32 protein-coding genes and 1 pseudogene (1 of these 33 cut by a window edge) are annotated in these 57,671 nt (G+C 54.9%); 23 read left to right on the plus strand and 10 right to left on the minus strand.

From position 1 onward, the window contains the following. A protein-coding gene (locus tag ACW8F6_RS03735; RefSeq protein ID WP_491574500.1) for a Na+/H+ antiporter NhaC family protein crosses the window boundary here: on the minus strand, positions 1-1,199 show its 5' portion. Its footprint begins 778 nt before the window's first position; only the first 1,199 of its 1,977 coding nucleotides appear in the window; the start codon lies at positions 1,197-1,199; the stop codon falls past the left edge of the window. Positions 1,200-1,428: 229 nt separating this feature from the next. Here ACW8F6_RS03735 and ACW8F6_RS03740 point away from each other — a divergent pair, with 229 nt between their 5' ends. From ACW8F6_RS03740 to ACW8F6_RS03780, 9 genes are all read left to right on the plus strand, one after another. Continuing rightward, positions 1,429-3,012, plus strand: coding sequence for a tetratricopeptide repeat-containing sulfotransferase family protein (locus ACW8F6_RS03740; RefSeq protein ID WP_491574501.1), 1,584 nt, complete (start codon positions 1,429-1,431; stop codon positions 3,010-3,012). A gap of 49 nt (positions 3,013-3,061) precedes the next feature. After that, positions 3,062-5,410: a TonB-dependent receptor gene (locus ACW8F6_RS03745; protein ID WP_491574502.1), complete on the plus strand. Its 2,349-nt coding sequence runs from the start codon at positions 3,062-3,064 to the stop codon at positions 5,408-5,410. Positions 5,411-5,620: 210 nt separating this feature from the next. Continuing rightward, positions 5,621-8,125 (plus strand): choice-of-anchor D domain-containing protein, encoded by a 2,505-nt coding sequence (locus ACW8F6_RS03750; RefSeq protein ID WP_491574503.1) that lies wholly within the window; start codon positions 5,621-5,623, stop codon positions 8,123-8,125. Positions 8,126-8,267: 142 nt separating this feature from the next. Then, on the plus strand, positions 8,268-10,112 hold the full coding sequence (gene pdxR, locus ACW8F6_RS03755; RefSeq protein WP_491574504.1) for a MocR-like pyridoxine biosynthesis transcription factor PdxR: 1,845 nt from the start codon (positions 8,268-8,270) through the stop codon (positions 10,110-10,112). Positions 10,113-10,220: 108 nt separating this feature from the next. After that, complete coding sequence (locus ACW8F6_RS03760; protein ID WP_491574505.1) at positions 10,221-11,072, plus strand: carbon-nitrogen hydrolase family protein; 852 nt, start codon at positions 10,221-10,223, stop codon at positions 11,070-11,072. A 108-nt stretch (positions 11,073-11,180) separates the two neighbouring features. Further along, complete coding sequence (locus ACW8F6_RS03765) at positions 11,181-13,541, plus strand: TonB-dependent receptor (protein ID WP_491574506.1); 2,361 nt, start codon at positions 11,181-11,183, stop codon at positions 13,539-13,541. Between the two features lie 154 nt (positions 13,542-13,695). After that, a complete protein-coding gene (locus ACW8F6_RS03770; protein WP_491574507.1) occupies positions 13,696-15,120 on the plus strand; it encodes a sulfotransferase family protein in 1,425 nt (474 codons plus the stop codon). A gap of 162 nt (positions 15,121-15,282) precedes the next feature. Next, a complete protein-coding gene (locus tag ACW8F6_RS03775) occupies positions 15,283-17,811 on the plus strand; it encodes a choice-of-anchor D domain-containing protein (protein ID WP_491574508.1) in 2,529 nt (842 codons plus the stop codon). A gap of 195 nt (positions 17,812-18,006) precedes the next feature. Then, positions 18,007-19,221 (plus strand): MFS transporter, encoded by a 1,215-nt coding sequence (locus ACW8F6_RS03780; protein WP_491574509.1) that lies wholly within the window; start codon positions 18,007-18,009, stop codon positions 19,219-19,221. Here ACW8F6_RS03780 and ACW8F6_RS03785 read toward each other — a convergent pair. Further along, positions 19,171-20,226 carry a DUF3549 family protein gene (locus ACW8F6_RS03785; RefSeq protein ID WP_491574510.1) on the minus strand — a complete coding sequence of 352 codons (1,056 nt, stop codon included), beginning with the start codon at positions 20,224-20,226 and terminating at the stop codon, positions 19,171-19,173. The two genes, ACW8F6_RS03780 and ACW8F6_RS03785, sit on opposite strands and share 51 nt — an antisense overlap. Before the next feature lie 111 nt (positions 20,227-20,337). Between ACW8F6_RS03785 and ACW8F6_RS03790 the strand changes: the two genes are divergently transcribed. Beyond that, entirely contained in the window at positions 20,338-21,546 is a 1,209-nt protein-coding gene (locus ACW8F6_RS03790; RefSeq protein ID WP_491574511.1) for an aminotransferase class V-fold PLP-dependent enzyme, read from the plus strand. Here ACW8F6_RS03790 and ACW8F6_RS03795 read toward each other — a convergent pair. Then, positions 21,543-21,941 (minus strand): YchJ family metal-binding protein, encoded by a 399-nt coding sequence (locus ACW8F6_RS03795; protein WP_491574512.1) that lies wholly within the window; start codon positions 21,939-21,941, stop codon positions 21,543-21,545. The two genes, ACW8F6_RS03790 and ACW8F6_RS03795, sit on opposite strands and share 4 nt — an antisense overlap. A 252-nt stretch (positions 21,942-22,193) precedes the next feature. On the opposite strand from ACW8F6_RS03795, the gene ACW8F6_RS03800 reads away from it, so the two are divergent. Then, positions 22,194-23,348: a 1-acyl-sn-glycerol-3-phosphate acyltransferase gene (locus ACW8F6_RS03800; protein ID WP_491574513.1), complete on the plus strand. Its 1,155-nt coding sequence runs from the start codon at positions 22,194-22,196 to the stop codon at positions 23,346-23,348. A 7-nt stretch (positions 23,349-23,355) separates the two neighbouring features. Here ACW8F6_RS03800 and ACW8F6_RS03805 read toward each other — a convergent pair whose 3' ends face one another. Beyond that, entirely contained in the window at positions 23,356-23,796 is a 441-nt protein-coding gene (locus ACW8F6_RS03805; RefSeq protein ID WP_491574514.1) for a hypothetical protein, read from the minus strand. Positions 23,797-23,982: 186 nt separating this feature from the next. Between ACW8F6_RS03805 and ACW8F6_RS03810 the strand changes: the two genes are divergently transcribed. From ACW8F6_RS03810 to ACW8F6_RS03840, 7 genes are all read left to right on the plus strand, one after another. Then, positions 23,983-24,777 (plus strand): SDR family oxidoreductase, encoded by a 795-nt coding sequence (locus tag ACW8F6_RS03810; RefSeq protein ID WP_491574515.1) that lies wholly within the window; start codon positions 23,983-23,985, stop codon positions 24,775-24,777. Further along, on the plus strand, positions 24,777-26,903 hold the full coding sequence (gene dinG / locus ACW8F6_RS03815; protein WP_491574516.1) for an ATP-dependent DNA helicase DinG: 2,127 nt from the start codon (positions 24,777-24,779) through the stop codon (positions 26,901-26,903). The genes ACW8F6_RS03810 and dinG overlap by 1 nt, the downstream gene beginning before the upstream one ends. Before the next feature lie 15 nt (positions 26,904-26,918). Continuing rightward, positions 26,919-27,239 (plus strand): YqcC family protein, encoded by a 321-nt coding sequence (locus ACW8F6_RS03820; RefSeq protein WP_491574517.1) that lies wholly within the window; start codon positions 26,919-26,921, stop codon positions 27,237-27,239. Between the two features lie 351 nt (positions 27,240-27,590). Beyond that, positions 27,591-29,210, plus strand: coding sequence for a hypothetical protein (locus ACW8F6_RS03825; RefSeq protein WP_491574518.1), 1,620 nt, complete (start codon positions 27,591-27,593; stop codon positions 29,208-29,210). A gap of 247 nt (positions 29,211-29,457) precedes the next feature. Next, the gene (locus ACW8F6_RS03830; protein ID WP_491574519.1) at positions 29,458-30,684 is read left to right on the plus strand and encodes an efflux RND transporter periplasmic adaptor subunit; all 1,227 of its coding nucleotides are present in this window, start codon (positions 29,458-29,460) and stop codon (positions 30,682-30,684) included. 30 nt (positions 30,685-30,714) lie between these two features. Beyond that, the gene (locus ACW8F6_RS03835; protein ID WP_491574520.1) at positions 30,715-33,897 is read left to right on the plus strand and encodes an efflux RND transporter permease subunit; all 3,183 of its coding nucleotides are present in this window, start codon (positions 30,715-30,717) and stop codon (positions 33,895-33,897) included. A gap of 172 nt (positions 33,898-34,069) precedes the next feature. Continuing rightward, a complete protein-coding gene (locus ACW8F6_RS03840) occupies positions 34,070-36,283 on the plus strand; it encodes a diguanylate cyclase (RefSeq protein ID WP_491574521.1) in 2,214 nt (737 codons plus the stop codon). Positions 36,284-36,313: 30 nt separating this feature from the next. On the opposite strand, the gene ACW8F6_RS03845 is transcribed toward ACW8F6_RS03840, so the two are convergent. Further along, positions 36,314-37,546 carry a DUF819 family protein gene (locus tag ACW8F6_RS03845; RefSeq protein WP_491574522.1) on the minus strand — a complete coding sequence of 411 codons (1,233 nt, stop codon included), beginning with the start codon at positions 37,544-37,546 and terminating at the stop codon, positions 36,314-36,316. 204 nt (positions 37,547-37,750) lie between these two features. Continuing rightward, complete coding sequence (locus ACW8F6_RS03850; RefSeq protein WP_491574523.1) at positions 37,751-39,250, minus strand: M48 family metalloprotease; 1,500 nt, start codon at positions 39,248-39,250, stop codon at positions 37,751-37,753. A gap of 169 nt (positions 39,251-39,419) precedes the next feature. Here ACW8F6_RS03850 and ACW8F6_RS03855 point away from each other — a divergent pair, with 169 nt between their 5' ends. From ACW8F6_RS03855 to aceF, 5 genes and pseudogenes are all read left to right on the plus strand, one after another. Further along, the gene (locus ACW8F6_RS03855; protein ID WP_491574524.1) at positions 39,420-39,668 is read left to right on the plus strand and encodes a sulfurtransferase TusA family protein; all 249 of its coding nucleotides are present in this window, start codon (positions 39,420-39,422) and stop codon (positions 39,666-39,668) included. Between the two features lie 45 nt (positions 39,669-39,713). Then, the gene (locus ACW8F6_RS03860; protein WP_491574525.1) at positions 39,714-40,790 is read left to right on the plus strand and encodes an AI-2E family transporter; all 1,077 of its coding nucleotides are present in this window, start codon (positions 39,714-39,716) and stop codon (positions 40,788-40,790) included. A 77-nt stretch (positions 40,791-40,867) separates the two neighbouring features. Continuing rightward, a complete protein-coding gene (locus ACW8F6_RS03865) occupies positions 40,868-43,687 on the plus strand; it encodes an insulinase family protein (protein ID WP_491574526.1) in 2,820 nt (939 codons plus the stop codon). A gap of 341 nt (positions 43,688-44,028) precedes the next feature. Beyond that, positions 44,029-46,689, plus strand: a pseudogene (aceE, locus tag ACW8F6_RS03870) (pyruvate dehydrogenase (acetyl-transferring), homodimeric type). Positions 46,690-46,735: 46 nt separating this feature from the next. Further along, entirely contained in the window at positions 46,736-48,685 is a 1,950-nt protein-coding gene (gene aceF / locus ACW8F6_RS03875; protein WP_491574527.1) for a dihydrolipoyllysine-residue acetyltransferase, read from the plus strand. A gap of 246 nt (positions 48,686-48,931) precedes the next feature. On the opposite strand, the gene ACW8F6_RS03880 is transcribed toward aceF, so the two are convergent. The 4 genes from ACW8F6_RS03880 to ACW8F6_RS03895 all read right to left on the minus strand — a co-directional run bounded on the left by ACW8F6_RS03880 (position 48,932) and on the right by ACW8F6_RS03895 (position 56,877). Then, positions 48,932-51,589 (minus strand): PKD domain-containing protein, encoded by a 2,658-nt coding sequence (locus ACW8F6_RS03880; RefSeq protein ID WP_491574528.1) that lies wholly within the window; start codon positions 51,587-51,589, stop codon positions 48,932-48,934. 1,460 nt (positions 51,590-53,049) lie between these two features. Further along, positions 53,050-54,975: a DUF3604 domain-containing protein gene (locus tag ACW8F6_RS03885; RefSeq protein ID WP_491574529.1), complete on the minus strand. Its 1,926-nt coding sequence runs from the start codon at positions 54,973-54,975 to the stop codon at positions 53,050-53,052. Between the two features lie 18 nt (positions 54,976-54,993). After that, the gene (locus ACW8F6_RS03890; RefSeq protein ID WP_491574530.1) at positions 54,994-56,028 is read right to left on the minus strand and encodes a HupE/UreJ family protein; all 1,035 of its coding nucleotides are present in this window, start codon (positions 56,026-56,028) and stop codon (positions 54,994-54,996) included. Between the two features lie 27 nt (positions 56,029-56,055). Continuing rightward, complete coding sequence (locus ACW8F6_RS03895) at positions 56,056-56,877, minus strand: peptidyl-prolyl cis-trans isomerase (protein WP_491574531.1); 822 nt, start codon at positions 56,875-56,877, stop codon at positions 56,056-56,058. Positions 56,878-57,671: the final 794 nt, after the last annotated feature.

The following is a 57,671-nucleotide window of genomic DNA, read 5'->3' on the forward strand; positions in this document are numbered from 1 at the left end:
AGGCCCGTCAGGTAGATGGACACCATGGTGACACCTATCAGTACGCACATGGGAATGACTGCGTTGAAGGCGCGGTAGGGCACGCCCGGCTTCGGCTCCAGGTCTTTTTCCTCGGGCGCCGGGCCACTGTCGTGGGCCATGCCGGGGCTTAGCACCCGGCCGGTGTGAAAGGCGCGCTGTTCGGCGCGCAGCATGGGGCCAAAGTCTTTGCCAGTGCCGGCGATAAAAAGCACAAACACTATGGCCAGCACCGGATAAAAACTGTACATGAGAGAATTAAGGAAGACCGAGTAGGCGGATTCCTCGAAGCCGCTAATGGTGCCTAAGCCATCGTTGATGACGCCCACCTGAAAGCCAATCCAAGTGGTAACAAACAAAATCGCCGACACAGGTGCAGCGGTACAATCCACTAAGTAGGCGAGCTTCTCGCGCGAGATGCGCATGGTGTCGGAAATTTTCTTCATGGTGTTGCCCACAATTAGGCTGTTGGCATAGTCGTCGAAGAAAATAGCGAGCCCTAAAAAGCTGGTAGACAATTGGGTTTGTGAGCGGTTCCTAACCACGCGAGTAATGCGTTCCGCGATGCCCATGGTGCCACCATTGCGGGAAATGATGCCCACCATGCCGCCTATCAAGAAGCAGAACACAATCACCTCCATGTGCTCGCGCTCGGTGAGTGCGTTGATCACATACACTTGGCAGGCGTCTAGAATTGCGTGGCCCAGGCCGCTGGCGGTCATGCCGTACACCATCCAAATGCCGGTGATCAGGCTGACAAACAGCGCCACCATGACATTGCGCAGGAGCAGCGCCATGGTTACCGCCATGAGTGCGGGGATCAAGGAAAACCAGCCGGGCAGTGCGGTCACCTCGGCGGTGGCCAAGGTGTGGCCATTGCTGCTCAACGCCAGTTGTACCGGATTTTGCTCGCTGACCAGGTCTGTGAATGTCAGGGTCCCCTCTGCCAAGCTACCGGTGTGCGCTTTGCCGTTCACCGTAACAAACAAGGTGCGCGCTTGCAGTTCGTCGGCGTTGTCGATACTAATGCTAAAGGGGACACCGGTCAGGACGACCTTTGGCAGGGTCCAGCCCGCGTCGGTGTCGGCTTCGGCAGCCTGCAGTGGCAGGCAAAATATGAGTGCGCAAATACAGGTAATTAACGCCGTAAACAGGCGGGGTTTGCTATTGTTATGGGGCATAAGGCATCCGGTCTGAGTCAGGGTCTGGCGAAACGCAAAAGACGGAATGTAACCAAGGCAGCGGCGTAACGCCAGCACAGAATCACTTGACCCCAATAGGGTATTGAACAATTATTCGGATTGGCGCAATTTGAATAAAATCTGTTCAGCAATGCTCGGCGCTGCGCCAATCGGCGCCGGCCAGCGCCATAATCATAACGACACACAAACAGACAAAACGCAGGCTCAGATGGATCAAGCAACGGCAACCCGTTCAGTCGATCAACAACTCAAGCAGGGCTTTGCCTTGCTCAACGCAGGTCAGGCGCCAGCGGCAGCCAAGTTGTGTCAACAGCTACTGGCACAGCATCCGCGCCTGCATCAGGCCCATTTTTTGGTGGGCCTGGTGGCGCTGGAAATGCGCGACCGATCGGTGGCCTTGCAGGCCTTTGGGTCTGTGACGGTATTGCAACCCAAGCATGCGGCTGCCTGGGCCCACCTGGCAAAACTTTATATGGAAGAGGGCCAGGTAAACCGAGCCGATGCGGCGCTGAAACAGGCAGAGGCCGCACAAAGCTCAGATCCGCTGGTGCTGGACTTGATGGGGATGGTCTATACCCGCATGGGGGATCACGGTTTGGCGCGCGCGTGTTTTGAACGCGCTGTGCAGGGCGCCCCGGATGCAATCCCCTACCAACTTAATCTCGCCAATAACCGCGTTTACCACGGCAAATTTTCCGAGGCACAGGCCTTGTATGAGTCGGTCTTGGCAAGGGTACCCCTGCAGGCACAGGCTCATTGGTCACTAGCGGGGGCGCGCAAGGCCACCGATACACAGCATATCGAGCAGATGCGCGAGCTACTTGAAAAGCCCAATATCACGGCCCGCGCACAGGCGTTTTTATGGTATGCCATTGGCAAAGAAAGTGAGGATCTCGCGCACTGGGACGAGGCAATTTGTGCGTTTGTTAATGGTGCAGCTGCTCGACACAGCACTGTGGCCTACGACGAGGCCGCCGAGGCCGATATGTTCGAAGCACTGCCCGAGCTGTGCGATGCGGCCTGGCTAAGTGATGGCGCACCGGGCGCGCAATCAGCGGCGCCGATTTTCGTCTTGGGGCAGCCGCGCACTGGCACTACGCTAATAGAGCGTATTATCACCAGCCACTCACAGGTGACCTCCGCCGGCGAATTGCAGCAGTTTGGTTTGGCGCTGCGCCGACTAACCCAGCACCAGGACCCGCGCCGTTTCTCCAAGGCGCTGTTTGAGTCCGCCCGGTCGCTCAACCCTGCGGCTGTGGGCGAACAGTATTTGGCGTCCACACAGCGCATGCGTGGTACCACACCGCGCTTTGTCGATAAATTGCCCGTCAATTACCTGCTCATTCCGTTTATTTTGAAGGCACTACCAAACGCTAAGATCGTGCATTTGGTGCGCGATCCCATGGATGCCTGCTTTGCCAGTTTTAAGCAATTGTTTGCCGACGCCTATCTACACTCTTACGATCAGGCCGAAATGGCCCGCCACCACGCCCGCTATCTGCGATTAATGGCCCGCTACCGCAAACAATTTCCCGGTCGCTTTTTTGATATCAGCTATGAGGCAACTGCGCGGGAACTGGAGCCCAACGCCCGCGCGTTAATCGACTATCTGGAGCTGCCCTGGGAGGATACTTGCCTATCCTTCCACCAGAGTAGCGCCACCGTGGCCACCGCCAGTGCCGCCCAGGTGCGCGAGCCGGCGCACACCCGTTCGATCGGGCGCTGGAAAAAATACCAACAACAATTGCAGCCCATGCTGCAAACTTTACGCAATGAAAACGTCGAGGTTTAACACGCAATATCGTTAAGTTCAGGGGATCACAATGACAAGAGAGGAACCCATGCATAGTCCATCGAATCACGCGCTTAGGCGCAAGCGTTTAGCTGCCAGTATTACGGCGGCGTTATTGGCTTCGGGCATGTCGGCCGCCGCGCAGGCGCAAGACTGGCTGGAAGAGGTGACAGTTACGGCCACTAAACGCGCGGAAAACGTGCAGGATGTACCACTGGCTATCTCCGCATTTACGGGTGACTTTACCAAAGACAATAATCTGGATGACGTAAAAGATCTGATCAATATCACACCCGGTATTACCGGCAACTCGAAGGACTCATTTCTCGACGCCGTAAGCGTGCGGGGTATTCGCACCCAAGATTTCGGTGTGGGCGGCGATCCCTCTGCGGCTTTTTTCAAGAATGACTTCTACGAAGGGCGCAATGGCGCGGCGGTAACCAGTCTTTACGACATGGAGCGCTCAGAAGTGTTGCGCGGGCCTCAAGGCTTCCTGTTTGGCCGCTCATCCATTGGCGGCGCTATCAGCGTGCATACCGCCAAGGCCGATATAAACGGCGGCAATTCGGGTTATATTGATGTGGATTTGGGCCAGCGTGGGCACGCGGTGGTCGAAGGTGCTGTCAATCTTCCGATTAACGATCAATGGGCCATGCGCCTGGCGGGCTATCGCTCGCAGGAAGACGGCTACGTGGACAATATCGCCGGCGGCGACGATCTCATCGGCCATGAAAAGTCGGCCATTCGGTGGTCGACGGCATACCAGGGTGACAAGCTGGGCATGGATTTTGTTGCCGAATATGAAACGCGCAAGCAATCGGGTTCGGTGTACCGCGCCGTCACTACCGGCGAAACCTGGGAGGCAATTAACGCCGCCAACGGTCCCATTCAAGTCGGCGGCGACAAACGCGATGCCGATGTGGATTTAGCCGATGGCGAGCAGGACGACGCGGATATCTTGGCGCTGCAATTAAAGTTGACTTACGATCTGGGTTTTGCCGAATTAACATCTAACACCGGCTATAAAGATCACGATTACTACTACTCCGAAGATTACGATGGTACGCCAGCCAATCTGAACAATTACCGCCAGGAGCAAACGGGCGATTATTTTCAGCAGGAGTTGCGCTTAACGTCGCTCGGCACCGAGGCGCTGAGCTGGTATGCCGGCGTGTCTTACTATCAGGAAAAAGTGGATGCCATGTTTCGTTTCCGATCCTCGGAAGATGAAATGTGCAAATACTATTATTACTACTACAACCCAGGTTCAACAATTAATAGCTGCGCCGATTACTACACGGATTTTTATGCCAGCGACAATGGTTATCTCGATGAAACCAACCGCGCGATTGGTGACTACGAGGGCTGGGCTACTTATGTGGATTTAAGTTACGCCATTAACGAAGCGTGGGACTTCAGCCTCGGTGCCCGCTACTCCAGCGATAAGAAAACTTTCACCCAAAATGTGCCGGAACCCGAAAGCTACTTGGGCGCCTATTGGGCCTACGGTTTTTATACCGAGGGCGATATTAAGCAATCGGAAACCTGGACTGATACCACTTGGCGGTTTATTACCCGCTGGCGGCCTACCGATACGGCGATGGTATTTGCCAGCTTTACACAAGGCTATAAACCGGGCGGATTTGGTACTTTTAGTATCGATACCGACGATGATTTCAGCCCCGGTGATGGCATAGCGCAGGGCGATTATCCCCTGAATATTTTCGACCCGGAAACCGTCGATTCCTGGGAGTTAGGCTACAAGGACACACTCTTTGACGGCAAGGCCAATATTACGCTCACGGGCTTCCTGTACAGCTACAAAGACCTGCAGGTTATTAACAGCGAAGTGCCAGCCAAGGTGCGCAATGCCGGTGAGGTGGATGGCAGCGGCGTCGAGGCCACAGTGACTGCGGCGATCAATGAGAACTGGAATATCTATGCCGGTATTGGCTACCTCAACACAGAGGCGTCTAAAATGGCGGGCGTGTGCCCGGCGTCGGACGATACCGATCCAGAGGCCAACCCGACAGACAGCTTCTGCGAGGGCTCCAATCTGTTTTGGTCGCCCGATTGGTCGGGTAGTGTCGTGCTGAATATGAATTACCCCATGGGCGCCGGCCAGCTGGTGGGCAATCTGGGTGTTAATTTTGAATCAGAGCGCGGGCGAGGGTGGGAGGATCTCGACGAGACGCAAATTGATGCCTACAACGAGTGGAATCTGCGCATGGGGTATCGCTCGGATGATAAGTGGTCGGTCATTGGCTATGTGGAAAATCTCACCAATCAAAACACCTATGACGGCATTAACAATAATGGCGGTATTGTCCCCGCGCATTTCTTTGGCCCGAGTCGACCGCGCACCATCGGCGTGAGCTTCGGCTACGAATGGGATTAAAAGCCTGCTCCCTAGCCGCTAAACGCTAGGGTAAATATACGTTTCAAGCCCGCCCGGTGCGGGCTTTTTTATGGCCAGCGATAGCGCCCAGGCAAAGTGGCACCATTGGCAACCTTTATCTGGCGCTAAAGTCCCGTCCCTCGCCCGCGTAAGGTAGTGCACTGTATCGCACGACCTCACGCTAACAAAATTGACAACAGAGGACTTCCCATGCGCTCGCCTGTTCTTACTATGTGCCGCACTTTATTGGCCGCCTGTTTCTCATCGGTTGTGCTAGCCGACACCTTATTCAACGAAGATTTTCAAGATGGCAACGCCAATGGTTGGGCTTTCAGTGGCTATGGCACGGCCTATGTGACGCTCTATGCCAATAATTATTCCCTGCGTCTCACGCGCCAGCGCACAGCGGATCAGTCGCTTAGTACCGTCGGCTTCGACAATGTGGCGGTGGCCATGCAGTTTGCAGCGTCAAGTTTGGAGTACGGTGAAACCTGCGTGGGAGAGGTTTCCACAGACGGTCAGAATTGGCAGCGAGTTATCACTGTTTACGATGGCCAAGACAATGGCGTGACGCTCTACAGCGGTAATTTGTCACCTGTGGGTGCAGATAACAACGCCAACCTACAACTGCGCCTGCGCGCCAGCGGCAACAGTACCGGCGACTACTGCTGGGCCGACAACATTGTGGTGTCGGGCAACGTGATGAGTGTGGCGCCCGACTTACAGGTATCGGGCGCACTCAATTTTGGCGACGTGAGTGTGGGCTCCAGCGCCCAACAAAGTCTCACCGTCAGTAATTTAGGGAATGCCAATTTGCACATAGGCGCGGTGGATGCGCCGGCCAATCCTTTTGCTGTATCGGCAGATACTTGTGCCTACGCCACCCTGGTGCCACAGGGGCAGTGCCAAATGACAGTGGCCTTTGCGCCCGCAGTCAACGGCAATGCGAGCGATGCGCTCACTATCAACTCCGATGATCCGCAACAACCCAGCGCCAGTGTGCAATTACTAGGCAACGGTACAGCTGCTCAGGGCGTCTACGATCCGCTTACCGGTAGCGGCAATGTGGGCCGCACGGCGCTGAGCTATAGCACGTTGAATGGCAGCAGTGTGAACCTGCAGGATTACAGTGCCTACGCCTTGCCCGCAAACGCCGCCAACCCGCAGCACACCTTTGAAGGTACATTAACGCTCAGTGGCGAGGCCACCAACGGTAGCTTTGTGGAGCGCGGCACAAGCCTCGCCTATGCCTACACGGACCCGGGGCATCTGCCGGAATTCAGTTTTGATTTTGTGCAGCACGGCACGCATTTAATACCCAAGCAGCGCGGCCTGATTGCCACCAGTCACCCGAGCTGGAGCTACATTTTGGAGCCCGGTCGCGTGTGGCAGGAAGATGGCGATAACGGCTACAGCCGTGCTTCGCTGCCTTTTGCGCTGCAGGAAAATGGCGCTAATTGTACCCACAACGGCGTGTTGAGTTTTGCCTTTAAAGGCGACGGCAGCGTGACCAAGGTGGCCTATCAGATTGCCGGTGAGACCTGTGCGTATTTTAAATACGATATGTGGGGTCTGCTGTCGGCCAGCTACACGCCCAAGGCGGTCGTCGGCGCCGCGCAACTGCAGGCGAATTACGAAACGGAAGTGCATCAACGTATGCCCGTTAAGCCAATCAGTGCGCTGGCCACGGACTATCCGTCGGCGGGTATCAGCGTGGCGACCATCGGCTCCGAACAGGCGGCAGACCATCGCACGGTATTCGGTGTGGCCGTTGCCGGCGTGCACTACGCTGGCGGCTGCGATACGCGTCAGGGCACTTATCCGCATTGCGATGTATTAGACCTGCCGTCTTATTCCACGGCCAAGTCCACGGTGGGGGCGTTGGGGCTAATGCGTTTAGAGCAAAAGTACGCGGGCTCGCAAAAAGATTTGCCACTGGCGGGTTGGGTGAGCGAATGTTCTGGTAGCCAGTGGCAGGGCGTTACCCTTGAGCACGCCTTGGATATGGCCACCGGCAATTACACCTCCGCAGGCTTTGAGGTGGACGAGGGTTCAACCACCACCGCCAATGACTTTTTCCTCACCTACACCCACGCCGATAAAGTGGCCCACAGCTGCGCCTATACGCGCAAAAGTACGCCGGGTAGCCTCTGGGTGTACCACACCTCAGACACTTATTTGTTGGGGCGCGCGATGAATGTGTACTACCAAGCGCAGGCGGGTGCGGGCGCCGATTTTTACACCGATATGCTGGTGCCGGAAATCTGGCAGCCACTGGGTCTCAGCCCGGTCACCTACACCAGTTTGCGCACTTTCGACAGCCAAGCACAGGCGCTCACCGGCTACGGGCTCACCTACCATCGCGACGACGTGATTAAGCTGGCTGAATTTTTGGCGCAGGCCGATGGCCAGATTAATGGTCAGCCCATGTTGGATGCAGGCTTGTTAGACGAGGCACTACAGCGCACCAGCAATCACGGCCTGAGTGCTGGCAGTGTCTACGATCGCTACCAAAACGGGTTCTGGGCCTGGAATGCCAAAGAGGCGATGAATTGCAGCGGCGATGTCTGGGTACCCTATATGTCGGGCTATGGCGGCCTTGCAGTGGTGATGCTGCCGAATAACATCACTTACTACATGTTCAGCGACAACAACGAGTACAGCTTTGTGGATACCGCCAAGGAGCTGAACAAAATTCAATCCCTATGCCCGTAATGGTGGCTGACTTGCGCCCGCACTTCAGTGCGGGTTTTTTTGCGTGCGTGTGGCGCCCAAGTAGCGGGGCACAGGTAATTCGCCCTTGTGCTGTGCTCGCAGGGCTGGTACAAAAGTACCACAGACCTTTTCGGGTAAGACCATGCTTGAGAATTTGATCAAGCTGAGCGAACACTCAGAGCTTAACCTGCAGGCCCAATTGCGTCAGCAGATAGTGACACTCGTATCGCAAGGCCTCATTCCGGCTGGCCAGCGACTGCCGTCCTCGCGCCGACTGGCCGATAGTCTGGGCATATCGCGCAACACCGCGGTGCTGGCCTATCAACAGCTAATCGACGAAGGTTATCTGGTCAGCCGCGAGCGCTCGGGCATCTACGTGAGCCAAGCGGTGTTGTGCGGTGGGCCGCGGGTGGCCGACGGCGACGCCAAACCCACTGTCAATCGCCTGTGGCGACAGCGACTCGGCGATTGCGGCCAGCGCGACAGCGGCTTTCCGGTACCGCCCCAGTGGCAGGACTATCCCTACCCCTTTCTCGAAGGCGAGTTTGATCAATCGCTGTTTCCCGTGGCCGAGTGGCGCGAGGCCAGCCGACTGAGCTTGGGTGTGCGCGAAATTAACGATTGGTCGCGCGCGCGCGGCGACGCCGACGATGCACAATTGATTGAGCAAATTCGTACAAAAATCTTGCCGCGCAGAGGTATCTCGGCGCGGCCCGACGAGATTTTAATTACCAACGGCGCCCAGCAGGCGCTGTATTTACTGGCCAATTTACTGTTTAACCACATGACCCGCGTGGCGGTAGAGGAACCCGGCTACCCGGACTTTCGCGAGCTGGTGCTGCGCGCCGGCAGCGAGGTTCAGTACTGGCCGGTGGATACCCACGGACTGGATGTCGATCACAACGAGGGCCAGTGCCAGTTTATTTACGTCACACCCAGTCATCAGGTGCCTACTACGGTAACGTTGAGTTCGGCGCGCAGACAGCAACTTCTGGCGCAGGCCAAACAATTTGATCAGATAATTATCGAAGACGATTTTGACAGCGAAACCAATTTTTTGGGCAATCCGCATCCCGCTCTTAAGAGCCAGGACGACGAGGGCAGGGTGATATACATCGGCAGTCTATCGAAGGTGATCTCGGCGGGCCTGCGCCTTGGCTTCATGATTGCGCCGGCGGAGTTGATAGAGGCGTTGCGCCACGAGCGGCGTTATATGTCGCGCTTTCCCGCAGCCAATAATCAGCGCACGGCGGCGTTTTTTTTATCATTGGGCCACTTCGATGCCACTATGCGCCGATTGCATCAAATTTTTAAAGACCGCTGGATTGCCCTGCGCAATGCGTTGAACCACTATTTGCCGCGCGCGGTGTACACCATGGAGTCAGAGGGCGGCACCTGTTGTTGGGTGCAGGGGCCGGCGGGATTGCAGGTGGAAGAATTGTGTCGGCAGGCGGAGAAACGCGGTTTGTTGATCGAACCGGTGGCGCATTTTTACGGCGCTACAAACAGCCACCCTGGTTGCTTTCGGTTGGGGGTGAGTTCCCTATCCGTGGAAAAGATCCGACCAGGTATTGCCAAGTTGGCGGCGTTGATCCGCGAGTTGTCTGGCGAGGTGCGCGATGCACTGGACGAGGCCAATCCGCTGTGGTTGAACAATGCGCAATTGACGCGAGCGCTCACCGGCGCACGTCTACTTACTAAAACCGTGTACGGCCAGCCTTTGACCATCGATCTGCTACCCGACGGTCGCATGGTGGGGCATGCGGGCTTTGCCAATGAGGAGCAAGACGAAGGCCGCTGGTGGGTGGCCGACGACCGTTTTTATCGCCAGTGGCACAGTTGGTCTTATGGCGAAGTGATGAGCTTCTATACAGTGGTGGAACAAGACCAGGTGCGCTGGTACGACCACGAGCATCGCTTTATCGACAGCGCCATTATGCGCCACCAACAAGCCGTTGATTTCCCGCGTGGGCAACTGGAACCATAGGCGACGAAAAACTGGCACTAGGGGCTGTGCCCGCAAGCCCTTACTCTGATCACAGCTAGGGGCAATAGGTGTTATTGCTCACGTGGGTTTTAATCAGGGAATTTGCCAATGAGCCGTTTTGCCGTTGCCGGTTTGCAGCTTGCGCTAAACAACCAAAATAATCTCGATGAGCTGGTGCAGGAAGTGACACTGGCTAAAAAACGTTTTCCATGGTTGCACATGGTTGTGGTGGGGGAATTGGCGCTGTTTGGGCCGTCCACCGACCAGGCTGTCAGTGCCGACCATAGCGTATTTGAACAGTTGGCCGAATGTGCTCGCAGCAACAACATATGGTTAGTGCCCGGCAGTTTGTTTGTGGCCGAGGGGCGCCAAGTCTACAACACCACTCCAGTATTCGATCCACAGGGCCAGCAGGTGGCCAGCTACCGCAAGATATTTCCCTTCGCGCCCTATGAAAAGGGCGTGACCCCTGGCGCCGAATGCTGTGTATTTGATGTGCCAGGTGTGGGGCGCTTTGGTGTCAGTATTTGCTACGACATGTGGTTTCCGGAAGTGTCGCGCACGCTGGCCTGGATGGGCGCCGAAGTTATCCTGCACCCCACTATGACCAATACCATAGACCGAGAGGTAGAAATTTCACTGGCGCGCGCCAATGCATTATCCAATCAAGTGTACTTTGTGGATATTAATGTGGCTGGCCGCCTGGGCAATGGGCGCTCCGTGGTGTGCGGGCCAGGCGGTGAAATCGTTCACCAAGCCGGCGAAGTCCGCGAAATCATTGCCGTTGAATTGGATCTGACGCATGTACGGCGCTGTCGCGAACGCGGCTGGCACGGCTTGGGTCAGGTATTAAAAAGCTGGCGCGACTGCGACGCGGTTTTTCCACCCTACAGCCAGGGCGCCAGCGCATCGCCCACCTTGCAACAATTGGGTGAGCTGGTGTTGCCCGAGCGCGATTAGCGCGCCGGGTAACTGGACTCAATGCGAACGAACAACTGGTACTATGGCCGCTAGATAGCTGCCGTCATAGTAACCTCAGTAAAAATATAACATCGAGGAGCGGGCTACATGACTACCCAAACACTGAACAAAAACGTCCTAGCGCTGGCAGTGGCTACCGCGGCATTGAGTGCCCCGGTGAGTTACGCACAAGATGCCGCTGTTGTGCTGGAAGAAATTATCGTTACCGCCGGTATGCGCGAGCAGACGGTGCAGGACATTCCCTACAATATTTCCTCCTTGTCGGGCGATAAACTGGCCGCGTCTCAAGTTATTGATGCCGCAGAAATGATCCGAAATTTTGCCGGCATTGGCTTGGTAGATCGCGGATTTCGCAATTCAGGTGTGACCAATGGCATTATGATTCGCGGCATCAACGTGGAGTCTGGCGCCACCGGCGATGTGGCCTTGTCGACTGTGCCCACTGTATCCACCTACGTGAATGACACGCCGCTATACGCCAACTTTTTGTTGAAAGATATTGAACGAGTTGAAGTGTTGCGCGGCCCGCAGGGCACCCTGTACGGCTCGGGGGCTCTGGGTGGCACCGTGCGCTACATCATGACCGAACCAGACACTCAGTCGATGACCGCAAAGGTCAGTGGTAGCTACTCGCAGACCGAAGGTTCCGATGGATTTAACTGGACTGTGGACGCCATGCTGAACTTGCCGCTCGGCGAAACCTTGGCCGCGCGCGTCTATGCCAGCAAAGTAGACGCTGCCGGTATTACCGACTACAAAAACATCTACCAGCTGGATGCCAACGGTGCGCCGGTGGCCGAGGGCGGCGATATTCTCGCGGGAGATCCCGTTTATACGCAGAAAAAAGATGCCGATACCGTCGACATAAATTTTGTGCGCGCAGCACTGAAGTTTGAACCCAGCGAAAATTTTGATGCACTCTTGTCTTTCCAAACGCAATCCGACGAAATTGGTGGCCGACGTCAGGAAACGCCGGGCACTGACGGTTATGGCACTGCCTATCGGGACTACGAAAATGGCTCGGTACAGTTAGAGCCCTCTGAGCGCGATGTCAGTCTCGCCAGTTTGGAAATGGAGCTCGATGTGGGCTTTGCCTCAGTGGTTTCCTCTACGTCACTGTACGATCACTCGGGCGAAAGCGTCAGCGAAAATACCGGTTTCTATGCGCAGTTGGGTTGGATTTCAGGCTACTACTACGACATGCCACGCCCGATGGCCTCAGCGCAGCGCAGCTACGAAGATAAAGCGTTGGTACAGGAACTACGACTGGTATCCCAGGGTGACGGCGCTATCGACTATGTGGCGGGACTCTACTACATGGATCAGGAGATGCAGTCGGTTCAGAACTCTTTCCTGCCAGATTATACCGACTACACCATTGCCTTGTGGGGCGATCAGTACACCACTGGAACCGATCAAGATTGGGCCTACGATCGGCGCGAAACCTATAAAGACACCGCGGCATTTGGCGAGCTGACCTGGCACCTGAGCGATACACTGCATATGACGCTGGGAGCGCGCTATTTTAACAACCGCTTCGATAACGACACCTTCATTGCGTTGCCCATGTACGACATCGATAACGGCCGCGAATCGAGCTTTAGTTTTGATGATTCCGGTACTTTGTTTAAGGCAAATCTTGCGTGGGATGTGAGTGAAACCACCATGGCATACGCCACTGTCAGCGAAGGCTACCGTCGCGGTGGCTCCAATGCCGTGCCGGTCGACGGCAACTTTGGTGAGCCCAACGGCGAAGTATTTGAAAATTACGCTCCCGATAGCGTGATCAACTATGAAGTGGGTATCAAGGGCAGTACCGATGCCTGGCAGTACACGGCCTCGTTGTTCCGCGTGGACTGGAAAGACATTCAGGTCAATGGTTCAACCGCTTACTACGGCTATTTTGTGGTTTACAACGGCGAAGAAGCACGTAGCCAGGGTGTGGAGTTGGAATTTACGGGCCAGCTGACCGACAGTCTGCGCATTAACGGTGGCTACGCTTATGTAAATGCCGAGCTTACAGAAGATTTGGTATCGCCGCAGTTTGGCACTACCGTCGCCGAATCCGGCCGTCGTTTGCCCGGTTCGCCAGAGCATTCACTATCGGCGTCATTGGAGCATAGTATTCAGTTGGAGAGCGGTCTGCAGTTGATCAACCGCTTAAACGCCTACTACCAAAGCGATACCCTGAATACCATTTCTGAAGGTTCATCGCTGGATGTAGAGTTTGATGGGTTCAGCCTTTGGAACTATGTGGGCACACTGGCGGGCGATAATTGGGATGTTAGCGCCTATGTAAAGAATATCGGTAATGAAAAAGGTGTTACTGGCGCGCTGACTGAGGGCTATATGGGCAGTGCTCCCAGTGAAAATTACTATGGTAACGGTGCAAAAAACTACATTACCTTACCGCGTACATTAGGTGCCGCGTTTAATTATCATTTTTAATTGGTCGATTGACGTCAAGGCTTTCCCGTAAGGCGCAACACCCCTGCAGAGCGCTCGCTAGCAGGGGTGTTGCGCCTTTTTTTTGTGGTCGCAAGCGGTGCTTTAACTTGCCGTGAGATATCGGTAGTCTGGCGGTATTGGATTGAGGGCAATTATGCAAAAACCTACGCGAACCCCCACAGCGGTCAACGCTAATTCGGCGCCGCAAACGCCTCCCGACGGACGCGACCTGGGGCAGTTGGAAGACCTGCTGAAACAGCAAGCCATGTCGGCGGCCTGCGATATGGCGCAGGCGCTTTATCAGCGCGCCTGTACCACGGGTATGACGGCCGAGGCGTGGGATAAGTTAGCCTTTTATCTGGGGCGTATGCATAGACATGTGCAGGCATTGCATTGTTACGATAGTGCCTTGAGTCTTGCGCCCGACGAAGCGGCGTTACATTTTAATCGCGCCATGGTGCTGCGCTTTTTGGGGCGCATGGATGAAGCGGAGCAAGCGGTAAATCGTTGTTTAGCGCTAACGCCCGCCGACTCAGAAGCGCTGGCGCTGCGCGCGGATTTGCGCACCCAAACAGCTGAGCGCAATCACGTGGCTCAATTGCAAGCGCAAATCCAGCGCACAAGCGACCCGGTCGCGCTTACCCGCTTACATTTCGCCCTGGCGAAAGAGCTAGAGGATTTGTCGCGTTATCAAGAAGCGTTTGCAGTGCTGGCCGTTGGCGCGCGCCTGCGCCGCGCCCGTATGCAGTATTCAGTCAAGCAGGACTTGCTGGTTATGGCGGCGTTGCAAAGGCAGCACGATGCTGCGTTTCTTGCCGACAGTTCCGCTGGCCACCCTTCGCCCGAACCGGTATTTATTCTGGGCATGCCAAGGGTGGGATCAACTTTATTAGAGCGGATGCTGGCCAGCCACAGCGCCATCGATTCCGCCGGTGAGCTGGACAATTTTGCACTGCAAATGGTTCAGCAGGTTAAGGCGCATGGCACCACAGCAGGGCGCGCAGATTTAGTGGCGCAAAGCAAGCTATTGGACTTTGACGCGCTGGGCAAGGCCTACCTCAATTCTACCCGGCCTCTGACTGGGCGCTCGCCCCATTTCATAGATAAGCTGCCGCTCAATTTTTTATACGTGGGATTGATTGCCAAAAGTTTGCCAAGGGCCACCATTATTCATATTTATCGCAATCCCATGGACAGCTGCTACGCCATGTTCAAGCGTTTATTTCACAACGCCTACCCATTTTCCTATCAGTTCGATGAATTGGCGCAATACTACGCTGGCTACCAGCGATTGATGGCCCATTGGCGACAGTGTTTGCCTGGGCGAATTATCGACGTGGCCTATGAAGACTTGGTGGCTGATGCCGAAACCACGTTAACCCGTGTGTTAACCGCCATGGGGTTGACGTTTGAACCAGAGTGCCTGCAGTACCATCGCCAGCAATCGGCCAGTACCACCGCCAGCGCCGCACAGGTTCGCCAGCAAGTGTATCGCTCCTCTGTGGCCAAGTGGCGCCACTACGAACATGAACTGGCACCACTGGCAGATGCGTTGCGGGCGGCGGGCGTATCTGTATAGCTGGGCAAGGGCAGCGTCTTTAGTTCGCGCCGTGTGATTTTCGCATCTGGACTCATGGTGCCCGTGCAACTGGCGCTATGGGCTGCGGCAGTCACTCGCTAGAGTCAGTGTTGGTGCATTTTGTTGTGTGCAACGTCAACTCACCAACACAGGGCGATAAGAATGTTAAAAGCCAATTTATTATCTGTTTGCCTGCTGGCCGCGCTAACCAGCACAGCGACGGCGGACACATTGTTTAGTGAAAATTTTGAAGACGGCGACAGTAACGGCTGGGCTACTAGCGGCAATGTTGCCGTGAGCGGAACCCAGGCCGTTGGCAATTACAGTGTGCGTTTAAAGCAGACGGCCAGTGCAACCCACAGCGTAAATGCCACCGGTTATTCGGATGTGCACATGAGTATGCAGCTCGCGGCCACGGGTCTTGAGGGTAGTGATCGCTGCTATGCGGAGTACTCCTTGGATGCTGGCGCCAGTTGGATACAAATGCTGGAATTGGCCGACGGTCAGGATACTGGCACTTTTTACACCGCCAGCGCCAACCCCGCCGGCGCCGATGATAACAGCGGTGTGCAGTTGCGATTTCGCGGTACGGGAGATTTATTGGGCGACTACTGTTGGGGCGATGAGGTGTTGGTTACGGCCACGCTCGGTGGCCTGACCCCCGCGCCAGAAATTGAATTGTCGGGCAGTGCAGCCTTTGGTTCGGTCAACCTGGGCGATAGCGCACAGCGCACGGTGAGTGTATCGAATATCGGAAATGCCCCTTTAAATCTGGGAGGTTTAAGCGCCGTCAGTGCACCATTCAATGTGGTGGCCGATAATTGTTCTGGCCAGTCTTTGTCGGGCGGTAGTAGTTGCGATATTACCCTCGCATTTACACCTGTCGTTACCGGTCACGCCAGCGCTACCTTAACGCTGTCCAATAACGATGCCGATGAAAACCCGCTGCAGATAGCTTTGAGCGGTACCGGAAGTGAGCCGGGCACAGTGGTGGATAACTACGATCCACTGTCGGGTTCTGGCGCGGTTGCGCGCACTGAGCTGAGCTTCAGCGAATTGACCGGCACGCCGGCAAATGGCGTGTTGGTGCCAATGGACGCCTTTGCATTACCCGCGCAGGCGGCGCAGCCAGCGCATCAGTTTGAAGGCCGACTGCAGTTGCACAACGAAAGCAGCAGTGGCGCCTTTGACGAACTTAAAGACACCTTTCGCTACACTGGCAATGGCGATAGCAGCCGCAAACATCTGCCCGAATTTGATTACGAATTTGTACAAACCGGCACGCATTTGGTACCGGCTGAGCGCGGCACATTGGCCAATAGCCACCCGGAGTGGGAGTATATTTTGCAGCCCGGTCGCGTGTGGAATGAAAATGGCGACAATGGCTTTTCGCGGGCGGCTATTCCCTTCGCGCTGCATCAAAAAAATGCCAATTGTATGCACAATGGCGTTATGAGTTTCCTGTTTAAAAATGATGGCAGCGTGTCCAATGTGGCCTATCAAATTAGCAGTGAAACTTGCCTGTATTTTAAGTTTGATATGTGGGGCCGGTTGGCGGCCAGCTATACGCCGCAGGCGGTGGCAAATGCCGCGTCGCTGAAAGCAGATTACCAATCTGAAGTGGCGGCGCGCTTGCCCACCAAGCCGATCAGTGCCCTGGCGCAGGATTACCCTGGCATTGATCCCAATCAATTTGGCAGCACAGCAGAAACCGACCCCGCACACATGACAGTGTTTGGCGTCACCTATCAAGGTATCAATTATGTGGGCGGTTGTGGTACCCGTGCAGGCGAATACCCCTACTGTGATGTGTTGACAGTGCCGTCTTATTCCACGGCAAAAACTGTGTTTGCAGGCACAGCCTTAATGCGGCTGGCGAAGCGCTATGCAGGCGCCAGCGGACAAATGATAGGCGATTGGATTGCCGATTGTGCGGCCTCGGGCAATTGGGGTGATGTCACCTTCGAGCATGCCAGCGACATGGCCACTGGTAACTATGGCTCGGCGGGTTACATGACCGATGAGGGTCGCACCCATACCAACGATTTATTTTTACCGGAAGATCACGCCAGTAAAATCAGTTACAGCTGCGGCTATTACGATCGCAAGGTGGCGCCGGGCACGCAGTGGGTCTATCACACGTCCGATACTTATGCCTTGGGCACCGCCATGAATGCGTATTTGAAAGCCCAAGCCGGCGCCAGCGCCGATATTTTTGCCGATGTGATTGTGGACGATTTGTGGAAGCCGCTGGGCATTAGTCCGACGGCCCAGGTAAGTCGCCGTACCTACGACAGCGTGGCGCAGCCCTTCGCCGGCTGGGGCTTGGTTTTCCAGCGCGACGATGTGGCGAAACTGGTGAATTTCCTCAATGTGGCCGACGGCAAAATCAACGGCGTGGCGATGCTGGATCAATCGTTGTTGGATGCTGCCATGCAGCGCAACAGCTCAGATCGCGGCACAGTGCCACTCACGGACTACCGCTACAACAACGGCTTTTGGGCGCATGAAATCAGCGCTAACCTCAATTGCAGCAATCCTTTGTGGGTGCCGTTCATGTCGGGTTATGGTGGGATCAGTGTGCTGATGCTACCCAACGGCTTGAGCTACTACTACTTCTCGGACAACGACACCTATCTGTGGATGGACGCCGCACAAGAGGCGCATAAATTAGCGCCCCTGTGCCAATAGACCTCTGGCGCCCAGCCCAAGCCACTGGCCGGGTTGATGCCGGCCAGTGGCGCTAAGTCGAGCCAAGTGGGGCGAGTGGGATTCCGTAAGAAATTTAACCGATTGAGACCAGGTATGATGCAAACAGCGAGCGCAAATAATGAACAGCTTAGCCACGCTTGGTGGGGGCTGCCCCGGCGATCGCCGCACGGCCTTATGGCTCGATTGTGTTTGGCCATGGTGGCCACGGCGGGCTTTTTTTACGTCAACATATTGCCGGCCCTGGTGGATGGCCTGGTAACGGGTCGCGGTTATAGCACGGCAGATGCCGGCCAAATTGGCTCGGCCAATATCTACGGCGCCGCTGTGGGTGCACTGCTGGCGGTACCACTGGCGGGGCGTTTGCCCTGGCGCAGTTGCTGTGCTGCGCTGCTGTGCCTATTAATTGTCGTGGACTTTGCCTCGGCCATATTGCTATCGCCCGAATGGCTGGTGTGGATTCGCGGCGGGCACGGCGTACTCGGTGGCCTTTTAGTGGGAATTGCCTACAGCATTTTTGCGCGCACCCACCAACCGGCGCGCACCTTTGGCGTACTGCTGGTGGTGCAGTACGGCCTGGGTGGCCTGGGCGTCATGTGGTTGCCCACGCTGGTGCCGGAGTACGGTGCCGATGTGCTGTTTTGGTGTCTGATGCTGTTCAGCGCCACCAGCTTGGCACTCTTGGCGCTACTGCCGGATTACCCCGTGCTGGCGCCGACGGCCCGGCCATTGGAAAGCGTCTCGGGCGGTATCGCTTGGTGGCCTTTACTGGCAACCTTGGCCGCCTTATTTTTGTTTCAGGCCGGAAACAACGGCCCTTACGCAGTCATTATGGGGCTGGCAAAGTCGCACGGTCTGGTGCTCGATTACATCACCCGCTGGCTGGGCATTGCGGCTTGGTTGGGGGTGGTGGGCGCAGTGCTGGTGATTGTGTTTTCCGGCCGCACCGGGCGCTTACTGCCTCTTACGTTGACGATGGCAATGACGCTGGTGGCCACCTGGGCGCTCTTGTATGCGGGGCACGCAGGGCTGTTTGCCGTCGCCAATTGCCTGGTCGGCATTACCTGGGCATTTGTGATCGCCTACCTGCTGGGGATGGCTGCTGAGTTTGACGCAGAGGGCCGCATGGCGGCGTTGGCGGGCTTTGCCTCGAAAATGGGGCTAGCCTCTGGCTCGCTGGTGGCGGCGCGCATGGTGGGTGATGCAGGCGCACACAGCGACGCCTATGTGGCCATGCTGTGGGTGGCGGTGGCGGCATTACTATTGGCTTTGCTCTTGGCCGCGGGGCCTGCACTGATGCTCGATCGGCTGCGCAAGGGGGCGGCGCCCGCCCCAGGCATTTCAGTGGGAGGTGCTGAGCAAGCCGCCAATGGCGCCGCTAAGCCGGTCTGAGCGGTCGGCAGTGCGAAAATGGGCAAGCCAGGCAGCGCGCTGACCGGGCTGGAACAGCAATTCTGCCAGGATGCGGTTAAAGGCCATTTGGCCCAGCGCGGCCACCTGCTCTAAAAACGCGAGCGCCGATGCCGATGCCGCCAGGCGCGCACCGTGTCGTGTCGCCAGGGTCACCAGCGCCTCGGCGTCGAGCGGCTTGGCCAAGGCTAATGCCAGCGCCTGGGCGACCAGGCCCTCCGCTTCACTGGCGGCCAAGGCGCGCAGGCAGGCGTTTATTTCCGCCGTACTTTCGCTATCGCAGGCCGCGGCTAATCGATTTATCAGCGCTTGGCTGAGTCCTGCGCCCAGTGGCTGGTGCTCCAGCAGCTGACAGAGGGCGATGAGTACGGGAGCCGGCACGCCCGGGACTGCCGCTTTCAGTGCCTTGAGGGGGGCCGCTTCCGCGCTGCGCGCCACCACATCAGCCAGGCCCTGTAGCCCCAGCGCCTGCCAGTGTGCCCAGGGTCCTTCGGCCAAGTAATGCAGTGCATCGGCGTAGTGCTGGCTGGCCGGCAATTTTAGTTGCGCGGTCAGCCGCGCGTGCAGCATGGCCTGCTGACTGTCGTTTGGTGCCCAGACGTAGGGGTTGTGTTCAAGCAGTCCCTTGGGGGGGCGACCTGCCTCGGCGGCGGCTAAATTACGGGCCAGGGCGTCTACCAGTTGGCGCAACAGGCCGTCGCGCTCGGGCAGTGACAGCTTGCCCTGTTCGTCCAGAGGCAACTTAAACCACCAGATGTTGGGCGACTGTACTCGGTCCTCGGCCCAAAGTACGAAGGCCAGGTGGGCTTGTCCCAGGTAGGGGTGAGGGTAAGGCTGCTCGCCTGCCTCCACTTGCAGCCACAGATTGCGGGGCACTCCCTGCAGCCGTACACCGCAGTCTTGCAGGCGCCATTGAAGGCCCAAGTGTTCGAAAAAGGCCGTCAGGCTGAGAATGCTGGGCGCGCTGTGGCTGCTGTCCTGAGTCATGGGGTCTCCTGTTTCGGGGGGCGGATTTTATCGCACTTTCGCGCCCGCTGCGGTGACTTTTAATGCCTTGGCTATACTGGCAACAAGCCCGCCTCGCCCTAAGGAAGTGCAATGCCTCAGCTAGTCGAGATTCAACAGTCACCCAACATCTTGGCCCAGGATTATCAGCATGCCGCAGTGGGCGCGCGCATTATGCTCACCGGGCATATTCACCAGGCCATGCCCGACTGCGCCGGTGAGGCCTATCAGCAGCATTGGGACTGCTTAAACCGCTATGGCGAAGAGCGGTTTGAGGAGGAGTTCAGGGTAGCCGCGCAGGTGCGCAGTGGATTTGCCCAGCTGATAGAGGCAAAGCCGGACAACATTGCCCTGGGCACTAGCGTGCACGAGTTGTTTATCCGGTTTTTGTCGGCCTTGCCATTAGGAGAGCGCCCGCGCATTGTCACCAGCGATGCGGAGTACCCGTCGGTTGCACGCCAGCTGGTGCGCTTGGCCGAGGCCGGTATTGAGTTGATTGTTGAGCCCGCCAACCCCGCCAGTACCCTGGTGGAGCGACTGGGCCGGCACATTAACCACAAGACGGCGGCGGTATGCGCGTCCTCGGTCAATTTTGAAACGGGTCACCAAAGCCTGGAGTTGGATACCTTGATGCCACTGTGCGCGGCCCAGGGTGTGGAGTTGTTCGTGGATGCCTACCACTCTATCAATGTGCTGTCGTTTTCCGTGGCAGATTACAACCTTGCGCAGGCATTCGTGGTAGGCGGCGGCGCCAAGTACTGCCAGATGGGCAGCGGTATCGCCTTTATGCACGTGCCAGAGGGGCGGGCGTTTCGGCCGGTAATCAGCGGCTGGTTCGGCGATTTTGACCCCGTTGTCGATAGCCCGGCGCAGACGCCCTTGGCCTATGCCGATGGCGGCGCCCGTTTTAATGGTTCTAGCCAGGATATGCTGCCGGTATTTCGCGCCGCCAAGGTGTTTGACTATTTTAACCGCAGGGCGCTCACACCGGAATTTCTGGATGAAGTCCACCACCATCAACTAGAACACTTGGCCAAAAGCTTTAATCGCTTGGGCTTTGAGCCGGCGACCATTTGTCTCTCCACAGCACTGGAGTATATGGGTGGGTTTTTATCGTTCACTACGCCCTACGCGCAGCAGCTGTCTGAGATGATGCGCGATCGCGGCGTGCACACGGACTACCGCAAGCAGTGGTTGCGCATGGGGCCGGCACCCTACCTGTGCGATGAACAGCTGGAGGATGCCATGCACGCGCTGGAGGAGTCGGTGCGCGAACTACCCACAGGAGGGGCCGCCGACTAAGCCAAGCGCCCCTGACAACACTGTTTGAATTTTTTGCCAAGTCCACAGGGGCAGCGGTCGTTGCGCCCGATCGAGGTGGGTGCGAGCTGAGGCGCGCGGCTTTGGAGGTAGCGCCAATGGCCTTCTTCCCGACAGAACAGCGACAGATCGTGCAGGTGGTGCAGGTGGTGCAGTTGCTCCGCCTGGGTGTACCAGCACTCAAATTCCACGCTGTGATCGTCGGCATGGCGCACGATTAATTGACCAAAGCGAGCGTGGGTGAGCCAGTGGGCGAGAGCCTCGCGGTCGACCTCAGCACGGCCGGCGCTGGCCCAGCTGGACAATATATAAGTGATATTACCCAGGGCGTGGGCGCTAAAGCGCGAGCGCATCAACGCCTCGGGGCTGTCAGCCACAGCCCCCTCGTGCAGTGGCGCGCAGCAATCGCTATAGCGATGGCCACTACAGCAAGGGCAGTCTTTAGGTAGCATTTCTCATCCTTTTTCGGTATTTTTGCCAGCTTTTCGCCAATTGGACGGCGAGGGCCCAAAGCGCGTTGAGGGCGATGCTGTGCTAGGCACCGCGCTGCGTCAACCGTCGGCCTACTATAATCCCAGGTCAAACCAGATATTTTTGGTGGTTCGGACCTAACGCAAAGACACGTATTCATGAGCGAATTTGACGACATCAGGCCCTATCGCGACGACGAAGTGCCCGCAGTTCTGGCCCGGATTGTAAAAGATCCCGAGCTGCATGCCGCAGTGGCGGCGCTGAAATTTCCCACATTAAACAAGTTGTTACCCTGGGTAATCCGCCCGCTGGTGGCGATGAAGTTAAAGGCACAATTATCGGGTATTAACAGTGTCGACGCTTTGCAGGAGTTAGTCTCGCACTATTTGCGCGCAATGTTGGACGAAAAATCGCGCGGCGTCAGCGCCAGTGGCCTGGAAAAGCTGGATCGCAACCAGGCCTACCTGTTTGTGAGCAACCACCGAGACATCGCCATGGATCCAGCGCTGGTGAACTATGTGTTGTTTCTCAATGAGTTTCAGACCCTGCAAATTGCCATCGGTGACAACCTGCTCACTAAGCCCTATGTCTCCGATTTGATGCGATTAAACAAAAGTTTTATCGTCAATCGGTCTGCCAAGGCGCCCCGTGAAAAGTTGAAAGCGGCGAAGTACTTGTCGTCCTATATTCACCACGCTCTGTGCGAGGAAAAGTCAAATATTTGGGTGGCGCAGCGCGAAGGGCGCGCCAAAGACGGTCGCGATAAAACGAATTCGGCAGTGGTGGGCATGTTTGCACTCAGCCGTCCGAAAACCCAACCACTGGGTGAGTATATTGCCGAACTGAACATTGTTCCTGTGTCTATTTCCTACGAATGGGACCCCTGCGATTTAGCGAAAAGTCGCGAGTTATATTTGTTAAAAACCGAAGGCACCTATCAAAAGGGCGAGCATGAAGACGTCGCCAGTATTGCCGCCGGCATCAACGGCTACAAAGGCCATATCCATTTAAGTTTCGGCGATGTTATCCGCGGCGATTTTCAGGGTACCGACGAGGTGGCCGCCGAAATCGATCGGCAAGTGCTTAGTCGTTATGTCCTATTTCCCAGTAATTGCCTGGCATTTCAAATGCTCACGGGCGAAGTGCCCAAAGTTGGCGTAGGCGAAGACGGTGCTCCCTTTGATCCCGCGCGCTACCCCGATGAGCGCACCGAACTGGAGGCGCGCATTCAGGGGTTGAATCCAGAACAGCGGGACTTGTTACTGGGTATTTACGCCAACCCCGTATACGCCAAGTTAACAGGCGGCCACTGAGTCTGCATTAAAGTTCAGACGCAGGCGCCACTATCAGGTTAACTAGCCGATTGTCGTCGGCAGAGGTAATGCATTGTGCGTGCAGATTGGTGGTGGAGAGCTGTTCGCTTAAAAATTGTTGGCCTTCGGGCACCACGTCTAAAATAAACAGCAGTGTGTTGGTGCGCTCAAAATCGTCGTAGCGCGCGGAACGCGTGTCCAGGTGCATGGTGATGATTTTACCGGCTACGCCGTTTTTTATGGCGCTCTGGCAGACACCGGCTCCGGCAAAGGCATCAAATTTGGGCCGATTAGTCACCACGCCCAAGGCGCGCTTGGTATTTGCATCGGCCGACCGAGAGCTGTTTATCGACTGGCTGGCTAAGTAGGTAATCAGGCTGCTGAGCACAATCAGCAGCAGTGCGCTTAACGACAATATAACGGCTGGGCGGTATTTGGGGTCAATCATTTTGGGCCTTTACTTTTAGGGGCGCGCTTGTCGCGCAAACCAACGCCGCTGGCAATGTGCCGGATGGCCTAGTGCGAATAGGGTACACTGTGGCGCCTGTGCCGACTGTGTTGCCAAGGTTACAATGGCAGTGGTGGCACTGCCACCGCAAACACCAGAGGGAATGCTAGTAGGGAAGCTTACATCATGGCAGATTTTTTTGAAGATAAACGGGTGTGGTTAACGGGAGCATCCTCGGGCATTGGCGAGGCATTGGCGCGGCAACTTGCTGCGCGTGGCGCCCATCTAACTCTGTGCGCTAGGCGTCGCCCGCAGCTGGAGCAGTTACGGGCAGTTTTGCCTAATGCTGACAATCACACCGTTCAGGTGTTGGACTTATCTCAGCCCGAAGCGGTGTTTCATTCGGTACGAGCGCTGGTGGCAGACCAGACGGTGGACCTGTTGATAAACAATGCGGGCATAACTCAACGAGGGCGCGCCGATGAAACGCAGTTTTCGGTAGACCGGCGCGTGATGGAAGTGAACTACCTGGGAGCCGTGGCTATCACCAAAGCTTTGCTGCCAAAACTCCTGGCCTCTGGGCGGGGCATTGTCGCGTCTGTGGCCAGTGTCTCCGGCTTGGTGGGCTCGCAGGGACGCTCGGCGTACAGCGCGTCTAAACATGCGCTGATGGGATTTATGGAGAGCTTGCGGGCGGAAACCCACGGTCAGTTACAGGTGACAGTGGCGTGCCCCGGTTGGGTGAAAACTCAAATCTCCATAAATTCGTTGACGCCTGAGGGGGTTCCATTGGGCCAAATGGAGCCCGGCATTGAGAGCGGGATCAGTGCCGATGAATGTGCGCGTGCAATTCTCGACGCGATTGAACAAGGGCGCGATCAGGTGATAATTGGTCGCGGCATCAGTGCTTTGGCGCCCATGGTAAAACGATTTTTCCCCGGAATTTTTAAACGCATGAACCGTAAAAGAGCGTACCGCTAATGCCGCTGCAGGGCGATGTAAAGAAAGCTATTCAAAGCGCCTACAGCCAATTTTTGGAGGCGCGAGAACTGAAGCCGCGCTACGGTCAAAAATTGATGATTGCCGAAATTGCCCGCACCCTGGGCGGCATCGAGCTGGACGACGAGGGCGTGCGCGTGGGCGAAAACCATATTTGCGTGGTCGAAGCGGGCACTGGCACGGGTAAAACCGTTGCCTATCTGCTGGCGGCGATTCCCGTGGCTAAGGCGTTGGGAAAAAAATTGGTGGTGTCGACGGCAACGGTGGCGCTGCAAGAGCAGATTGTTTATAAGGACCTGCCCGACCTCAAACGCCAGTCGGGTTTGAGTTTTAATTTTGCCCTCGCCAAGGGGCGCGGCCGTTATCTGTGCCTGTCTAAGCTCGATCGTATCCTCACCGATGTGGATGCCGCCAATGCCAGTCATCAAGCTCTATACGAAGACGAATACCCGCAGGTGGATGAGCAGGCGCTCACTATTTACCAGTCGATGATGGATGCGCTGGCGGCCAACAAGTGGGCTGGCGACAAAGACGAGTGGCACGATGAAATAGAGCCGCAGGTTTGGTCGCGAGTTACCACCGATCACCGTCAGTGCACGGGCCGGCGCTGCTCGAATGTGTCGTCCTGTAGCTTTATCAAGTCCCGCGATTCGCTGGGCAGTTTTGATGTAATCGTTGCCAACCACGACCTGGTATTGGCCGACCTAGCGCTGGGCGGCGGCGCGATACTGCCAGACCCGGCTGATACCCTGTACATATTTGACGAAGGCCACCATTTGCCAGACAAGGCGCTCAATCATTTTGCCGAACACTCCAGGCTCATCGGCACGCTTAAATGGATTGAGCAAACCAACAAGGCACAGGGCGCTATGCTGGGCGAAATTAGCGGTGCAGGCAATATTGACCGTTTTGCCGAACAATTGCCCTCTGCGCTGCAGGATGTTAAGCGTAACCTGGAGCTGGTCTACCCCATGGTGACGCAATTGGCCGAACGCATCGAAGACCCGGAGCGCTCGCCGCGCTATCGCTTTGAGCAAGGTCTGGTGCCCGAGGCGCTGCGCGATGTGAGTCAGGAACTCAAACAAACCTTTGAGCGGCTGGCTGAATTGCTGGGTAAAATGAACCGCGAAATTGAGGAGGCGCTGGAGTCGAGCCACTGCGACGTGCCCAAGGTTGACCTGGAAACCTGGTTTCCCCAGATCGGCGTCTGGCAATCGCGCGCGGAGGCCAACCTGGCGCTGTGGGCCAGTTACGCCGAGCCCGAGGTGAAGGGCGCGCTACCCAAGGCGCGCTGGATCAGCCTGGTGGACTTTGGCGGCAGCGTCGATTATGAAATTTGTTCCAGCCCGATACTGGCGGCCCGGACGCTGGAGTACAGCTTGTGGCGTCGCTGCTGCGGCGCGGTGATCACCTCGGCCACGCTGACTGCACTCGGCAAATTCGATCGTCTGAAAATGCGCGCCGGAACGCCGGACAATGCCCACTACGCGGTGGTGCCCAGCCCCTTTGATTTCAATCAGGCGCTGCTGCGGGTACCGGCAGAGGCGCAGGACGCCAGCGACAGCGTTAACCATACCCTCGCCATAATTGAGCACCTGCCGGCGTTACTGGCCGAGCAGCGGGCCAGTCTGGTGCTCTTCGCCTCGCGCCGGCAAATGCTGGATGTGTACGACGGTATGCCGTTAAGTCTGCGCGAGCAAATTCTCATGCAGGGCGATAAATCCAAGCAAGAGATGCTCAATACCCATAAAGCCCGGGTAGACGGCGGCGATGCTAGCATCCTTTTTGGCCTTGCCAGCTTTGCCGAAGGCGTGGATTTGCCCGGCGGCTATTGCCAGCATGTCATTATCGCCAAGATCCCCTTTGCCGTGCCCGATGATCCGGTGGAAGCTTCGCTGTCCGAATGGATCGAGGCCCGCGGCGGCAATCCCTTCATGGAAATTACCGTCCCCGACGCCGCCTTGAAATTGGTTCAAGCCTGCGGGCGTTTACTGCGCACCGAAAGTGACAGCGGCATCATTAGTATCCTGGATAAGCGTCTGCTGACCCGCCGCTACGGTAAAGCAATCCTCAATTCACTGCCGCCATTTCGGCGCTCGCTGGGCTAGTTTGTGAATCGCGCGGTGAATTATCCGGCCCTGGCGCAGATGTTGGCGGCCTTGACACAGGCACTGAAAGCGGCCGGCGAGTGGCACCGCGAGCGGCCTGCCCCCGCTTTATTAGCGAGTCAGGCGCCCTTTTGTGTAGACACCCTGAGTTTTACACAATGGCTTCAATTTATTTACCTTGAGCGCATGCAAGTGCTTGTAATAGAAAGAAAACCCTTGCCCACCGCCAGCGATGTGGCCAGCATGGCAGCACTCTATTTTGCGGCGAGCGGGGGCGAAACGCACCCGGTGGCCCAGGCGATAGCGGAAATTGATAACTTCATCACATCGATCTAAAAACCCGCTCTTACTGCCACTTTTACTAATAAATTTATTAAGTTAGGCGTTTATCTTAAGCTAGTATCGAGATATTTGATGGGCTATAGTTGTGCTCACCTATGATAGTGCTTACTGTGGCCGAGCGCCCATCAGCAGTAGGCTCGCGAATACATTTGATCTGAAAACGGTATTGCCATGAAAACAAGGAATTTTACGAGTCTGCTGGTACTCCTACTGGGGGTGTTGCTGTTGGGAGCTTGCGGTGGCGGTGGCGATAGTGCGCCTAAGTTTACGGGCACCGGAGGCGGAAATTCATCGGGCGGTGGCACTGGCTCTGGTACGGATGGTTCGACCGATGGCGGCACCACTGTGGTGAAAATCGGTAATGGCACAGGTGCAAATTTTGTATTGGGTGCTTTGGCAACCACTAAAACATCCCTTCAATCGGGGGCGTCCGCTACTATCAGTGTCAATTTGGTCGATGGCAATAATGCGGCCGTGACAGAATCCTACAGTGTGAGCTTCACCTCAGACTGTTTGGCTAATGGTCTAGCAGAGCTTACAAAGAACGGTACTGAAGTGACCAGTGTCGCGACAACCAGCGGCTTGGCATCGGTTGTTTATACCCCGCTAGGTTGCTCGGGGACCGACACTGTGACGGCGTCCACCTCCGTTGGCTCATCGACGCTAACGGCTAGCGTAAACTTGGACATTGAAGCTGATCAGGTATTGGCTGTTGAGTTTGTTTCTGTATCGCGGAAGCAATTGTCACTTCGTGGGATTGGCGGCGTTGAAACGGCGCAAGTCACATTTAAATTAGTGGGGGCGCAGTCAGCGCCAATCGTTAACGAGCCTGTGACGTTTAGCCTGAGTACAACCGAAGGTGGTATTTCACTGGCCAACGGCACGCAAACTGGGGTAACCGACAGCGAAGGGCACGTAACAACGGTACTGCAAAGCGGCACAACGGCGACTACCGTCAAAGTGTTTGCCACTCACGATGCTACGCAAATCCAGGGCGGCTCCACTGACGTGGTTATTTCCACTGGCGTTGCGGCCGATGATCGTTTTTCTATCTCGTATAACCAAAAACCCACAGATGCGTACGATACAGACGGTATAGAAGTCAGTATTAATGTCATCGCTGCGGATCAATTTGGTAATAGCCCGCCCAATGGCACATTGGTTCGCTTTGTTTCCTCAGAGGCAGGTAAAGTGGATAGCTCTTGCGAACTAACCGATGGGCGCTGCACAGTGAAATGGATAAGCGCTGCTCCTAGACCTCTGGACCAACGTGTTCAGGTGTTGGCCTATATGCGCGGAGCCGAAAGCTTTGTGGATGCCAACGGCAATAGCGTTTACGAAGCTGGTGAGTCGTTTGGCGATATAGCGGAGCCCTACACCGACAATAACGAAAACGATACATACGACAGCGGCGAGTTTTTCGTGGATACGGACGAAAGTGGTGCTTACAACGTCGCCGGTAATGCTACCTGGGATGGGCCGTGTTTATCGGGAGTAAATGGTGCTGCAGATTGTTCAGGCGAGGACAGCACCTTTATTTGGCGCGATTTGCGAATTATTATGCCCCAAAATGCCGCCTGTCTTGCAGATTTGGGCACATTTCCAGGCAATATGCCCGGAGGCACCACTATCGACCTAGTTGCGGATGCTGATAGTACCTTGAGCTTTACTGGTTTAATGGTGAGTGATTGCAATAGTAACCCGCTCCCGAACGGAACTAAATTAGAGTGGTCTGTAGAAGAATCGGATACAAATCTACTGCAATTATTTGGGCTGTTGAAATACACCGTGGGTAACGGCTCTCCCGATGCGCGAGCTGAAGGGCCATTTAGCCTGACTTTGGCGGGTAATAATGACGCGAGTTATACAGACTCGAAAACGACAAAGTTGCTTCTTAAGGTGGATCTGCCGGGCGACAATGACTGGGAGTTCCAGTGGCAAGTGCGCTACCCAGTAGAACCCTAGCGTGCACTCAGAGTACTGCCTGATTGCTAGTGTAAAGGCCCTTCGTGGGCCTTTTTTCATTTTATGCAAATGGTAGTTGGCGTATTAGGTTCGAATAGACATAGGCTTAGCTAGTTCCTTCACCCAATCCCGCCTCTCCCACCACTTGTCGCATCCAACATCTCTGGCTAGTGACATCTGAAACCATTGTTTTACTATAGCTTTCACCTTTATAACCCTTTTTAACCACAGGAATATCACCGTGTTCGTGAGCAAGCTAAAGGACAAGCGCGTCTACCTACCCTTTGTCATCCTAATTACCTGCGTTGCGGTATTCGCGGTGTTAAAGGGCATGCGCAAGCCACCGGAGGAAAAGGCGGCAGAGGTCGTGGCGCCCTTGGTTAAAGTCGAGCCCATCCAGTTCCAAGCCATGCAGTTAACTGTCGCTTCGCAGGGCTTGGTCATGCCTAAGTTCCAAACCCAGCTGGTAGCTCAGGTGGGCGGCGTAGTGAGCTATATTGCGCCCGAATTCGTGCGCGGTGGCTTTGTTAAAAAAGGGCAAATCCTGGCCCAGATTGAAGACGCTGATTACCAAGCCTACGTGCTAGAGGCCAAGGCCGCGCTGATTTCTGCCCGGGCTGGTTTGCAGCAAGAAGAAGCTTTAGGTGCCGTGGCACGGGATGAGTGGAGCCGCATCAAAAACCGTACGCCCACCGCCTTGAGTTTACGCGAGCCACAATTGGCACAGGAACAGGCGAGGGTGAAAGCCGCAGAGGCGGCGTTGGCACGGGCTGAAAAAAACCTGGAGCGGACTCGTATTCGCGCGCCCTTTCACGCGCTGGTAGAGGCCCGGGAGGTCGCCTTGGGAACCTTTCTCAATCCGGGGGCTGCCGTGGGTGAAGTGTTATCCATATCGGAAGCGGAAATTCGATTGCCAGTGGCGGACAACCAATTGCAATACTTGAAAGATCAGGGGGTGGGTACCGACGTTGTTCTTAAGGGGCAATTGCAAGGCGAGCCCGCCGAGTGGATGGCGCGAATTATTCGTACTGAAGGTGTTATTGATGAGCAAAGTCGCATGGCGTACCTAGTGGCTCAGGTGATCAACCCTTACGGCCTGGCGGTGCCTTCGGAGGGCGCCGCAGTATTAGATCAGGAGACGCATCATCCGCTGCGCTACGGCAGCTATGTGCGCGCTGAAATTCAAGGAATGTCATTGGAACAAGCCGCTTTGATTCCGCGCCATTTGGTGGTGGATGGCAAAGTACCGGTACTATCTGCAGACAGCAAATTACAGTTTAAAAAGGTGACTACCCTGCGCGATCAGGGAGCCATGGTGGTGGTGGTAGATGGCGTTGAGAATCAAGATCAGCTAATTGTATCGGCGCTGCAATATCCAGTAGAAGGTATGGCACTGCGCTTACCGGCGGATAAAACAGCCCCCGGCGGCGGCCAGGCAGCGGATGAAACCGTTGTTGCTGAGCTCGCTAAATAACCTGACAACTATAACGAAAGGGAAGATACAGTGACGGATACAACTCCCACAGTGGCGCCTGCGAGCGACCCTACCCGTAAGGGCCTGATTGCCTGGTTTGCGCGCAATACGGTGGCCGCCAATTTGCTGATGATTTTTATATTTTTGGGTGGCCTTATCTCTGCGTTCAGCATTCGCCAGCAGATGTTTCCCGAAATTGAGATCGACTGGTTGCAAGTTCAAATCTACTACCCCGGTGCTGCACCGAAAGAGGTGGAAGAGGGCATAACACTTAAGGTCGAAGAGGCGTTTAAGGGGTTGCAGGGCCTGGAACGCGTGATTACCTATTCCCGCAGGGGCATGTCGCAGGCCTACATAAAGGTGGCAAAAGGCTACGACCCGCAAGTGGTGCTCGACGAAGTCAAAAGCGAAGTGGACTCCATCTCCAGCTTTCCAGCCGGCATTGAGCGCCCGCGCGTAGAGCGCTTCAAATACAAGCAGGAAGTACTCTATCTATCGCTATACGGCGATTTATCGCCCACACAACTTAAAGACTTAGGTAAGCGAATTCACGAAGAAATTCAGGTGTTGCCCAGCGTCAGTATTAGTGAATATTACTCCGGTTTGGGTTATGAAATAGGCATCGAGGTCAGTAAAGATAAACTGCGCGAGTACAATCTTAGCTTTCAGGACATCGCCCAGGCCATTCGCAATGAGTCCAGCAATATGTCGGCGGGCCAGATTAAAGCGGCCGATGGCTACATTTCACTGCGAGTCGAAAATCAGGCATATCGAGGGTATCAGTACGAACAAATTCCGTTAATTAACTTGCACGATGGCACAGTTGTCAAAGTGGGCGATGTGGCCACAGTGCACGACGGCTTTGAGGACGGTATTCAGTACTCTAAATTCAATGGCATGAATTCTGTCGCGTTTTTTGTGGGTGCAACGCGCGACCAAAGTATTACCAATGTCGCTAAAGTTGTTAAAGACTATGTGGCGCAAAAAGAAGAGCAGTTGCCAGATGGGGTTCACTTGGAAACCTGGGTGGATTTTACCTACTACCTGCAGGGCCGCTTAGACATGATGCTGTCTAATATGTATATGGGCGGCCTGTTGGTGTTTTTGATTCTGGCGCTGTTTTTACGCGTGCGCCTGGCTTTCTGGGTCATGTTGGGCCTGCCCATTAGCTTTCTCGGTACCCTTATGATCATGCCCATGGAATGGGTGGGTATTACCATTAACGTGGCAAGCTTATTTGGGTTCATTTTGGTGTTGGGCGTGGTGGTGGACGATGCCATCGTGATTGGCGAAAGCGCCTATGAAGAAGTGGAGCAAAAAGGCCAAAGCGTTGAAAATGTGATTCGGGGCGCTCAGCGTGTTGCCATGCCAGCCACCTTTGGCGTGCTGACGACGGTTGCGGCTTTCATGCCCATGTTGATGGCGGAGGGACCGTCAAAAGGATTTTCCATCGCCATTGGCGGCGTAGTTATTTTGTGCCTGCTGTTTTCGTTGGTAGAGTCCAAATTGATATTGCCAGCGCATCTGGCGCATATGAAACAGCGGCCACACAACCCGAAGAACCCGTTTCACTGGGCGCGCAACCATATTGACGCTGGACTAAAACAGTTTATTACAAATGTCTACCGCCCGAGCTTGCAAAAGTTGCTGCATTATCGCTACGCAGTATTGACGACATTTTTTGGCATTCTTTTGATCAGTATTGGCTTGTTTAGTAGCGGCATCATCCGCTTTATTGGCACGCCAAAAGTGCCGAGCGATTTCCCCGACGTCAATATAGAAATGCAAGTTTCAGCCTCTGAACAGGCCACTTTGGATGCGGCGCTCGCCGTGGAAAAAATGTTGAAGTCAGTGGACGAGGAAATTCGAGCGGAATACGGGCAAAGTATGATCAAAAGCATGCACGTGGACCTGCAGTCGCGTACCCGAGCGCGCATCATGACAATGCTGGTCGATCCGGAAATTCGCCCCATAGATACCTTTGAATTGGCGGCGAAGTGGCGCGAGGCTATGCCGCCTTTGCCCGGTGTTAAATCGTTAACCATTCAGGATAATTTAATGGGCAACGACCGCGATGATGGTGATATCAGTTTCAGGTTAGAAGGGGCCAACCAAGAAGAGTTGACCCTGGCCATTATGGATTTGCGCGACAAGTTGAGCAGTTTGGTGGGCGTAGGCGATATTAACGATAGTCGCCGCCAGCAAACACAGGAAGTGCAACTGGAACTCAAGCCGCTTGCCTATTCCATGGGCCTGACATTGGCTGATGTAGCTCGTCAGGTTGGCTATAGTTTTTACGGTATTGAGGCGCAGCGTATATTGCGCAATGGGGAAGAAATTCGGGTAATGGTGCGCTACCCCGAAGAGCAGCGCAACGCCATCGGTTTGGTGGAGGACACACTCATCCGTGTACCCAACGGCGCCGATGTGCCCCTGTCAGAGGTGGCAAATTTCAAAATTGTTGAGGCGCCCGCTGAAATTCGACATGAAAATGGCAAGCGCTCAATCAATATTTGGGCGTCAGTGGACGCAGCCCAGGCCGAGCCACAAAAAATCGCCACCGATATTCGCGACAACTTTTTGCCGGCAATGTTAAAAAATTACCCCAGCGTTAGCAGCTCTGTGTCGGGTCGCGTTCAGGAAGAAATGGATGATCAGGCCAAGCAGATGCGCAACTTTGTGCTGTCAATGGTGGTAGTGTTTGCGCTATTGGCTATTCCATTGCGATCCTATACGCAGCCGCTGATGATTATGTCCGTCATTCCCTTTGGCCTGATAGGGGCCATGATAGGCCACATGATCATGGGCATGGACATGAGTGTAATGTCTGTTTTTGGCCTGATCGCAGTGGCCGGGGTGGTGGTAAATGACTCGCTGGTCATGGTGGATTACGTCAACAATGCCCGGCGCGAGGGCATCGCAATGATGCAGGCGGTATTGGATGCCGGCTGCCGTCGATTCCGGGCCATTATTCTGACGTCGCTAACCACCTTCATCGGCGTTTTTCCAATCCTAATGGAAACCAGTATGCAGGCAAAAATTGTCATTCCGATGGCGGTATCCTTGGCCTTTGGCGTGTTGTTTGCCACGGTAATTACGCTAATCATGATTCCTTGTCTGTATGTGGCTGGTGGTGATATTCGAGCGCAACTACGCAAATTGCGTTGGTTTCAGCGCTCAGATGCCACGGCTGAACTGTCGGCTAAATTTTAGCGTCAGGTCTTAAAAAGGCTTACAACGCTTGGTTTTGTAAGCCTTTGTCCTCACGGCGCCAGGAGCGGCTCTGGTACAATGCCGGGCTTTATCGCCTATTTTGCTGCCCATGACTGCACCTGCCGCTCAGTGTTACCCGCGTACTGGCCCGATTTGGCTCTGGCTCTTGGGCATGTGCCTTTCTGCCAGCCTGTGGGCTGAAGCGGTAGACCTCCAACAGGCGCGCGCGCTGCTGGTGACCCAGCCCGCCTTGGTCATCGAGCTCTTGGAGCCCAAGCGAGCGGCTAGCGCGGCCAACGCCGATGAAACTCACCTTGAATTACTTTCCCTACTTACCCGAGCCTATGTGGCTCAATCGCGTTTAACGCTGGCCAGTGATACGGCGCAGGCCCTGCAGCGAGCTGCGCAGGCGCAGCACAATGCGCGTTACCAAGGGGTTGCGCTGCGGGAGTTGGGCCGCATTGCCGCCATTCAAACACGCTACCAGGACGCACTGGCGCTGTACCAGAAGGCGCGACTGCAATTTAATCCAGAGGCCGATCGCCTGGATCGCGGTCTAACATTAAATGCCGAAGCCCACGCGCAGCGCGCGCTATTTCAATATGGCCCGGCGCTTTCCAATGCCCGCAGAGCCTTGGCATTGTTTCGCGAGGTGGGCGCCACCGCGGAAATGGCCGACGCCTTTAACGCAATGGGGGTTATTTTAGAGCGCATGGGCGATTTGGAGGAGGCGCTGGCGGCTCATGCGCAGGCGCTGGACATTCGTCGATCGCTCGCCAATAAACCGGGCGTTGCCGATTCGCTCTACAACATTGGTGAAATTTACCGAGAACTACAGGACTTTGCGGCCGCTGAGGCTTACCTTTCGGAAAGTATCGACCTCGACCGCGCCTTGGATAACCGCAGCAGTCAAGCCTACGGGCTCTACAAACTGGCAGATATTCAGTGCGCCCTAGACAAGTTCGACCTGGCCCGCCAGAACGGCACTTTGGCGCTGGCCATGTTTCAGGAATTGGGCGCCTCAGAAAACATTGCCCATGTACTTACCAACATGGCCAAGTTGGAATATCGGGCAGATAACCTAGATGCCGCCTTAAGCTACATTCAGCAAGCGCAATCTGAAATGCCCTTGCAAGCGGCGCCGGAGCTGCAAGGCAAGCTCGATCTGTACCAGGCGCGTATTCTGTTGCGGCGAGGTGCACTGGCCGAGGCGCAGGCAGTAATTGACCAGAACTTAAGCCATGCCGAGTTGCTGGACAATGAGACTATGCTGGCTTTTTACCGGGCGCTGTCCGACGTCTATGAAGCCCAGGGGCAGGTGGGCAAGGCGCTGGCCACATTGCGCGATCACAATCGGTTGCGCGCCCAGCGACTAAATGAAATTCGCAGTGAATCGCTGGCCAAAGTGCGCGCCAGTGTGGAGTTTTTGCAGCGCGAGCAACAGCTGCAATTGCTGTCCAAAGATAAAAATATTCAGGCGGAAATTGCGGCACATCGCGCCTTTGAGCGCAATGCGATGATTGTCGGCGCGTTGGTATTTTTGGGATTCCTGCTGGCATTGATGGCACGCCACCGTCTGCGCCGTCGCCTAGTGCAGCTGCAATCGCAGGCTGAGTCGCAGGCGCAAGATAATCAGGCGCTCACAGATGCTCTGGCAAACTGCCGCGCCCAATTGGCGCAGGTTGCCCACACCGATCCTCTCACGGGTCTGGCCAATCGCCGGTATTTGCTCGCGCATATTGAGCAGGATTGCGCAAAAAGCATGCGCGACTACCTGAACTGGCTGCAACAACGTGCGCCCTTACCGGTGCAGTCTGATCTGGTGTTTTACCTAGTCGATTTAGATCACTTTAAAAGTATTAACGATCGACATGGACACGCCGCGGGCGACGAGGTGCTAACGCAAATGCAGCAGCGCTTGGCGCAAGTCTTTCGGGATGACGATTACACGGTGCGCTGGGGCGGCGAAGAATTTTTGGCAGTGGCCCGGTGTGGCCAGCGCGAAAATGCTGCGCTGCAGGCCGAGCGTTTGCGAGCGCTGGTGCAGCGTACACCCTTTAAGCTGGGCACTGGCGAGACAGTATTGTTGACGGTGTCCGTCGGTTTCGCCTGCTTCCCTTTTTATACAGACCGTCCCGGTCACTACCGCTGGGATCAAGTGGTAGATATTGCCGATTTGTGTCTCTACGCCGCCAAGCTCAGTGGTCGCAACAGCTGGGTAGGGATGACGGGTGTTGAAGGCCTGGAACATGTGGATACCTTTCAGCGGTTGTTTACCGAACCCGCACAGGTTATCCGCGAGGGCTGGGTCAACCTATACACCTCGCTGGACGGTCCCGATGACCTTGTTTGGCAAAATGAGGACAATGGCTTTAAGCCCAACTGACGCTGGGCTTAGGGTTGACGCGCTAGTGGGCTAGCCGGCAACAACTCGCAGAACCTGCCCGCAGAACCAGGCGGCATAGGTGCCAACTGCGTAACCTAAAACCGCTAGCAGCACGCCCACCGGTGCCAGTGATGGGTGGAATGCGGCGGCAACCACCGGGGCTGACGCAGCACCGCCCACATTGGCCTGTGAACCCACGGCCATATAAAACACCGGCGCTTTTAATACCCTGCACATAATTAACATCATGGCCGCGTGTACAGACATCCAGATTCCGCCTAGCAAAAAGTAGCCGGGATTCTCAAAAATCGCGGTGATGTCCATGTGGGTGCCAATGGTGGCCACCAAAATGTAGATATACACCGAGCCCACCTTGGAGGCTCCGGCACCTTCCAGGTGTTTCGCTCGGGTAAACGACAGCAGCATGCCCAACGTAGTTGCAATAACGATGAGCCAGAAAAAGCCGCTTGTTAGACTAAAGCGCGCTGTACCGGGAAAGTGGGTGGCAAACCAGGGCGCAATGATATCGGCGGCAAAGTGGGCAATGCCGGTAATCACGAAGCCCACGGCGCAAATTAACATCAGATCGGGCAGGGAGGGCAAGCGGGAAATTTCCGCTTGGCGTTTTTCCACGCGCTGGCGCAAGTCTGTAATAGCTGAAGTGTCTGCGCCGATGGATTTATCAATGGCTTCACTGCGGCCGGCCATGATTAAAAGCACAGCCATCCAAAGATTGGCCACAATCACATCCACAGCCACCATCGAGGAGAAAATCTGGTCCGAAACACCAAAGATTTCCTTCATGGCCGTTTGGTTGGCGCTGCCGCCAATCCACGAGCCGGCAATGGTGGTCATCCCGCGCCAAACCTGATCGAGATTGGCGCCCAGTACGTCGGGTATTAGCCAGGACATAATAAGCAATGCCAAGGGCCCGCCAATAACGATACCCAAGGTGCCGGTAAAAAATAAAATGAGTGCCTTGGGCCCCAGGCTCAATATGCCTTTGAAATCGATGCTCAAGGTCAGTAGCACCAAGCTTGCAGGTAGCAGGTAGCGCGAGGCGACGAAGTAGAGTTGGGACTGTTTATCGATAATGCCAAAGGTCGTCAAAAGCGACGGCAAAAAATAACACAGCAGCAGCGCCGGTACGTAGCGGTAAAATCCGCGCAGCAGTGGGTGATTGCTTTGGGATGTGTAAAAGACACCGCCCAAAATGGCGGCCAGCAAGCCCAATTCAACGGCATCATTGGTAATAGGCAACATAGTCACTCTTTCATCATTGGTTTGATTGGCAAAGTTTACGCAATTATGGGACGAACACAGCAGGGGATTACCCAAAAGAAAAGCCCCCGAAGGCGGGGGCTCAAAACTGGCTACCAGTCAGTATGCGCAAGGTTGACCCATGCACAATGAGGAGATACTCAGCCACAATAGCTATTGTCTGTGACAATTACATGACAGTGGCCGCTAGCGCATATCCGCTTTGGCCTGCATTTCCCGTACGTCGCGCACGCGTTCTTGCAGAATGGCCGTGGTGTGGTAGTTGCCTTCCGCCAATTTCAGCGCATTGCGCAATTGCACCATGGCGGCATCGTAAATACCGTTCAAGATAAAGTATTCGGCCCGGGCCTCGTGTACGCCCAGAATATTGCCCGCCAGCCCGTGCACCTCGGCCAGTTGATACCATACCAAGGGGTCTTTCTTGCGGCGGCGGGAGTGGCGCTCCAATACTTGCTCGCTTTGCAGGTAGTAGCCTGCCTTCATCAGCGTGTCGGCATAGGCCATGTTCACGGGGTGACTCTCGGGTGTTTGTTTTAACAGCGCCTGCTGAATGCCAGTGGCCCGCTCGTACTGGCGTTGAGCTGTGTAAATCTCAGCCAGCGCCAGCTGGTATTCCAGTTGCTCTGGCTGCATTTCCAGCAGTGGCGCGAGAGCTTCCTGGGCGCGGTCGGGTTGGCCGGCCTTGATATAGGCCAACGCGAGACCGTAGCGGCTGGCTTCCTTGTGCAGGCTATCGCCTTCAATTTCGCTGGTGAAGCGTTTGATGGCCGCTTGTGGACTTTCCTCTTGCATCAGTAACACGCGGGTGCGCATCAGGTGAAAAGTCAGGCTCTGCGAAAATTGGCGCCGAGGGAATCGCGAGGCGCGATTCATCGAGTCGGCAATGCGCGATTCGGTCACTGGGTGGGTGAGCAAAAATTCCGGTGGTCGGCGCGAGTAGCGCGTGGTGCGTAGCATCGACTCGAACATTTCGGGTACGGCATAGGGGTCCAGTCCGGCCGCCACCATGGTATCCATGCCCACTCGGTCGGCCTCTTGCTCATTTTGCCGGGAAAATCGCAGCTGGTTATCCAGCGATGCCGCCTGGGTGGCGGCCAGCGCAGCCATGCCGGCATCGCCGCCGGCTGTCGCCATCAGCACTAGGCTGGCCAGCATGGCTGCGGTGGTGGGTATGCTGGCGTTTTGGCGCGCTTCGACACCACGGGCGAAGTGGCGCTGCGACAAGTGCCCCAGCTCGTGCGCCAATACCGAGGCCAGTTGGTTTTCGGTCATGGCGGTCGTGAGTAAGCCCGTGTGCACACCAACTACGCCGCCAGGCACAGCAAAGGCATTCATGGTGGGGTTTTTCACCAACAGTAATTCCAGGCGCTTGTCCTGCAATTGGCTGTAGTCGGCCAGTGTATTGAGCAGGGATTCCAGATAGTCGATCATGAGTGGATCGTGGGCGGTGGGTACCTGGGCCCGGAAGGCCCGCGCCCAGGATTCTCCTAATTCACGCTCTTGCTGCGGTGATACAATGCCGCTGGTGGCGTCACCCAGTGCCGGCAGTTTGACATCTTGGGCCTGTGCCGGCGACAGCAGTGTACCCAACAGGGCAATACAGCAACTTGCCGCGCGCAGTAGGCTGAGCCCAGATCGGCTAGACGGACAAGGTTTGGCGGTAACGGGTGTGTTTTGCGTGGGCACTCACGGCTCTCCCAAAGGTAAACTGTTGCCACTTTATCTGGTTCGCTGTGAAGCCACCAGTCGCGGGCTGGGTTGAACAGCTTAGACGCCGTTTGCGCCCAGTGGTTCAGCCTTTATTCTGCGTGCGCAAGTCGATTAATGGGCCCTGGCCTCATAGTGTGGAGTAGCAATGCACAAGTGTGTGAAACCCGAGCGGGAAGACCTTTTCATCGATGCCTGTGGTCTGGCCTGTCCACTGCCCTTGTTAAAGGCCAAACAGGGCCTGAATTCACTGGCGAGCGGTCAAGTGTTACGCATCCAGGCGTCCGATCCCGGTGCGCAGCGAGATATTCCCGCTTTCTGCGACATCAGTGGCCATCAGCTCCTCTACAGCGAAGCGAGCCACAAGCTATTTTCTTATTGGTTGCAAAAGCGCTAGGATTCGCACCCCACAGGTGCAAACTTGCCCAGGAACTGACCACAAATGCTAAATATTTTCCGCAGTTGGACCCAGCGCTATTTTTACGACGAAGAGGCGGTGGTACTGTTGTTACTGCTCTCGTTAGGCCTGCTCATTGTCATTACCATGGGCACTTTGTTGGCACCGATGATTGCTGCGCTGATTCTGGCGTTCCTGCTGCAGGGGCTGGTGGCGAGGTTGACCCAGCTGGGCGTTTCTCAAGCGCTGTCGGTATGGGCGGCATTTTTAATGCTGGTGGGGGTCATCGTATCGCTAGTGTTGGTGGTCATGCCAATCCTGTGGCGGCAGCTGGGCAATCTAGTGGAAGAGCTGCCGCGCATGGCCCAGGAGGCCAAAGCCCAGATCGCACAGTTACCTAGTAAATACCCTGAATTTGTCTCAGAGGAACACGTGCGCCAGGTGACCAAGGTGGCCAATCTCGAGCTGGGCGAAGTGGGGCAAAGCCTGGTGACTTATTCGGTGGCCAGCCTGCCGATGTTGGTGGCCGCGCTGATTTACCTGGTGCTGGTGCCCATCCTGGTATTCTTCTTTCTTAAAGATCACCGTCAGATTTTGGGTTGGCTGAGTGGCTTCTTACCGCGCCGCCGGCCCATCATGCAACGGGTGTGGCTGGAAATGAACGACCAGATCGCCAACTATATCCGCGGCAAGGCTGTGGAAATATTGATTGTGGGCGCGGTGTCTTACGTGGCCTTCGTTTTTCTGGGCCTGCGCTATTCCCTGCTGCTGGCGATTGCCGTTGGCCTGTCGGTGTTGGTGCCCTACATTGGTGCTGCGGTGGTGACATTACCGGTGGTGATCGTGGGCCTGTGGCAGTGGGGCCTGAGCAGTGAATTTTATTGGCTGTTAGCTATTTATGGTGTTATCCAAGCGCTCGATGGCAACGTCTTGGTGCCGGTTTTATTTTCTGAAGCGGTTAATTTGCACCCGGTGGCGATAATTCTGGCGGTGCTGGTGTTCGGCGGCTTTTGGGGGTTCTGGGGCGTATTTTTTGCCATCCCGCTGGCTACGCTGATTAAAGCGGTGCTCAATGCCTGGCCCACTAAGGTGCCAGCGGACGCAGGTGCGCCCGTTGTTTGAACACCGTAACTAAGGAAAAGATGTTGACTGTATTGCGCTTTCCACCGTGGCTTTGGTGCGTCTTTCTGGGCACCTGTATGCTGCCAGCCGTTGGACTGGCGCAGGTGGCTGGTGACACCCAGGCCGATGCGGACATTGTGCGCTTGGTGCCCCATCAGAGCCCTAATGACCGACGCAGCTATCGCTACCTGACGCTACCCAATGGCCTGCGGGCGCTGCTGGTGTCAGACGCCACCACAGAGCAGTCGGCGGCGGCCTTGCAGGTGGCCGTGGGCAGTGCGCAAGACCCGGTGGGGCGCGAGGGTTTGGCGCATTTTTTAGAGCACATGCTGTTTCTGGGCACGGAGAAATACCCAGAACCCGATGCTTACCAGCAATTCATCAGTAAAAGTGGCGGCCGCCACAATGCTTATACCAGCTTGGATCACACCAATTATTTCTTTGATGTCAGGCCGGAATTTTTACCCGAAGCCTTGCAGCGCTTTGCGCAATTTTTTATCGCACCAACCTTTTCCGAAACCTATGTAGCGCGCGAACGCGAGGCGGTGCACGCTGAATTTCTGGCGAAAATTCAAGACGACGGCCGGCGCGCTAATGCTGTTCTCAATGCGGTAGGCAACCCAGCACACCCGGCATCGCGTTTTTCGGTGGGCAATCTCAACACTCTGGCCGACAGGCCCGACAGCCCAATACGCGACGAACTTATTGCATTTTACCGCGACTATTACGCTGCCAATCAAATGGCGCTGGTGGTTCTGGGGCGCGAATCCCTGGATGCGCTGGAAAAATTGGTGCTGGCGAATTTTAGCGCAGTGCGCAACGCGGACACTGTCCCTTTGAAGCGCGATACGCCACTGTTTACGCCTGAGCAACTTCCCAGCGAAGTGGTCTATCAACCGCTGAAGCAATTGCGCGAGCTGCGCATGCTGTTCCCCGTGCCGGTTGCCACTGCTTACTATCGGGAGAAGCCACTGGTACAGCTGGCGAATATGCTGGGTCACGAGGGGCGTAACAGCTTGCTGTCAGCGCTGAAACACGAGGGTTTAGCGGAATCCCTCTGGGCCGGTGAGAGCGACCTTGGCCCCTATGGCAGTACCTTTGTCATTTCTGTGGCCCTGACCGAGAAAGGTTTGGCACAGCGCGAGCAAGTGAAGCGCTGGATATTTGCCACTATCGAGCTGATACGCAAGCAGGGCCTAGACCCCTGGCGGTTTGAGGAGTTAAAACAGCTAGCGGCCATTAATTTTCGTTTTCAGGAAATGCGCAACCCCGCCAGCCTTGTGCAGGGCCTGGCCAGCGCCATGCATCGCTATCCACCGGAGGATGTGCTGCAGGCACCGTACCTCTACAGTAATTTTGATCCTAGCCTGCTCAACCTTTATTTAAAATATTTAGTGCCCGACAACGCCTTGACCCTGGTGGCGGATAAACGCGCCGAGTTTGATCGCGTAGCGCCTCTGTATCAAACGCCCTATCGCATCAATGCGGCCAAGCCAGTGAAGACATTAAAGGCCGCGCAATTGGCCCAATTGAAATTGCCGCGCCCTAATCCATTTGTACCCGGCCGATTACAGGTGCGCGACGTGGTCAGCAAAAGCCGCTTTCCCGAGCGCATGATCAATGAGCGCAATCTGCGCCTGTGGTTTAAGCAGGACGACGAATTTAATTTACCCCGCAGTGTCATTCGTATTCAGTTGCGCTCGCCGGCGGTGGCGGCGGGCATACAGGGCCGCGTGCAGGCGGACCTCTATGCCGCCATGGTGCTGGACGAGCTCAACGAATACAGCTACCCAGCATTTCTCGCAGGCCTGGGCTTTGATATTCGCGCCACTGCCCGCGGCTTTGATATTACAGTGGCGGGCTACAACGACCGCCAGGGGTTGCTTCTCACGGAAATACTAGAGGCCATGGTAAGCCCCCGCTTGGATTCAGCGCGCTTTGCCAATCTGCGCTCGGAATTAATGCGGCGTACGCAAAACGGCAACAAGCAGCCGCCCTATATTCAGCTCATCCAACAGCTGGTGCCAACACTGTACAGCCCGGCCTGGCCGGCCCACGAGTTGGTTGAAGCGCTAGGCAATACCGGTCTGGCGGATCTGAAGCGATTTAGCCGCAGCTTTGCCGAGGGCAGTCAAGTGGACATGTTGGCCTACGGCAACCTGCTGCCCGCCGAGGCTCGCCAGTTGGCGACCCTGGTGGGCCAGCAGTTGGTGCGGGGCCCGGTGGCGAATTTGCCGGGTAGGCTTAAACTGTTGACCGGCACCTGGGGCGGTTACGAGCGCCAGGTGGACGTGATGCACGATGATCACGCGTTGGTGATGTATCACCAGACCCCCGATGACAGCGATCTAGCGCGGGCCCATTTGATGATTTTGGCGCAGAGTATTCGCGCACCTTTTTTCAACAGCTTGCGCACTGAGCAGCAGCTGGGTTACGTGGTGTTTGCCGGGCAAATGCCCATCGCGGACTACCCGGGCCTGGTGTTGGTGGCGCAATCGCCGGGCGCCGATGCGCCGGCCCTGCGCGCGGTTTTTGATGAATTTATCGAGCAGATGCCCGCCTGGTTGGCGGACGATCTAGAGGCACAGCGCGCGGCAGTTATGGCCGAGCTGCAGGAGAAGCCCCGAAATCTGGCCGAGCAAGCGGGCTTGTACTGGGATGATATCGCCGAGGCCGGCCCGCGCGGGCAGGTTGATTTCAACCGTCGTGAGCGGCTGCTGGCGGCTTTGCAGGAGGTTAACGCCGTTACACTCAGAACCTTTGCTTTTCAGGTGTTTGATCCCCAGCGCCGTTTATTGCTGGGTACAGAGCCCATGGCCAAGGCGCCAGAGCCGGTGACTAGAGTCACCGATGTCCATACCTTTAAGGCTGTCGGGCCACACTATATAGTGCCTTGAGGCCGCAGTGAGGCGGGCGCACTGGCGTGCACGTCCATTTCTGTAGAAATATTACAGATGAAACTAATTTAATGTTCGGGCATTCTGGTAATTATTTTCGGTATATCCGCCGGAAAACTCGCATATTCCCCATTTAGCCAGTATTATGACCGCCAATTATCAAATGGCAGTGGCGACTACTGGGTTTGATTTTGTAAAAAAACTACAAGAATGACCGTAGAAGACGCGATTCGCGCTCAAGAATGATTTTTTGAGTGATCATTGCGTCACTTCTATACTCTTTCGATTGTTTATTTCACACGTTGACTACAACCGGCAAGACCGGGTGAAAGGAGAGTTGAATGACAGAGGATATTGATGCCCTCGAAACGCGCGAGTGGCTCGATGCTCTACACGCGGTAATCCGCTACGGTGGCGATGGCCGCGCGGCCTTTTTGCTGAAGCAAATGTTTGACCGGGCCACCATGGCCGGCGTTGAACTACCGGCGGCAATCACCACGCCCTACCGCAATACCATTCCCCCCAAGAAAGAAAAGCGCATGCCGGGCGACCTGTTTATGGAACGCCGCATCCGCTCCTTGATTCGCTGGAACGCGCTCGCCATGGTGATGCGCGCCAACGATAACGACGAGGGTTTGGGTGGCCACATCTCCAGCTTTAGCTCTGCCGCCACCTTGTACGACGTGGGCTTTAACTATTTCTTCCGCGGCAACGACGGCGATGAGTTGGGCGACCTGATTTACTACCAGGGCCACAGCGCGCCCGGTATGTATGCGCGCTCCTTCCTGGAAGGCCGTTTGAGCGAAGATCAGCTCGATAACTTCCGCCGCGAAGTGGACGGCGCAGGCTTGTCCTCTTACCCGCACCCCTGGCTGATGCCCGATTACTGGCAGTTCCCCACGGTGTCTATGGGACTGGGCCCGCTGCAGGCAATTTATCAGGCACACGTGATGCGCTACGCCTCGGCGCGCGGTTTATCGCCACGCGGCGATCGCAAAGTGTGGGCCTTCCTGGGTGATGGTGAGTGCGACGAGCCGGAATCTTTAGGTGCTATCGGGTTGGCCGGCCGCGAAGGCTTGGAAAACCTGATCTTCGTGATCAACTGTAACTTGCAGCGCCTGGACGGCCCGGTGCGCGGCAACGGCAAAATCATGCAAGAGCTGGAAGGCATCTTCCGCGGCGCGGGTTGGAATGTGATTAAAGTGGTGTGGGGTCGCCATTGGGATGCGCTGCTTGAAAAAGACACCACCGGCCTGTTGCAAAAACGCATGGACGAAGTGTGTGACGGCGAGTTGCAAAACTACAAAGCTAACGGCGGTGCCTACACCCGCAAGCACTTCTTCGGTAAATACCCCGAGCTGCTGGAGTTGGTGAAAGATCTGTCCGACGACGACATCATGAAGCTAAACCGCGGTGGTCACGACCCCTACAAAGTGTATGCGGCCTACGCAGAAGCCGTGGCGCACAAGGGTCAGCCCACTGTCATCTTGGCGCAAACCGTGAAGGGTTACGGCCTGGGTGCCGCCGGCGAAGCGGCCAACATCACCCACTCGGTGAAGAAGTTGGATATCGAATCGCTGAAGGGGTTCCGCGATCGCTTCGGCATCCCGATTTCCGACGAAGAATTGAAAACCGTTCCCTATTACCGTCCCGCGCCCGATAGCCCGGAAATGCAGTACATGCACGCCCGCCGCAAGGCCCTGGGTGGTTATTTGCCGGCCCGTCAGGCAGATTTTGAGGCGTTGGAAATTCCGCCCCTGGAAACCTTTAAAGCGCAGCTTAAAGGCACCGGTGAGCGGGAAATTTCTACCACCATGGCCTGGGTGCGTTTTATCTCGACCTTGGTGAAAGACAAGAAAATCGGCGAGCGCGTGGTGCCCATCGTGCCGGATGAAGCCCGTACCTTTGGTATGGAAGGCATGTTCCGTCAGCTGGGTATCTATTCCTCCGGTGGTCAGCACTACGTGCCCCACGATCACGACCAGATCATGTACTACAAGGAGGACAAAAAGGGTCAGATCCTGGAAGAGGGTATTAACGAAGCCGGTGCTATGGCTGCTTGGCTGGCGGCGGCTACCGCCTACAGCAACAGCAACTGCCCGCTGATTCCCTGCTACATCTATTAGTCCATGTTTGGTTTCCAGCGCATTGGCGACCTGGCATGGGCTGCGGGCGACAGCCAGGCGCGCGGCTTCCTGATCGGCGCCACCGCTGGTCGCACCACGCTCAATGGTGAAGGTTTGCAGCACCAGGATGGCCACAGCCATGTATTGGCGAACACCATTCCAAACTGCAAAACCTACGATCCAACTTACAGTTACGAGCTGGCAGTGATCATGCACGACGGCATGAAGCGCATGTATCAGGATAAGGAAAACTGTTTCTACTACATCACCACCATGAATGAAAACTACGTGCACCCCGACATGCCCGTCGGCGCCGAAGATGGCATCATCAAGGGGATGTACTTGCTGAAAGAAGGCAAGAAGACCAAGAAGGGTGGTCAGCGCGTGCAGTTGATGGGTGCGGGAACCATTTTGCGCGAAGTGGAAGCAGCGGCGGAGATTTTGCGCGACGACTTTGGCGTGGAGTCCGATATCTGGAGTTTGACATCCATCAACGAATTGACCCGTGATGGTCAGCGCACGTCGCGCTGGAACATGCTCAACCCGGAAGCTAAGGCGCCGAAAAAAGCCTACATTACCGAGTGCTTAACCGATAGGGAAGGCCCGGTAATTGCCGCCACCGATTACTTGAAAACCTATGCGGAACAGTTGCGTGCCTTTATTCCCGCTGACTATGTGGCGCTGGGTACCGAAGGTTTTGGTCGCTCCGATACGCGCAGTAAGTTGCGCCGCTTTTTCGAAGTTGATCGTCACTTTGTGGTAGTGGCCGCATTGAAAGCCTTGGCTGACCAGGGTGCTATCAAGGCATCGGTAGTGAGCAAAGCCCTTAAACAGTTTGGCATTGATTCCGAGAAACCGGACCCCATGAGCGTGTAAACGCTCGTGGTTCGCTGGACAGGCAGAATTAAGCAAGGAGTAGACCTTGGCTATTGAAACGATCGCGGTGCCCGACATTGGCGGCTCCGAAGATGTAGATGTGATTGAGGTGAGTGTTGCGGTGGGCGACACTATCGAGCTGGAGCAATCCCTCGTGGTGTTGGAAACTGACAAGGCCTCGATGGAAGTGCCCGCCACTGTGGCGGGAAAAATTACCAAATTGTTGGTGAGCGAAGGCGACAAGGTGTCGGAAGGCTCGTTGTTGGTGGAGGTGGAGACCACCGCTGGCGCTAACGAAGCGCCGGCGCCTGCCGCTGAGCCCAAGGCGCCCGCCGCGGAAGCTGCGCCGTCAAAAGCACAGTCAGAAACCGCTGCGCCCGCGGCCAGCAGCGAACAAACCATCGAAGTGCCCGACATTGGCGGTGCCGAAGATGTGGACGTGATCGAAGTCTGCGTGGCCGTGGGCGACCAGGTGAACGAGGGCGATTCGCTGATCGTGTTGGAAACCGATAAGGCCTCAATGGAAGTACCAGCGCCTGTGTCTGGCACCATTGTCAGCCTGGCCGTTAAAGAGGGCGGCAAGGTGTCGCAGGGCTCGGCCATCGGCGTGATGCAGGTGGCAGGCGCTAGCTCTGCCAGCGCAAGTGAGCCGGCACCCGCTGCTGCGCCCGAAGCCAGTGCGGCTGCCGCGCCAGCACCACAGTCGGCGGCGACACCGGCCGGCGAGCAAAACCTGGTGGTGCCGGATATCGGCGGCGCCGAAGGCGTGGATGTTATCGAAGTGTGCGTTGCACCCGGTGACACCCTTAGCGAAGGCGACTCGTTGATTGTGCTGGAGACCGACAAGGCCTCCATGGAAATTCCATCGGCTTTTACCGGTAAAATCAAAAGCCTGTCGGTAAAAGAGGGCGACAAGGTTTCTGCGGGCGACGTGATAGGTGTGATCGAGGTCGAAGGTCAAGCGGCCCCCGCGCCAAGTCCAACGGCGCCCAGTACAGCAGCACCGGCTGCTCCACAGCCTGCGCAAGCGGCGGTGCAGCCTCAGGCGGCGGATGTGGAAGTGGCCGCGGTGGCTGGTTTTGGCGACAGTGTTTACGCGGGGCCCGCGGTGCGCAAATTGGCGCGTCAACTCGGCGTCGATATGGCCAAGATCAAAGGCAGCGGTCCGCGCAATCGCCTGACCAAAGACGACGTACGCACCTACGTGAAAACCATTATCAACGACGTGCAAACAGGCAAAATGTCTGCCGGTTCGGGCAGTGGTATTCCACAGGTGCCGGCCGTAGATTTTGCCAAGTTTGGCCCCGTTGAAATGGTCAGAATGAGCAAGATCAAAAAGGTCACAGCGGCCAATATGCAGCGCAGTTGGTTGAATGTGCCGCATGTCACTCAGTGGGATGACGCCGACATTACCGAGCTGGAAGACTTCCGCAAGAGCATGAAGGCCGACGCGGAAAAGGCCGGTGTGAAACTTACTCCCGTGCCATTCCTGTTAAAAGCCTGTGCCGCGGCACTGAGAGCCGAGCCCAGCTTTAATGTGTCTATGCACCACGATGGTGAGCACATCGTCCAAAAAGACTATGTGCATATCGGTATGGCAGTAGATACCCCCAATGGTCTGATGGTGCCCGTAATCCGCGACGTGGATAAAAAAGGCTTGTACCAACTGGCCGAGGAAGCCACTGCACTCGCCAAAAAAGCGCGCGATGGCAAACTCATGCCAGCTGACATGCAGGGCGGTTGTTTTACCATTTCATCACTGGGGGCCATGGGCGGCAATGGTTTTACACCGATCGTGAATACTCCCGAAGTGGCTATTTTGGGTGTGTCCCGCGCTCAGGTAAAACCCGTGTGGAACGGCAAGGAGTTTGAGCCGCGCAATATGTTGCCGCTGAGCCTGTCCTATGATCACCGGGCAATCAACGGTGCGGATGCCGGTCGCTTCTTTACCTACCTCACTGGCGTGATTGGCGATATTCGCAAATTGCTATTGTGAGGCTTGGTGTTAGTCCAAAGGGCGCCTAAGGGCGCCCATTTTTTTGTGTTGCGGTATCATGCGTTATTTCGCCTAACCCTTACTATGTCAATTTATCGCTTCTGTTTTCTATTGCAGGGTAAAGATATGGGCTGTAATTCCCGGGTTGCTAGAGTGCTAGCGGATGATGGTGCGGGTAAAGATTACCCAGAAAAAAGGCGCCCGAAGGCGCCTTAGACTGCGTTATACCCGCTATGGGCCTGCGTGCTACTGTGTGTGCTTTATGTAGTAGTCGTACACGTAGGTTTCTGCGTAGGCGCTGGATGACTCGCCCGGTGCTGTGCCGTTGTGAGACTGTGTGTAGTTACCCAATTTAAAGTAAGCGCCACTAAAGCTTTCTGTATGGGTATAGTCCACAGCCTGGCCGTTGTATTCAAAGTTAACTTTGCCATTGGCGGCGATGAATTTAACCGTAAATACCGTGCCCAACTCGTAGTTGTCGTCCAGTAGATAGCCGTGGCGATCGTTGCCGTTGGTGATCCATAGGTTGGCGTGTGTATTGAGCTCGCCGGGTGTGCCGCAGTTATCCCAGTCATTCTCGGTACCTTCCGGGCAGGTGCCCGTATGGCCCTCTATACGAAAGACCACCACGTCGTCACCTGAGTCGTGAATCTGACCCACTACAACGTGCGGTTTTACGGACGTGAGGCGAGTGACTTTTTGCTTGATCCACATCTCGTGTGTCCCGCTGGTGTTGCTCCAGGCCGCCGCGCTGTTTGAATTGCGATAGTGATAATTTTGGGTAAGTTCACGTAATTCGCTGCGCGGGTTTGACGAGCCGCCAGTGGTGTCACCACCGTGGTTGGCACGAAATTGCACGGCGTAACCATCTTCGTCCTGAACTAGCTTGAACCACTCGCCGTTCTCGTATTCAAGCAACTCTGGGCAGTAGACCTCCATGGCATTGTTGATGGGCAGTGTGATTTTCCACCAAGACAAATCCAATACCTGAGAGGGCCAGCGAACAATCGGTGCCGGGGGCGTCTTGGCAAGATCGTCGGCCGTCGATATGTCGGCGATATCGAATACATCAAAGTAGGCGTTACCGCTACCAGGGCCGTATTCGGCATAGATGTAGGCGGGCGAACCTGTAGATACAAAATCAATGTGCACTTGCTGCCAGCTATTGCCGTGGTTGGTGCTTTCTTTGTGGATGCTGTTAGAGCCAATATCTTGTATGCCAATGGTTCCGTGTCCGTAAACCCAGGCGGAGGCGCGATAGACGTGGCCGGCGATGGGCTTGTAGATAAATTGCTTCATCTGGCCGCCGTTGCCTTTAATGACGAGAAGTCTGCCGCCGTCTACAGGTTGTGGATTAGATGTGCCATTGGTGGCAACCACGTTGGTTGGGTCATCTTCAATCCATCCGCCGAACGACGAGCTTTCTTCAAAGCTGGCATTGTATAGGTCCCATAGCGCATCTGGATTGACCGACGAGACGAAGATGCTGGTGTGTTTACTACTGCTCGCACCTTCGTCATCGGTCACTGTGAGCGTTACATCTATGTCGCCTTCTAAGTTAAATGATTTTTGCACTGTCGCGAGATTGCTGGTGGTTCCGTCACCAAAGCTCCATGCATAGCTGACAATATCGCCGCCATCCGGATCGAAAGAGCCGGAGCCATCAATGGTGACAATGGTGCCTGGCGATGTGCTGGCCGGCGCCGCAATGACGGCGACGGGCGCTTCTAGGCCGTCGTCAACAAAAATTGTTTTGCTTGTGCTGCGCACCTCGCCTTCGTTGTCGGTCACGGTTAACGTAATCACATGATCGCCGCCGGCGGTAAAGGTGTGGCTGGCAATGGCTCCGGTGGCCGTGCTGCCATCGCCAAAATCCCATGCATATGTTGAGATGTCGCCACCATCCGGATCGTAAGAGGCGCTACCATCGAAACTTATTTCGACACCGGTATTAACTGAGTCGTCCGACTCAAAAATGGCCACAGGGGGATAGTCGGAGATATCACTGCTGCCGTAAAGTTCTACTTCTGTAATACTGTTCCAGCTGTTCTCACTGTTTCCGTGCCCGATAATGCGGACAAATCGGCCGGGAAGGTCGGTAACATCAAATGTTTCAAGCGCGGTGCTGTTACCCGAACTTTGTCCGCTATATGCGGTGTAAAAATTGCTGCCGTCAGCGCCCACTTGCACAGTGAAATCTGCCGAGCGAGCGTTGCCTTTGTAAAATGCCATGCGCACAGATTCAAGAGTGTACATGGCGCCCAGATCGTAGGTGATGTACTGGCCGTCACCATTTGCAGACCAGCGCGTGCTTAAACTGCCGTCTAGTGTATTGTCTGGCGTGTTGCCGTCGTCACTGCTGGCCGTTACCGCAGCAATGGGGAGCAGGCCGTCAATGGGCGTCGGTGTCGGAGTTGGCGTAGGGTTGGGGTTGGGCATACCTTCGTCGACGAAGTCAACTTCAGTGATACTCGTCCACGAATTACTCGAATTGCCGAATCCCACAATGCGAATGTAGCGCGCGTCAATTGCAAGCGGGTAGCTCTCCTGTGCGGTGGTGTTGCCACTGGAAACGTAGGCTTGTGCCAGTTGCCACGTATTGCCATCCTGAGAGCTGTGCAGCTCAAAGTTGGCGGTGCGTTGATCGCCCTTATAAAAAGCAATGGCAACGGATTCTAAAGCCGTTAGTGTTCCTAAATCGAACTGAATCCAGGCGCCGTCGCCGTTCTCGGACCATCGAGTACTCAGGTTGTTATCCAGCGTGTTGGCGGGCACATTGCCATCGTCTCCGCTCGCGACAACCTGCACGGGTTCAATAGCAAATGCTGTGCTGGCCGCCAATAAGCTGCCTACGCAAAGCGCTAATTTTATATTGCTCTGATTACATCTTCTTATTTTTCTCATTGTTGTTTCCTTAACATTGACGCAGCCAACAGCGCGCAAAACATTGGTGCAGCCTATGTCTTGACGTGTAGACCTTGCCAATTTTCTGTGACGTTAATGAATGGCCGTGATTACCGCGGTGTTAACCTCTCTGCGCCGTGGCCAGTGGAGCAGGCATGCAGGTACATCTAAATTGACATTCTGTGTCGAAAGACAAGTGACGGTTTTATTCGGCGCCCAGTACTGCGTATTGTGTGATTGCTAGGCTAAGCTGGCTGCCTTTATTGTGTTGTTGAATTACGGCGACCTTGGTAAAATTGGGCGCCCAAATAAAGTTATTATATCTCTTAGGCTAGTCATAAAATAAAATTCTGGCAATTGAGTCAGATCACATTTTAAATTGGTTAACCAATTATATTAAAATAAAATCACGCTAAATTGAAAATATCTATATAAAACATAGGCTTTAGTCGAGCATGAATATACTCTTTGCGAGGCATGATTAGGGAGGTGTAGTGGTTATTTGGTACGACTGTTTTGAAGTAGAGGTCAGACCTATATATCTGCTTGGTGTCCGATCGAATAACGGCTGAGTACAAAATGGCGTGGTTCGCCCGAGCATGTCGGATAGAGGCATCGCTATGCTCTAAATAAAAGACGTTGGTTTGGCCCTTACCTCGTGGGCTCCTGCTAGCGGCCATTACGTTTTTTCTCGCGGTTGCCGAGGCAGTGCGAAGATTCCCATTGCGACTTATTAAGTTGTCAAATGTTAGAGCCGTTGAGCTGTCGTCCTCCGGAAATCACTGGCTTTGTTAGAGCGGGTAAATTTCGCTGGCAGCAGCGTATTGATCGTTAAAAGTGCTGACTGGCTAACCGGATAAAAATCTAGCCACTGGTTAAGAAGATTAAGGTAAAGGTATTGGGGAGCTGATTTGAAACGGCGATAAAGACTTGCTGTTGCGAGTCGGTTTGTTTGGGCGGAAGTCTATCGAAAGTGCTGGCCGTAAGCCCCGCACTAGGAGCTACTCTTCACCGGTTCATGTATAGACTATTGCAGCGCCGGTACTATTGGTGTGTGGAACAGAAGATTTGACTAACCGAGTTAAACAAAGCGTGATTGTGCAGCCTTCGCTCTAGGTCGGCGGCGCAGCCGAAGCATTGTTGCGCATTGAGTAGGAAACGAGCTCAGTGGTCGCGGATGCATGCCGGCTAGGCGTCCAAAGTGCCGTCAAGCGGATTGTGAATGCAATTTTAGGAGCTGACAGTTAGCGAAGTTTATCGGGGTGACGCATTGCCGCCTGCTTCAAGGGGCGGCAATGGAATGTGCTTGGCTTTTAAATCACACTTGCTCGAGCTAAGTTTACGTAAACTAACGCGCGATTTCGGTAGTCCTCTCGCCTTTATTGCGAAAGTCTGACCTGAGCTGACTACTCATTGCGGAGTCTATTTAGCTAATTATGGCGTGATTGTGGGCATTGCTTTCAACTCTCTGGCTGGTACCAAATAGGCGTCGTGTACGCGCGCTCCTGAATGCTCGCCGGTACGTCGGCTGGAGGCGTTTTATTGAAAAATTTAGCGTCGTAAGTGGTCCAGCGGGGCGTGGGGATTTCGAGAACCCGTACGTAGTAAAAAGAGGGCTGATCGCGCCTAAATTCCTTATCTTCCCAGAAGGCTGACAAATAGGACGCCCCAATACTGTTTACGTAGCTTGCATTTGCTGCATCTACAGTATTTCCAACAGCGGGTATTTTTCCCGATCTATTGGCTTTGCGTGCGCCCGACCAGGCAACATTCACGACCTTTTCGTGAACCTCACCTTCTTTATCTAGCCAGCCTTTAACTACCTGAATGCGATCCAGGTTCGCTCCGTCTGGATCACGCATGGCCTTAATAAGGAGCTTAGGTTTTACTGTGCTCGAGGGTTTTGCAAGATTGCCGCCCATTGGCACACCGCGAGCGTAACCAATTTTGGCAAAATCTGAAGATTCAAGGTCTTGTTGAGAGAAGTCAAAACCTGCGAATACCCTGACCGAAATGCGGGTGCCGGTAGTTGCATAGACCTCTTTGCGCGACATGGCGTCCCAAAGCGCTTCGCGCGTATTCTCCGTGGCCCATACGGCGGCAAGACCTGATGCGCTCGTCTCGCGCGCAAAAATTTGTGAGCCTTGAGGCGCGGGACGGCCTGCAATCACTTCTTCGAAACGAATGGCGTTGTCGCTGGGTTCCAGGCCGGGTACTTTGCCAAAAAAGTTATTTTCTTCGGTAGTGGAGAGTGCTGTGTGCGAATCTGTCGAGCCTATAAGGCCAAATTTAAACGGATTCTCACCGAGTTTACGCTCGTACTGCAAGCCGCGCTTAAAAGCTTCCCGTGCGTATTCCTTGGGTAGCATGTCGGGCGTCTTAGGGTTTGGTCCAAAGCTGGATTTGTCCCAGGTTTCGAAATCTGCGAATTCATCGTCTGGCGATAGCGACGGGTGGGCTTCGCCATCGCCTTTCATTTGAGTTACCTCGTACAGGGGTTCCCAGCGCATGCGGGCTTTGGCGTAATCTGCGTTGATGGGTGCCTTGGTCGTAAGGGTTATATCGTCAAACATGAGTCCATTGGAGAGGTTGCCATTGTGCGGTATGGCCAGCACTCGGCCGCCGGTCAATTTTTCATAGTTTGCCATCCAGGCCCACAGCGCCTCCGGATCAGTTGAATCATATTGGGACATCGGCACGACTTTGTCGGCATGTGACTTGCCATCGCGAAAAATCACGTTTCGGTGCAGGTTGTTGCCGCCGGGCATGCTGGTCCACTCATAACCGATGAATGCGGTGAACAGTCCCGGCTCATTATATTTTTCCGCTGCTGACGTGATGTTCTTCCACATTGATTTCGTTAGTTCAGGGAGCTCGCTAAGGGGGTCATCCAGCGCATTCATGCGACTCACCCAGGCATCGTATGCCTTAGCCTGACCTTCTACTGTGCCTTCTTTAACATAACCGTGCACCATTTTCCCCCATTTGTTCTTTAGCAGGGCAGGGTTGTTGGCTGCAATGGCGGGCGCAAGCCCTAAGTTCTCGGCGTGATCTGCAATCACCAGAAAATCCAATGGCCGACGCAATCGCACTGGCAAACCCGTGTTGGAGATGACTTGCTCGCCACGGGCAAAACGATAAGCCTCTTCAGGCCCAAGGCTTGCGCCAATCATACCCGCATCAGTTGAGTAGGATGTATGCAGGTGCGTGTCGCCAAAAAATGGCCTGATTGGCAGTTTTTTATTGGTGTGTGGTGAGTAGGCGGATTGAACGGCCTTGTCGCCGCTACGCTGTTTTCCCTCAGCCGCCGCATACTGTGCGTCTGTAAGCGCACCCGTGAAGATAATTAGTCCAAACGCAGAGAGTAAGTGAGAAAATGGCGACATGTTTGTGTTCCCTGTTGGTTATATCCAAAAGCTTGCTACGCGTTCAATGGTCCAAAAGGCAGCTATAGAACCCATGGCGTAGGCAGGTGCCTGTGTGACAAAGCGTGGTGTTTTGTTCCAATGAAAATTAGTGGTGACTCGTTTTGTAATATGCATCAATACTAGTATGCAACCGACGAACAGCAGTTGGCCTATTTCAACCCCTAAATTGAACACTAAAAGTGCAGTCGGAATGTCTGCCTTAGGTAGCCCAATCTCGCCAAGCGCCGCAGCAAATCCTAGGCCATGTAAGAGACCAAATATAAATGCAACGAGCCATGGACTGCGCATTGTCAGACCTGAGTGACCCTGTTTTGAGCGAATGATTTCCGTAGACAGGAATAAAATACTTAATGCAATACAAGCCTCTACCGGCGGTACCGGCAGTGAGATAATATTCAGCGATGCGAGACTAAGGGTAATACTGTGCGCGATTGTAAAGGCGGTAATTGTGTAAACAAGCGTGCGAACATTAGAGACCACCAGTAATAGCGCAAGTACAAACAGAAGGTGATCTATGCCCAACAAAATGTGTTCTATTCCTAATTCGAGATAGGTGGTGACGACTTTAAAGGTGCCGGGGTTCGCTTCAATTCGATAGCTTGGGCTGTCGGGCGTTAATCTATGGGTGAGTTGCGAGCCGTGGAGAAACTCAATATGCAAAAGTGCTTCCATTGACGAGGTCATGCCTGCAATGCGCACCTCGGTTCCGGCCAAGCTTTCATGGTGGGTAACTGTCCATCGCTGTGACAGGGTGTCGCCCACAATGCCGACTATTGGCTCGCTAACAGTTATTACTTGCTCGTCCAGGTGTACGGTTAATTGAGGGCGTTGGTACGGGTTTGGAGCGGGTGCCTTCCAGATAACATGAAATCGACCCGGGTCAATCTCGGTAAGTCGCAGGTAGGCCGGGCGCAAATTGTCGGCAACAGTCGTGCTGGTGCACAGGCAAGCTACCAATAATAGCAAGGCAGTAATTACAGTATTAAATCTACAATAAAGTTGCCTTGCCATTTGCCGCAGCCCTTTTAGATAATACGATTAAGACTCTATTTGGATTTTATAGTCTGACTTAAGGTTATTAAGTATTGCGGATTTTGATTCTTGATATTTGGCGTTTTGCCACTCCCGCTCTACGAGACTTCGAATTTCTTGCAGTTCAGGTAGGCGGGCGGGTTCTATGTCCCGCACTTTTACGAGGTGTGCTCCCAAGCTAGAGTTCACCCTGTGCCAGGTGTTGGTAGGTAATTTATTTAAAGCTTTCGAAAATTCGGCTCCAAACACTTGGTTTATGTGGGCGGCAGATGCCGACTGGTATTCCTTTGCAAGCAGCGCGTTGTCGCCGCTCACCTGTTCTCCTGCGCGCAGCCGTTGCTCCAGGCTGGCGATTTTTTTGTCTATTTTCGATGGCGGTCCATCGATCGGGATAAAGACCTGCTCAAAGCTGTAAGCGGCATCATGGGTAAATCGCTCTGGATGATCTTGAATAAACTGCATTAGCTCGCGATCATCGGCCTGGTACCTGTCCGACATATCCACGAGAAGGACTTCCATTTTCTGCCTTAAACGTCGCCGTATGACCTTGTCATTGGCGTCCAGGCCCAAGGCCAACGCCTGACGGTAAAGTATTTCCTCGGTGATGTAGTTATCTATTAATCCGTCGACTTCCTGATTGGTGGGGTCTCGGTGCCAAATTTGAGAAAACTCGAATTTTAACTGGTTAATGCGGTCAGCACCTACCGATATATGTTTCTCACTGGTGTCGGATGTTTTCGCGGTCAAGGCGTAGATCGTAAATAGCAGTGATCCTATAATTACAAAATGAAATAATGGTTCGCTTCTGTAATTTCGAAAATTATCCATAATTTTCTATCCGGTACTCCAGCGAGTATCTGTGTGGTGTGGGTAAGATTGCGTATCGCCAGTGAAATTTTTTAAGAATACTAGCGCAGCGCTTTTCGGCGTTGCATAGGCATTATGCTGCCCGATGCCAAATTCAATCCATTTGCTACTTATGTCTGAGTTTTTCTTGCAGGACGTCTGTTTTTAATGGCGTGATTTAACTGGTGTGGATAGCTAAATCGCTTCTATGTGGACGGGCAGTCGTACATAGAGATTACATGTATATATTTAGGCGGCGCCGGTCCTGTAATAATTTTACGCAGGTATCCCTGTAAGGGTAGCCGTGTCGTATGAACTTATTGTGACATGGATTATTCTTCCCACCCTCTGGGACATTTGAAAATGGCCTGAGACGTTTACGAGCGAAGGGCGTCATGCTATTGAATATTGTCGGTCTGGTATCGGTGATGAGATTCACCCTTGGCGAATCATGTGTTGGTGTATTTTGACGTCGCTTGCGAATTTATGTGCCAAGACTGAAGGCTTGTTCATTGACTTTACTTTGCTCGCAATACTTTGGCCAGTAAGATGGAATGCGGTAGAAATTCGGCTTTCTATCTTGCCTATCGTGCCCAAATTATTTAAGGATAGAAGCCACTTGAAGTGGCTTGCCGGTAAGTTATAAGTAGGATCAGATTTTTCAAACGATACCCGGTAATTTGGTTTTCTATTCCGTGTGTTGGTAACGTTTCGAAATGGCGCGCTATTCGCTGTTTATGTTAAGGGTAGGTTTTTTCCACTGCTTTAATTGTCAA

The organism is Simiduia sp. (assembly GCF_058345725.1).

Bases quoted from the DNA above. Each gene is read 5' to 3' on its own strand.
- ACW8F6_RS03845 (WP_491574522.1), bottom strand. From the start codon at position 37,546: ATGTTGCCTATTACCAATGATGCCGTTGAATTGGGCTTGCTGGCCGCC.
- ACW8F6_RS03750 (WP_491574503.1), top strand. From the start codon at position 5,621: ATGCGCTCGCCTGTTCTTACTATGTGCCGCACTTTATTGGCCGCCTGT.
- ACW8F6_RS03890 (WP_491574530.1), bottom strand. From the start codon at position 56,028: ATGGCAAGGCAACTTTATTGTAGATTTAATACTGTAATTACTGCCTTG.
- dinG (WP_491574516.1), top strand. From the start codon at position 24,777: ATGCCGCTGCAGGGCGATGTAAAGAAAGCTATTCAAAGCGCCTACAGC.
- ACW8F6_RS03770 (WP_491574507.1), top strand. From the start codon at position 13,696: ATGCAAAAACCTACGCGAACCCCCACAGCGGTCAACGCTAATTCGGCG.
- ACW8F6_RS03855 (WP_491574524.1), top strand. From the start codon at position 39,420: ATGCACAAGTGTGTGAAACCCGAGCGGGAAGACCTTTTCATCGATGCC.
- ACW8F6_RS03880 (WP_491574528.1), bottom strand. From the start codon at position 51,589: ATGAGAAAAATAAGAAGATGTAATCAGAGCAATATAAAATTAGCGCTT.
- ACW8F6_RS03790 (WP_491574511.1), top strand. From the start codon at position 20,338: ATGCCTCAGCTAGTCGAGATTCAACAGTCACCCAACATCTTGGCCCAG.
- pdxR (WP_491574504.1), top strand. From the start codon at position 8,268: ATGCTTGAGAATTTGATCAAGCTGAGCGAACACTCAGAGCTTAACCTG.
- ACW8F6_RS03805 (WP_491574514.1), bottom strand. From the start codon at position 23,796: ATGATTGACCCCAAATACCGCCCAGCCGTTATATTGTCGTTAAGCGCA.
- ACW8F6_RS03885 (WP_491574529.1), bottom strand. From the start codon at position 54,975: ATGTCGCCATTTTCTCACTTACTCTCTGCGTTTGGACTAATTATCTTC.
- ACW8F6_RS03780 (WP_491574509.1), top strand. From the start codon at position 18,007: ATGGCTCGATTGTGTTTGGCCATGGTGGCCACGGCGGGCTTTTTTTAC.
- ACW8F6_RS03745 (WP_491574502.1), top strand. From the start codon at position 3,062: ATGCATAGTCCATCGAATCACGCGCTTAGGCGCAAGCGTTTAGCTGCC.
- ACW8F6_RS03895 (WP_491574531.1), bottom strand. From the start codon at position 56,877: ATGGATAATTTTCGAAATTACAGAAGCGAACCATTATTTCATTTTGTA.
- ACW8F6_RS03810 (WP_491574515.1), top strand. From the start codon at position 23,983: ATGGCAGATTTTTTTGAAGATAAACGGGTGTGGTTAACGGGAGCATCC.
- ACW8F6_RS03740 (WP_491574501.1), top strand. From the start codon at position 1,429: ATGGATCAAGCAACGGCAACCCGTTCAGTCGATCAACAACTCAAGCAG.
- ACW8F6_RS03765 (WP_491574506.1), top strand. From the start codon at position 11,181: ATGACTACCCAAACACTGAACAAAAACGTCCTAGCGCTGGCAGTGGCT.
- ACW8F6_RS03760 (WP_491574505.1), top strand. From the start codon at position 10,221: ATGAGCCGTTTTGCCGTTGCCGGTTTGCAGCTTGCGCTAAACAACCAA.
- ACW8F6_RS03775 (WP_491574508.1), top strand. From the start codon at position 15,283: ATGTTAAAAGCCAATTTATTATCTGTTTGCCTGCTGGCCGCGCTAACC.
- ACW8F6_RS03800 (WP_491574513.1), top strand. From the start codon at position 22,194: ATGAGCGAATTTGACGACATCAGGCCCTATCGCGACGACGAAGTGCCC.
- ACW8F6_RS03840 (WP_491574521.1), top strand. From the start codon at position 34,070: ATGTGCCTTTCTGCCAGCCTGTGGGCTGAAGCGGTAGACCTCCAACAG.
- ACW8F6_RS03860 (WP_491574525.1), top strand. From the start codon at position 39,714: ATGCTAAATATTTTCCGCAGTTGGACCCAGCGCTATTTTTACGACGAA.
- ACW8F6_RS03865 (WP_491574526.1), top strand. From the start codon at position 40,868: ATGCTGCCAGCCGTTGGACTGGCGCAGGTGGCTGGTGACACCCAGGCC.
- ACW8F6_RS03785 (WP_491574510.1), bottom strand. From the start codon at position 20,226: ATGACTCAGGACAGCAGCCACAGCGCGCCCAGCATTCTCAGCCTGACG.